This window comes from Vibrio sp. Vb1166, from assembly GCF_033338695.1.
GTDB lineage: Bacteria > Pseudomonadota > Gammaproteobacteria > Enterobacterales > Vibrionaceae > Vibrio > Vibrio alginolyticus.
Genome location: NZ_JAWOTE010000013.1, coordinates 1 through 57671, shown reverse-complemented (window position 1 = coordinate 57671; position 57671 = coordinate 1). Strand labels below are relative to the sequence as shown.

General features: G+C 46.1%; 51 protein-coding genes and 2 pseudogenes (1 of these 53 running past the window's edge). 11 read left to right on the top strand and 42 right to left on the bottom strand.

Annotated features, from left to right (window positions below):
* Nucleotides 1-82, top strand: the final stretch of a protein-coding gene (locus R7E51_RS14425; protein ID WP_206957575.1) for an ABC transporter substrate-binding protein. Its footprint begins 914 nt before the window's first position; 82 of the gene's 996 nt are visible here — the last part of the coding sequence; the start codon falls outside the window, past its left edge; the stop codon is at nt 80-82.
* 82 nt (nt 83-164) lie between these two features.
* Here the strand turns inward: R7E51_RS14425 and R7E51_RS14420 are convergent, their stop codons facing one another.
* The 7 genes from R7E51_RS14420 to R7E51_RS14390 all read right to left on the bottom strand — a co-directional run bounded on the left by R7E51_RS14420 (nt 165) and on the right by R7E51_RS14390 (nt 7953).
* Complete coding sequence (locus R7E51_RS14420) at nt 165-542, bottom strand: nuclear transport factor 2 family protein (RefSeq protein ID WP_191115848.1); 378 nt, start codon at nt 540-542, stop codon at nt 165-167.
* A gap of 142 nt (nt 543-684) precedes the next feature.
* Entirely contained in the window at nt 685-1416 is a 732-nt protein-coding gene (locus R7E51_RS14415; protein WP_053307776.1) for a DUF3726 domain-containing protein, read from the bottom strand.
* Nucleotides 1413-3149 carry a hypothetical protein gene (locus R7E51_RS14410; RefSeq protein ID WP_206957577.1) on the bottom strand — a complete coding sequence of 579 codons (1737 nt, stop codon included), beginning with the start codon at nt 3147-3149 and terminating at the stop codon, nt 1413-1415. The genes R7E51_RS14415 and R7E51_RS14410 overlap by 4 nt, the downstream gene beginning before the upstream one ends.
* A 101-nt stretch (nt 3150-3250) precedes the next feature.
* A complete protein-coding gene (locus R7E51_RS14405; protein ID WP_104976558.1) occupies nt 3251-4852 on the bottom strand; it encodes a BCCT family transporter in 1602 nt (533 codons plus the stop codon).
* Nucleotides 4853-4961: 109 nt separating this feature from the next.
* Entirely contained in the window at nt 4962-5951 is a 990-nt protein-coding gene (locus R7E51_RS14400; protein WP_053303711.1) for a membrane dipeptidase, read from the bottom strand.
* 69 nt (nt 5952-6020) lie between these two features.
* Nucleotides 6021-7481, bottom strand: coding sequence for an aldehyde dehydrogenase family protein (locus tag R7E51_RS14395; protein WP_005375790.1), 1461 nt, complete (start codon nt 7479-7481; stop codon nt 6021-6023).
* Nucleotides 7482-7554: 73 nt separating this feature from the next.
* Nucleotides 7555-7953: a RidA family protein gene (locus R7E51_RS14390; protein ID WP_170893292.1), complete on the bottom strand. Its 399-nt coding sequence runs from the start codon at nt 7951-7953 to the stop codon at nt 7555-7557.
* Between the two features lie 155 nt (nt 7954-8108).
* On the opposite strand from R7E51_RS14390, the gene R7E51_RS14385 reads away from it, so the two are divergent.
* Nucleotides 8109-8999: a LysR family transcriptional regulator gene (locus R7E51_RS14385; RefSeq protein ID WP_005375788.1), complete on the top strand. Its 891-nt coding sequence runs from the start codon at nt 8109-8111 to the stop codon at nt 8997-8999.
* An 80-nt stretch (nt 9000-9079) separates the two neighbouring features.
* Here R7E51_RS14385 and R7E51_RS14380 read toward each other — a convergent pair whose 3' ends face one another.
* The 13 genes from R7E51_RS14380 to R7E51_RS14320 form a co-directional block, all read right to left on the bottom strand.
* On the bottom strand, nt 9080-10186 hold the full coding sequence (locus R7E51_RS14380) for an NADH:flavin oxidoreductase (protein ID WP_017821199.1): 1107 nt from the start codon (nt 10184-10186) through the stop codon (nt 9080-9082).
* A gap of 671 nt (nt 10187-10857) precedes the next feature.
* On the bottom strand, nt 10858-11772 hold the full coding sequence (gene cyoE / locus R7E51_RS14375; RefSeq protein ID WP_017634257.1) for a heme o synthase: 915 nt from the start codon (nt 11770-11772) through the stop codon (nt 10858-10860).
* Entirely contained in the window at nt 11733-12044 is a 312-nt protein-coding gene (gene cyoD, locus R7E51_RS14370) for a cytochrome o ubiquinol oxidase subunit IV (RefSeq protein WP_005375783.1), read from the bottom strand. Before cyoD ends, cyoE begins: the two co-directional genes overlap by 40 nt.
* Nucleotides 12044-12646, bottom strand: coding sequence for a cytochrome o ubiquinol oxidase subunit III (cyoC, locus tag R7E51_RS14365; RefSeq protein ID WP_005375782.1), 603 nt, complete (start codon nt 12644-12646; stop codon nt 12044-12046). The genes cyoD and cyoC overlap by 1 nt, the downstream gene beginning before the upstream one ends.
* Nucleotides 12636-14672 (bottom strand): cytochrome o ubiquinol oxidase subunit I, encoded by a 2037-nt coding sequence (gene cyoB, locus R7E51_RS14360; protein ID WP_005375781.1) that lies wholly within the window; start codon nt 14670-14672, stop codon nt 12636-12638. The genes cyoC and cyoB overlap by 11 nt, the downstream gene beginning before the upstream one ends.
* Before the next feature lie 5 nt (nt 14673-14677).
* Nucleotides 14678-15559, bottom strand: a complete 882-nt coding sequence (gene cyoA / locus R7E51_RS14355; RefSeq protein WP_005388604.1) for a ubiquinol oxidase subunit II — start codon at nt 15557-15559, stop codon at nt 14678-14680.
* A gap of 798 nt (nt 15560-16357) precedes the next feature.
* Complete coding sequence (locus R7E51_RS14350; RefSeq protein ID WP_005375778.1) at nt 16358-17116, bottom strand: SDR family oxidoreductase; 759 nt, start codon at nt 17114-17116, stop codon at nt 16358-16360.
* A gap of 110 nt (nt 17117-17226) precedes the next feature.
* Nucleotides 17227-18132, bottom strand: a complete 906-nt coding sequence (gene mmsB / locus R7E51_RS14345; protein ID WP_005375775.1) for a 3-hydroxyisobutyrate dehydrogenase — start codon at nt 18130-18132, stop codon at nt 17227-17229.
* An 11-nt stretch (nt 18133-18143) separates the two neighbouring features.
* Nucleotides 18144-19283 (bottom strand): enoyl-CoA hydratase/isomerase family protein, encoded by a 1140-nt coding sequence (locus R7E51_RS14340; protein ID WP_017821198.1) that lies wholly within the window; start codon nt 19281-19283, stop codon nt 18144-18146.
* 8 nt (nt 19284-19291) lie between these two features.
* Complete coding sequence (locus R7E51_RS14335; RefSeq protein ID WP_005375773.1) at nt 19292-20077, bottom strand: enoyl-CoA hydratase; 786 nt, start codon at nt 20075-20077, stop codon at nt 19292-19294.
* Nucleotides 20078-20115: 38 nt separating this feature from the next.
* Nucleotides 20116-21270, bottom strand: a complete 1155-nt coding sequence (locus R7E51_RS14330) for an acyl-CoA dehydrogenase family protein (protein WP_005375772.1) — start codon at nt 21268-21270, stop codon at nt 20116-20118.
* A gap of 19 nt (nt 21271-21289) precedes the next feature.
* Entirely contained in the window at nt 21290-22783 is a 1494-nt protein-coding gene (locus R7E51_RS14325) for a CoA-acylating methylmalonate-semialdehyde dehydrogenase (RefSeq protein ID WP_017821197.1), read from the bottom strand.
* Between the two features lie 23 nt (nt 22784-22806).
* Nucleotides 22807-24018 carry an acetyl-CoA C-acyltransferase gene (locus R7E51_RS14320; RefSeq protein WP_017821196.1) on the bottom strand — a complete coding sequence of 404 codons (1212 nt, stop codon included), beginning with the start codon at nt 24016-24018 and terminating at the stop codon, nt 22807-22809.
* A gap of 275 nt (nt 24019-24293) precedes the next feature.
* On the opposite strand from R7E51_RS14320, the gene R7E51_RS14315 reads away from it, so the two are divergent.
* The 5 genes from R7E51_RS14315 (at nt 24294) to R7E51_RS14295 (ending at nt 29311) form a co-directional block, all read left to right on the top strand.
* Nucleotides 24294-24668 (top strand): MerR family transcriptional regulator, encoded by a 375-nt coding sequence (locus R7E51_RS14315; RefSeq protein ID WP_017821195.1) that lies wholly within the window; start codon nt 24294-24296, stop codon nt 24666-24668.
* 66 nt (nt 24669-24734) lie between these two features.
* On the top strand, nt 24735-25904 hold the full coding sequence (locus R7E51_RS14310) for an isovaleryl-CoA dehydrogenase (RefSeq protein ID WP_005387610.1): 1170 nt from the start codon (nt 24735-24737) through the stop codon (nt 25902-25904).
* A gap of 25 nt (nt 25905-25929) precedes the next feature.
* Complete coding sequence (locus R7E51_RS14305; protein ID WP_021036013.1) at nt 25930-27534, top strand: carboxyl transferase domain-containing protein; 1605 nt, start codon at nt 25930-25932, stop codon at nt 27532-27534.
* 29 nt (nt 27535-27563) lie between these two features.
* The gene (locus R7E51_RS14300) at nt 27564-28403 is read left to right on the top strand and encodes an enoyl-CoA hydratase-related protein (protein ID WP_017821060.1); all 840 of its coding nucleotides are present in this window, start codon (nt 27564-27566) and stop codon (nt 28401-28403) included.
* The gene (locus R7E51_RS14295; protein ID WP_017821061.1) at nt 28403-29311 is read left to right on the top strand and encodes a hydroxymethylglutaryl-CoA lyase; all 909 of its coding nucleotides are present in this window, start codon (nt 28403-28405) and stop codon (nt 29309-29311) included. The genes R7E51_RS14300 and R7E51_RS14295 overlap by 1 nt, the downstream gene beginning before the upstream one ends.
* Before the next feature lie 46 nt (nt 29312-29357).
* Here the strand turns inward: R7E51_RS14295 and R7E51_RS14290 are convergent, their stop codons facing one another.
* The 4 genes from R7E51_RS14290 to R7E51_RS14275 all read right to left on the bottom strand — a co-directional run bounded on the left by R7E51_RS14290 (nt 29358) and on the right by R7E51_RS14275 (nt 35376).
* Entirely contained in the window at nt 29358-30236 is an 879-nt protein-coding gene (locus tag R7E51_RS14290; RefSeq protein WP_005375761.1) for a DMT family transporter, read from the bottom strand.
* A 215-nt stretch (nt 30237-30451) separates the two neighbouring features.
* On the bottom strand, nt 30452-33499 hold the full coding sequence (ydiJ, locus tag R7E51_RS14285; RefSeq protein ID WP_017821062.1) for a D-2-hydroxyglutarate dehydrogenase YdiJ: 3048 nt from the start codon (nt 33497-33499) through the stop codon (nt 30452-30454).
* 55 nt (nt 33500-33554) lie between these two features.
* Nucleotides 33555-34424: an amidohydrolase family protein gene (locus R7E51_RS14280; RefSeq protein WP_017821063.1), complete on the bottom strand. Its 870-nt coding sequence runs from the start codon at nt 34422-34424 to the stop codon at nt 33555-33557.
* Between the two features lie 58 nt (nt 34425-34482).
* Nucleotides 34483-35376, bottom strand: a complete 894-nt coding sequence (locus R7E51_RS14275) for an alpha/beta hydrolase (protein ID WP_005375755.1) — start codon at nt 35374-35376, stop codon at nt 34483-34485.
* Nucleotides 35377-35530: 154 nt separating this feature from the next.
* On the opposite strand from R7E51_RS14275, the gene R7E51_RS14270 reads away from it, so the two are divergent.
* Complete coding sequence (locus R7E51_RS14270; protein WP_005375751.1) at nt 35531-36487, top strand: GlxA family transcriptional regulator; 957 nt, start codon at nt 35531-35533, stop codon at nt 36485-36487.
* 36 nt (nt 36488-36523) lie between these two features.
* Here R7E51_RS14270 and R7E51_RS14265 read toward each other — a convergent pair whose 3' ends face one another.
* The 8 genes and pseudogenes from R7E51_RS14265 to R7E51_RS24120 form a co-directional block, all read right to left on the bottom strand.
* Entirely contained in the window at nt 36524-37873 is a 1350-nt protein-coding gene (locus R7E51_RS14265) for an MmgE/PrpD family protein (RefSeq protein WP_005375749.1), read from the bottom strand.
* A 14-nt stretch (nt 37874-37887) separates the two neighbouring features.
* Nucleotides 37888-38724: a nitrilase-related carbon-nitrogen hydrolase gene (locus R7E51_RS14260; RefSeq protein WP_005375747.1), complete on the bottom strand. Its 837-nt coding sequence runs from the start codon at nt 38722-38724 to the stop codon at nt 37888-37890.
* A gap of 4 nt (nt 38725-38728) precedes the next feature.
* The gene (locus tag R7E51_RS14255; protein WP_005375745.1) at nt 38729-39610 is read right to left on the bottom strand and encodes a glycine betaine ABC transporter substrate-binding protein; all 882 of its coding nucleotides are present in this window, start codon (nt 39608-39610) and stop codon (nt 38729-38731) included.
* Between the two features lie 35 nt (nt 39611-39645).
* Entirely contained in the window at nt 39646-40380 is a 735-nt protein-coding gene (locus tag R7E51_RS14250) for an ABC transporter permease (RefSeq protein WP_005375743.1), read from the bottom strand.
* Nucleotides 40377-41546 carry an ABC transporter ATP-binding protein gene (locus R7E51_RS14245; protein ID WP_005375741.1) on the bottom strand — a complete coding sequence of 390 codons (1170 nt, stop codon included), beginning with the start codon at nt 41544-41546 and terminating at the stop codon, nt 40377-40379. The genes R7E51_RS14250 and R7E51_RS14245 overlap by 4 nt, the downstream gene beginning before the upstream one ends.
* 24 nt (nt 41547-41570) lie before the next feature.
* Nucleotides 41571-42173 carry an ABC transporter permease gene (locus tag R7E51_RS14240; RefSeq protein WP_017635730.1) on the bottom strand — a complete coding sequence of 201 codons (603 nt, stop codon included), beginning with the start codon at nt 42171-42173 and terminating at the stop codon, nt 41571-41573.
* A 286-nt stretch (nt 42174-42459) separates the two neighbouring features.
* Nucleotides 42460-42813, bottom strand: a pseudogene (locus R7E51_RS24125) (methyl-accepting chemotaxis protein); the annotation flags it as partial.
* Between the two features lie 180 nt (nt 42814-42993).
* Nucleotides 42994-43680: pseudogene (locus R7E51_RS24120) on the bottom strand (PAS domain-containing protein); the annotation flags it as partial.
* An 868-nt stretch (nt 43681-44548) separates the two neighbouring features.
* Here R7E51_RS24120 and R7E51_RS14225 point away from each other — a divergent pair.
* Nucleotides 44549-44989, top strand: a complete 441-nt coding sequence (locus tag R7E51_RS14225) for a phosphate-starvation-inducible PsiE family protein (RefSeq protein ID WP_005375731.1) — start codon at nt 44549-44551, stop codon at nt 44987-44989.
* A gap of 421 nt (nt 44990-45410) precedes the next feature.
* Here the strand turns inward: R7E51_RS14225 and R7E51_RS14220 are convergent, their stop codons facing one another.
* Both R7E51_RS14220 and R7E51_RS14215 read right to left on the bottom strand, forming a co-directional pair.
* On the bottom strand, nt 45411-46019 hold the full coding sequence (locus tag R7E51_RS14220; RefSeq protein ID WP_017821065.1) for a MarC family protein: 609 nt from the start codon (nt 46017-46019) through the stop codon (nt 45411-45413).
* Between the two features lie 279 nt (nt 46020-46298).
* The gene (locus tag R7E51_RS14215; protein WP_206957578.1) at nt 46299-46724 is read right to left on the bottom strand and encodes a TraR/DksA C4-type zinc finger protein; all 426 of its coding nucleotides are present in this window, start codon (nt 46722-46724) and stop codon (nt 46299-46301) included.
* A 190-nt stretch (nt 46725-46914) separates the two neighbouring features.
* Here R7E51_RS14215 and zigA point away from each other — a divergent pair, with 190 nt between their 5' ends.
* Nucleotides 46915-48114, top strand: a complete 1200-nt coding sequence (gene zigA, locus R7E51_RS14210) for a zinc metallochaperone GTPase ZigA (RefSeq protein WP_017821067.1) — start codon at nt 46915-46917, stop codon at nt 48112-48114.
* A gap of 148 nt (nt 48115-48262) precedes the next feature.
* Here the strand turns inward: zigA and R7E51_RS14205 are convergent, their stop codons facing one another.
* Entirely contained in the window at nt 48263-49477 is a 1215-nt protein-coding gene (locus tag R7E51_RS14205; RefSeq protein ID WP_176311604.1) for a CobW family GTP-binding protein, read from the bottom strand.
* A 523-nt stretch (nt 49478-50000) separates the two neighbouring features.
* Nucleotides 50001-51260, bottom strand: a complete 1260-nt coding sequence (locus tag R7E51_RS14200; protein ID WP_206957579.1) for a peptidoglycan DD-metalloendopeptidase family protein — start codon at nt 51258-51260, stop codon at nt 50001-50003.
* A gap of 147 nt (nt 51261-51407) precedes the next feature.
* Here R7E51_RS14200 and R7E51_RS14195 point away from each other — a divergent pair, with 147 nt between their 5' ends.
* Nucleotides 51408-52280: an aspartoacylase gene (locus tag R7E51_RS14195; protein ID WP_017821070.1), complete on the top strand. Its 873-nt coding sequence runs from the start codon at nt 51408-51410 to the stop codon at nt 52278-52280.
* A 207-nt stretch (nt 52281-52487) separates the two neighbouring features.
* Here the strand turns inward: R7E51_RS14195 and R7E51_RS14190 are convergent, their stop codons facing one another.
* The 6 genes from R7E51_RS14190 to R7E51_RS14165 form a co-directional block, all read right to left on the bottom strand.
* Nucleotides 52488-53501 (bottom strand): CobW family GTP-binding protein, encoded by a 1014-nt coding sequence (locus R7E51_RS14190; RefSeq protein ID WP_021707804.1) that lies wholly within the window; start codon nt 53499-53501, stop codon nt 52488-52490.
* Nucleotides 53491-54051: a carbonate dehydratase gene (locus R7E51_RS14185; RefSeq protein WP_017821071.1), complete on the bottom strand. Its 561-nt coding sequence runs from the start codon at nt 54049-54051 to the stop codon at nt 53491-53493. The genes R7E51_RS14190 and R7E51_RS14185 overlap by 11 nt, the downstream gene beginning before the upstream one ends.
* A gap of 44 nt (nt 54052-54095) precedes the next feature.
* Nucleotides 54096-55430, bottom strand: coding sequence for a dihydroorotase (locus R7E51_RS14180; RefSeq protein ID WP_017821072.1), 1335 nt, complete (start codon nt 55428-55430; stop codon nt 54096-54098).
* Nucleotides 55431-55511: 81 nt separating this feature from the next.
* A complete protein-coding gene (locus R7E51_RS14175; protein WP_025767649.1) occupies nt 55512-55982 on the bottom strand; it encodes a Fur family transcriptional regulator in 471 nt (156 codons plus the stop codon).
* Nucleotides 55983-55986: 4 nt separating this feature from the next.
* The gene (locus R7E51_RS14170; RefSeq protein WP_053303733.1) at nt 55987-56655 is read right to left on the bottom strand and encodes a DUF1826 domain-containing protein; all 669 of its coding nucleotides are present in this window, start codon (nt 56653-56655) and stop codon (nt 55987-55989) included.
* Nucleotides 56656-56990: 335 nt separating this feature from the next.
* Nucleotides 56991-57671: AraC family transcriptional regulator (locus R7E51_RS14165; RefSeq protein ID WP_318128312.1), on the bottom strand; the 681-nt coding region annotated here is incomplete at its 5' end.

Sequence of the window (57671 nt, the reverse complement as noted above, 5' to 3'; positions counted from 1 at the left end):
TTACTTCTTTAATACCTACCCTGACTTGTGGAAAGGCTGGGTATCTGAAGACGTCGCGGTGAGAATCGAAAAAGCGCTTTGATGATTAATACTTCGAGTGCCACAAATCATTTAACCTCCCATACCGTTTGAATAAACGGCATGGGAGGCTAATCAACGACTCGTTAATACATGGTGTGACCATTCAATGTTTCTTTGGGTATCTCTTGCAGAGCGTCCCAATGTTCAACGATCTTCCCATTGTGATCAAAACGAAAGAAATCCATCGTCACGTATTCAATATCATTAGGCCATGTTTGGTGAGTGTGTAGTGCCACCAAATTCCCTTCAGCAATGGCTCGCACAAACGTAATATCTTTATCGGGATACTCATTTTGCATCCGCTCAAAATACTCGATAAAAGCCTCGGGGCCATTTCCAACTAATGGATTGTGCTGGATGTACTCATCACCTACGTAGTCTTCAACTGCCTTTCTTGGGTTACCTCTATAGGCGATTTCGTAAAACGCAATGGCATTTCTTTTATTCTCTTGCAGATCCATTTTTCTTACCTGTGTTGCTCCATCTTGCGGATAACGGTAATCATAGTCTTTGAACTTCAGAAGTGACTGAACATCGCGCACAAAAAAGGCCGCTAAACAGCAGCCTTCATCACTTCTACTTGGAATCATCGCCTTTCATAGCTTAAACCACACCACCAGCACCGAGCATAGAACGCTCACTGTTCTCCACCAGCAACGCGGTTGCGGTTTGTTTCAGTGTTTCCCATTCTTGGTCTTCGACAAAGATACCATTTTGCCAAGAAGCTTGTTGCGTACGGCTTAACTCATCGCCTTCAATGTGGGTGGTATATCCTTGTGCACTTTTCTCGATATCGAAATCGTTCACGGAGAGCTCGATAACCATACTATGCAAATCCGTATCATGCCCATCAAACTGATCCGAGAAAAAGACTTCTGGTGCGATTCGTCCGCGGTTTAACACATAAAGCGTTCGCTTGGGACTAGAGCCATTGACCCATTGTGCGCGACACGCGATGCCTTTTGCAGAGAGCTTCAACAACTCACTAAAACCTAGCCAACGGTTATGGCACTGCGTCAACGTGATAGTAATCGACTTACGGTTAATCATTTTCTCAAGTGCGAAATCCAACACAGCGGGTAAATGACACGCTACACTCCCGTTGTGCAGTTCTACCTCTATGTTTGACGGCGTACTGTTGGTCACCGATACGGCGCAGTCTGAATCTAACCCAAGAAACAGACTGGCGTTATTAAAATGACGAACTCCATGTAAGCCAACCATTTGCAAGTCCGCCACCATGTTCGCAATGACATCCGCCTCACCACAGTGACGGCGCATGCCAAGAAATGCCTTATTAACCGCGGCCACCAATTCGTTGTGAGAGACGATCATAATGCAAATCCTCCACTGATTTTTTGATTATCACTTTGCGCAATTTCGTCACGTGGCGGCATGCTAGGGAAAATCCATGTGTCTGCCAGTTTAGGGTCGTGAATTTCATCTAACAACGGCGCACCTTGGAAGAAAGTTACTCGAACCCAACGATCCGAGCGCGGATCAAACTTAGTCGCACCAAAGATCGCCAATTTACAGCGCAGTAAGTGCATTGGTAACGCATCTTTACGCAGCACGTTCATTTGAATATCCCCCATCGCACGGTTGCCTAGCGTCCATACGCGACGTGTGATCGAACGATAAGTCGGATTTTGCAACAGAAACTCTGCTACGGACATTTCTTCATCACAACCAAGCAAAGCGTGGTACAAGCGATTCACTTGTCTGCCGATATCAAGCGGCAGCTCTTTTTCTTCTCCTGCTTCCTCGCCACGAACACCAAGCCTTGGCTCTTCTTTGTCTTGTGAACGATACCAGAACCAATAATTGTTCTCGGCCAGTGAGTAATCCGCATCAATCGCCCAGCGGTATTTGTTTTGCAACACTTCCAGTAAGTCTTGGATCTTTTTCCCGCCCGGAATAGATAACGTTTCATCCGTATTCATTTGGCTAGCAAATTCATCCACTAAAGATGGGTAGAGTTCGATCAAGCAAGAGGTGAGGATTTCTTGGGCTTCCACACTCATTGTTTTCTTATGCTCGACCAAACTCGCCCAATTCGGATGTGATGCCATTAACGTTGTTAGCTCTGATAGCAGTTGTTTGATGTCTGATATCGCTTGATGATTGAGCCTGTCTTGATGTTCATTGATGGTGATGACTTGCTCTAAATGACGCTGTGCTTTTTGTAGTAATCCTTGCAAAGGAGCATGGAATGAAGCTTCACATGGCATCGCAAAGACTCGCGCTACCGCACGTTCGCGAGAGGTCATCCATTGGTCAACGATGCACGGGTGATTAATCAAGTATGGAGCCATGCCTAAGCCAGTCGCATTGCCGACACCAAGGTAGCGCTGCAAGCCACGATGCAAAGCCACCGCGTTGTCGCCACCTTGTTGAAGTGCCAGATAGTGCACCCAATCTAGGCTGAATTCGCGCAACATATATACGGCACACATTTGCGCACTAAAAGACTGGCTGAAATCTGAGTTGTTCTCTAACAGTTTGAAATCGGCGATACCAAACTTTCCGTTACCATAAACAGCTGTGGTACGCAGGATATAACCCACTTCCGCTAACTCTTTCGGCTCAGGCTGCTCGCCTTGAGAAAGCGCGCTAACAATGTGCTCAAACACGCGCACACTTTTGTTTGCGCGAGCAAGAACAAGTACGTTGTTTGGATTACGTCCCGCTTCTTGCAGCGGTACATTTTCTCGCAATCTTTCCAACAAAGTAACATCAACATCGCCTTGAACCAGTGCAAATGTGACGTCCCACTTTTCAGCAATTACGCGATCATTACGCTCGTCGTCGGCAATTTCATCACAGAATACCACCAAATGATAAACGTGCTCTGGCGTGGTCAATTTGTAAATCACATGACCATAACCACGAGGACAAAGCTGCCACTCATGCTTGGTTACTTGCCAGTTTTGGCTTGCCATATTACGAATCAGACTGCGAACAAAGCTGATTCGGTTTTGGTGCATTGCGCCAAGCCTTTCGGCTGCCATGACAATCGCTGCATCGCGCATAGTTGCTTCCGTATAAGTAGAACGATGTGCATCCATTTTGCTCACCACCTATTTGTTATTGTAAGAATACTAGGGTTTGTGCGGATGCAGGAGGAAAACACCCGCACAAGCTCCACGTTGTTTGAATTGGATAATTGTTATAGCCCTTGCTCTTTCGCCATTTTGATTGCAATTTGTGGCGCATTCCAAAGTGACGGTAACAGAATCAACGAAACCGGAACCGCGGTAATAACAATGAAAGATTGCAGAGCAGAGATGCCGCCAGAGCCAAGGGAAATTAGGATCAATGCCGTCACACCCATCATTACTCCCCAGAAGGTACGGATGATCGCATTCGGCTCCGTTTCACCACTGATCACGACACTGATTGTGTAGGTCATTGAGTCGCCCGTCGTGACGATGAAGATCGTGGTTAAAATCAGAAATAGAATTGAAGTCAGCATTGGCATTGGTAGTTGCTGAGTCACTGCAAGCAAAGCACCTGGCAAGTTAAAGCCCTCAAACGCCGCACTCACGCTACCCGGTTCAGCAATTTCAAACGCAAGGCCTGAGCCGCCCACAATCGTGAACCAAAAACAGGTGGTTAACGGAGCCACAATACTGATGGTGGAAATAACTTGGCGAATAGTTCGACCACGGGAAATACGCGCAATAAAGATTGCCATCATCGGACCATAACCCAGGAACCAGCCCCAGAAAAATACTGTCCACCAACTTAGCCAACCTTCGTCACCGCGATAAGTCGCCATTGGGATAAAGTTATCCAACATGCTTCCTACACCTTGAATGTATCCGTTAAAGATAAAATTCGTCGGACCAAAAAACAGGATGTAAACCATCAATGCCATTGCCAGAATCACGTTGTAACGACTAAGCAGTTGCATGCCTCGGCTTAATCCACTGAGTGCTGACAAGGTGTAAAGCGCAATCGCAAACAAGATGATGATAAGCTGAGTGGTAAAGCCATCAGGAATATCAAACAGCGCATTTAACGCGTAGCTAACCTGCAAGCCTAGAAACCCAATTGGCCCGATGGTGCCTGCGGCTACCGCGATAATGCAGCACGCGTCAATCAATGCACCGAGTTGGCCTTTAAGTGCTCGTTCGCCCAAGACTGGGTAAAGCAAAATACGGGGTTTTAGCGGTAAACCTTTGTCGTAATGTAGGTGCATCACCACGATGGAAGTTAAGCTACCTACAATCGCCCAAGCTAGAAAGCCCCAGTGCATAAAGGATTGCGACAACGCATTCACCGCACCTTGCTGCGGGTTATCTTGCGCGCCGTACAAAGGAGGTGGGCTAACATAATGCGCGATAGGCTCAGCCGCGGCCCAGAAAACGCCACCACCAGCCAATAAGGTACAGAAAATAATCGCCATCCAGCGGAAAGAATCCATTTCTGGTTTTGCAATCCCGCCCAACATCACCTTGCCTGTTCGCCCTGCAGCCAAGCCAAGACCAATAAGAAAAGTGAGAAGCAGCAGTAACTGCCAGTATGGACCAAACACCTGAACTGCCCAGCCAAAGCCAGCGTTAACGATCGTAGATAACAGCTCGCCGTCATAAAGTGCAATAGCAACGAACAACGCGATGAAACCACCGCTATACCAAAAGGCCGGGTTATTCAGTCCTAATTTGTTCGTCGTGTTTTCTGTTGTTGATGTGTTGTGTTTTGCTTTCGACTTGCCCGATGACACGCTCATCGTGGAAGCTTTCATGCTATTGGTTAAATCAGACATACTCTGGCTCCAGAGGTTCTTTGCAGCAGCCAAAGACTGGCTACAAATGTGAGTTTTACGCCTGCCGTATTGTTATTATGTGGGCAGGCGGTTCCTACTTTGGGGAATGCTATGAAATAGGCTCTAATCCTTCTTTAAGGAAGTTGAACCAGTTTTCACCCAATATTTTTCCAGCCTCAGATTCACTGAATCCGTGACCCATTAATCCGTTGTAGATGTTCTCCATCCCTGCGCTGCCGCAGAACCATGGCAGCGCATCTGGCCATCCCGAGTTACTTGCAGAACCTTCGCCGTAATCCATCGCTTTTGACCAACGCCCGTTGCGCATCCACTCCAACACTTGTTGCGGCTGATTTAGGCACAAATCGCTACCGATACCTAAATGGTCAACGCCAAACATGTCTGCGGTTTTCGCAACCATCTGGCAGAAATCATCCAGCGTGCACTGGCTGCCATTTGGCAAATGGAATGGATATAAACTGAATCCAATCAAACCACCGCGCTCCGTCAGTGCTTTGATCACGGTGTTGGACTTGTTGCGCAGTGCGTCATGCGCAAATGTCGGGTTAGCATGGCTGATACAAATTGGACGCGAAGAGAGCTCGATAGCTTCCAACGTCGAACGCTCCGCGCTGTGGGACATATCAATGATCATCCCGACTCGGTTCATCTCTTCAATCGCTTGTTTACCAAAGCGAGTTACGCCGGAATCGTTTTGTTCGTAACAACCTGTCGCCAGTAAGCTTTGGTTGTTGTAGGTCAGTTGCATGATCAGCAGACCTTGGCGGCGCATCACTTCAATCAGGCCAATTTCATCATCGATAGGTGAGCAATTTTGCGCGCCGAAGAAGATGCCGACTTTACCTTCTGCTTTGGCTTTTTCTACATCTGCCATTGAATAAATAGGCATGATGAGGTCCGCATTTTGCTCGAAGCGCAAGTTCCATTCAGCAAAACGCGTTAAGGTTTCGCGCGCAGTTTCGTGGTAGACGATGGTGGCATGAACGGCGGTAATGCCACTCGCCTTAAGCGTTTGGAAATACTCTCGATCCCAATTGCAGTACTGCAATCCGTCAATCACAATCCGTTGTTGGTACATAACCACTCCTTAAACAATTTCTTAGCCTTTTCGTGCGGGCAACTGACACCATCAGTTACCCTGTCGATCTTAGTAAGGACGCTGATAAGCGGTTTTCACTACGGTGTAGAACTCTTTGGCGTACTGACCTTGCTCACGAGGACCAAAGCTAGATTCTTTACGGCCACCAAATGGAACGTGATAATCTGTACCCGCAGTTGGCAAGTTAACCATGACGCAGCCCGTTTGGACTTGCTGTTTGAAGATCGCGCTATTACGCAAGCTTTGCGTGATAATGCCGCCTGTCAGGCCAAAGCGCGTATCGTTCGCGACTGCAATTGCCTCATCCAGATCAGAAACGCGAATCACGCTCGCCATTGGCGCAAAGACTTCTTCTTGGTTCACTTCCCAGCCATTCTGTGTATTTAAAAACAGAGTTGGTGACATGTAGTAACCGTCATGCTCTAGGCTCAGACGCTCACCACCGAAAGCCAGCTCCGCGCCTGCTTGGCGTGCGTTTTCGATCCACTCAAAGTTCGCATTCAGCTGGTTACCATCAACCACAGGGCCCATGAACACGCCCTCTTCCAGTGCGTGACCCACTTTAAGTTCGCTCATGCGTTGGATTAGCGCTTCAACATACGCGTCGTGAATTCCGTCCATAACCACAAGACGAGAAGACGCGGTGCACTTTTGACCTGCACCCGAGAATGAGCCTGCGATTGTCGCTTCAACGGCAATTTGAATGTCTGCATCATCTGCCACTACGAGCGCATTTTTGCTACCCATCTCTAGCTGACAACGCACAAAATTTGGTGCCGTTGCCGCTGCAACTTTACGGCCTGTGTCCACAGAACCAGTGAAGCTCACGCCGTTCACATCCTTCGAATTGATAAGGGTATTACCGACTTGCGAACCGCTACCCAAAACGAGGTTAAACGTGCCGGCAGGTAAACCTTGGCGATGGATAATCTCTGTCAGCGCAACGGCACTTGCTGGGGTTAGGTTGGCAGGCTTCCAGACGACGCTGTTGCCAAACGCAAGTGCTGGCGCGATTTTCCAAGCCGCTGTTGCTGTTGGAAAGTTCCAAGGAGAGATAATGGCGATAACGCCGACGGCTTCACGAGTAACTTCAACGGAGACACCTGGACGGACGGAAGCAGCGTTATCGCCAATTTGACGCAGAACCTCAGCAGCAAAGTATTGGAAGAATTGGCCAGCACGGTATATCTCACCTCGACCTTCAGCAAATGGCTTACCTTCTTCACGCGAAAGTAAGGTACCCAATTCGTCACATCGTGCAATGAGCTCATCACCAATCGCTTGTAGCACTGCTTGCTTGCGCTCGATTGGTGTTTTTTCCCACTCTGGCTGCGCTGATTTAGCCGCTTGAATCGCTTGCTCTACTTGCGACACACTCGCTTGTGCGAAATCGCCAATGTTTTCGCTGATATCAGAAGGGTTAATATTGGCGATGGTGTCCATGCCCGATTGCCACTCACCCGCTATATAGAGGGATTTTTCTGCTTGAACATTGTTAATAAAAGTCATGGTTCTTTCCTTGTTCTTCCGATTTGTGATGGCAAGCCACCCACTCACTGATCTCTAATTGTTCTTATTGGATTTATTCTGGTTGGCTTGCCGACGCGTAGACGACAAACTCCACCAACATCTCTTCTCGCGCTAACCCTGCAACCACCATGGCGGCGCGATTTGGGTAAGGTGCTTCAAAATATTCCGCGTACACTTGGTTAACGGTCTTTAAGTATTCTCTGTCAGTCACATAAATCAGGACCTGCAATACAGAGTCCAAAGACTCCCCTGCACACTCCAGGGTGTGAATGAGATTGTTAAAGGTTTGGCGTGTTTGTGCTTCGATGCCACCTTCAACAACCGTGCCTGTGTCATCAATAGGAATTTGTGCTGTATACAGAGTTCCATTGTTGACAATCGCCCATTCAAGCGGCGCTTTAGAAGCAAATAGACTGGTTTTAACTGGGTGTTTTTTAGTAGGAGTATTCACGTGCCTTTCAACCTTTGTAACAGCTTTGTTTCAATATGGTTAAATGATGCACATTGACAGGCGATAAATCTAACGGTAAATTTTTGACATTTGATAAATTAAACTTATCACTCTATTTAAAATAACGTAAATAAAGGGATTAAGAGGCATTAGGGATGAGTATTAAGCTTCAACAATTAATGCATTTTGTGATGGTAGTCGAGGAAGGAGGCTTTCGAGCCGCTTCACATCGTGCAAATCGTTCTCAGGCGGCACTGTCAACATCGATAAAAGAGCTTGAAAAAATTCTAGGGCAAACGCTGTTTGAACCCGGAAACAAAACCAAATTGACCCCGTTTGGTGAAATTTGTCTGCCCAAAGTGGTTCAGTTTCTCAATATCTACAGTGCACTAGACAACGATCTCAAAGCAGCCGCTGCCGGACAGCAAGGGAGAGTGCGAATTGCGAGCGTTCCTTCTGTTGCAGCAAAGCTCATTCCTAGCGTGTTGGGCGCCTTTTGCGAACAGTATCCAAATGTAGAAGTAAGCTTGATCGATGATAACGCGGCGGGCGTCGAGGCTCGCCTACTCTCCGGTGAGGTCGACTTAGCGCTCGGTAACCCCTCTCACCTCGATGAGGGCGGCATTGACTTTACGCCGCTGTTAGCTGATCCAATAGGCGTGGTGTGTTTAAAGGACAACCCTATTGCGAGTCATCCAGAGGGAATCGAGTGGCAAACTTTGTTGGAACAACCCTTTATCCGTAACGGCACTTGTACACTTCTCGATCCAACCCCAGCAAGAGCTCTGAGTCAGCAAGCGCTCTATTCGGTCGAAAATATTACTTCGCTGTTTTCTGTCTTAGAACTTGGGATTGGTGTCACGACCCTACCGAAGCTTGCTTTCCCAACCAATGAAACACGCTTGGTTTGGATTCCGCTTATCGATCCACCACTTGAAAGGCAAATTGGTATATTTACGTTAACCGATCGCACGATCTCGCCTCAAGCTAAAGCATTTCACGATCTTTGTGTGCATTATTTAAACTATCAAAAAGAAGATAAATAATGGTTCGATTAACATGCGGATAATTAAAAGCCTCCATATTCAGAGTGGAGGCTAATTTGTATTTGTGTATTCGCTTCGTTCTATTTTTTGCGACGATTTCGGTTCTTATACACCACGCAAAAGTTACCACGCTTGGTACGACACTTTGAGCAACGCTCACAATCTACTGGTGCGCGATTGCCTTCTTTCCAACGTTTGATCAACTGTGGCTCAGCCAATAAAGGGCGTGACACAGCAAAAAATTGGATATCTGTGTTTTCTGCAATTTTCTCAATCGCATCAATGTCGCTCAGCCCGCCGACAGTAATCACCGGTATACTAACGTCCTGACTGATCACGTGACCATATTCGTGAAAGTAACCTTCTTCTTGTAGTGTGTAACCATCGAACGTTTGACCAACAAGTTCGTTTGCTTTGCCGTGAACATTGCCAGATACGATGATCGCATCAACGCCTATTTCTTCAAGTTTCTTACAGACGACGCGAGTTTCATCGAACGTTAAACCGCCGTCAAAGAACTCTGTTGCCGTCAGTTTAACGAGGATGGGAAATTCGCTTCCAACCAGCTTTCTGGTTTCAGAATAAATTTCTAAAAGAAAGCGCATGCGATTTTCTAAGTCACCACCATATTCGTCTTCGCGACGATTATAGTACGGGCTTAAAAACTGGTTAATTAAATAAGTGTGCGCCGCATGAATCTCTACTCCGTCAAAACCAGCGTCTTGAGCACGTTTACTCGCCAATGCGAATGCCTTTACGATGTAGTCTATTTCGTCCTTTGTCATCGCTTTGCCTTGCGTATTTGTACCACGCTCAGGCACGTCACTCGGAGCGAAGATGACACGCTCACCGACGTTATGGGTGGTTTTGGTGCCACCGTAAGCAATTTGCATCACGATTTTAGAATCTTGTTGATGTACTAGCTCTGTTAGCTTTTTGTATTCTTCAATAAAAGAGTCGTTGTAGATCCCCATCATACCTGCGTTGGGTTTCTCTTCTTCAACGATATTGGCATAACCCGTAACAATAAGCCCAACTTCCCCTTTCGCAAGCGTTTCGTAAATATCGTAAAGCTTTGCCGTCATGTGACCATCTTCGGTCGCCATGTTCTCCCACGTTGCGCTTCGCACAAAACGGTTCTTTAGGGTCATGTTGCCAATGCGGGCTTCGGAAAACAAAATGCTCAAAACCAGTCCTCTTAAAGTTGTCTTTATGTTTTATCTTTTCGCAAGTAAACAAGAACGAAAAAGGAACAGCGATACACGATGTATGGCTGTTCCTTCTCTGAATCCTTGAGACCTGCAAACTACAGGCGCACCTTAATGCCTCGGAGACGACAAAACTTTAATCTGGGTTAAGGTTTAGTGAGTTTTTAGATTATGTAAAAGGATGGTTCTTAATCGTGTTCATTTCACTGGAGTTAAGATGCTTCGTCACCCACTTTCAGTCGTAAAGCTTTTGTATTTCGCTAGCTGGTGATTCAACTCAAACATTCACATTGTTAGTTTGTATGCTGCCATGGGAACTAGCACTCCCCCCAATGTTTACATTACAAACTATCGATATTGAATTCTCATATGGTAAGTAGAGTTATTGCGCTGTTTATACTTTTTGGCTTAATCGTCGCTATCTCTTGGCATTATTACGCGTCAGCGGAAACGCGCGATCCACTATGTTTTACACACTGGTTGTTTTTGCTTTTAGATATGAATACGTGATAGTGAAGCTAGAGGAGGAACAGGAAAAACAGTGAAAATAAAGGACAATAGAAAGTTAAATGACCTTACTTCCAGGTAAGGCCATTCATGCATTCAGCAGCAAAAGATATTGGCGTTTAGCAAACGCTTAGGTTTGGTTGTTACAGAGCTAGAGGAATCAACTCGACACCAAGCACACCACTGATCCCCATCACCACTAGCAGTGAGACTTTAAACACCGACTTTGACCAAGCGATGTAGTTGTTGTCATCAATGCTGCGAAAGGTCACTTTCGTCCACATAAAGCAAACAACCGCTGCAACCGCTAAGTATTCATACCCGGCTTCACCTAGTAAAAATAACCCCAACGATACTGCTCCAAACGCCACGACATACGCTTTCATGTGTCGATGCGCTTTATGAATACCTTCTTTAACTGGCAATACGGGAATCCCAGCTTCTCGGTAGTCTTGCATGCGAAACATGGCAATGGCATACGAGTGCGGCATTTGCCAGAGACAGAACATGGTAAAGAGTAAAATCGCTTCCAAGCTAATGAAGTTTGTTACCGCTAAGTAACCCACCAATGGCGGAACTGCACCTGAGATACTTCCCACTAAGGTCCCATACACCGAGTTACGTTTATACCACATCGTGTAAAAGAACACGTAATACACGTAGCCAAGCAACACGACGACAGCGGATAGTGGGTTCACTCGGATAAATAACAGTGCGGTTCCTACCAGCAATAAAGCAAGTGCATAAACAAACGCAATATCGATATTGATGTTGCCTTTCACTGTTTCACGATTTCGTGTACGTGCCATCTTTTGGTCGATATCACGATCGAAAATATTATTCACCACACAACCTGAAGCGATGACTAACCCAACACCAACTAACGTCGTAACGAACAACATTAGACTGGCTGGTTCTGTTTTTGCGGCGAGGAAGAACCCCGCCGCAACAGAAATCAGGTTGCCGAAAATAATGCCCGGTTTAGTGATAGACAAATAACTTTTCAGCATACCTTGACCTACAACTTCATGTTGACGTTCATGTTGTAGATGATCCATACCGAGCCAGCGATAAGGATAAGTACAACAATGGCGGTAAACATCAGTGATACAAGGTTCCAACGTCCGTCGGATGTTTTTGTTTCCATGTGCAAGAAGTATTTAAAGTGAACAAATATCTGCACTAATGCACATCCAAATAGAATCGCATAGGTCGTTGTATCTGGTAATGATTTCGTCCAAACAAAGTAGAACGGAATTACCGTCAGAATCAGTGAGGCAATAAAGCCTTTCACGTAATCTGACGAACTGGTTTCTACATGTTGATCCATTACATTACCCCCAGTAAGTAAACGATGGTAAAGACACAAATCCAAACGATATCTAGAAAGTGCCAGAATAGGCTTAAGCAGTTAAAGCGCATTGCCATATTGTCGTTTAGACCTTTCGTCGACAGTTGATGGTACGCTACCGCTAACCAAATCAGACCAAAGGTTACGTGCAGGCCGTGCGTACCAACCAACGTAAAGAATGCCGACAGGAATGCACTTGTTTGTGGGCCATAGCCTTCTTCAATCAGGTGATGGAACTCATAGACCTCCATACAGATAAAGCCAAGACCAAGCGCGAACGTGACTAACATCCAACGTTTGAGACCAGCAACGTTGTTGCGCTTCATCGCGATAATGCCAAAACCAAATGTGATACTGCTAAACAGCAGCAGCATGGTTTCGACAAAAACGAATGGAAGTTCGAAAATGTCTTTACCTGTTGGGCCCGCAATTGAATTGCTCGACAGCACAGCGTAAGTCGCGAACAAGGTCGCAAACAGTACACAGTCACTCATCAGGTAAACCCAGAAGCCAAATAGCTTGTTGCCATTCGTGTCATGGTGGTGATCATGGTCGTGATGTGCTGCGATATTAGTTTGCATACGTCACCTCCAGATCATCTTTACTTTCGCTGTCTTTCACTGAGTTTTTCTTCGCTTCTTCAAGCTGAGCTCGACGTTCGGCCTCAATTGCTTTGATCTCTTCAACTTCCACGTAGTAATCCACATCATCGTTATAGCTATGCTGAATACACGTCACGATAATACCGACCAAACTTGCCGCCGCTAGCCACCAGATGTACCAAATCATGCCGAAGCCAAATAGGAGCGACCAAGCCGACACGTAGATGCCTGTTGCAGTGTTTTTTGGCATATGAATACGTTCGTATTCCACTTCTTTAGTTGGATCGAACTCGCCACTTTGTTTCTGGTACCAGAAGGCATCCAGCACATCACCTTTTGGTAGGTGCGCAAAGTTGTAGAACGGCGGTGGAGACGATGTTGCCCACTCAAGAGTACGTCCACCCCACGGGTCACCAGTTAAATCACGGTTTTGCTCGCGGTCACGGATACTCACGTAAATTTGGATGAACTGAGACAATACGCCCAGCGCAATCACAACCGTACCTGCTGCGGCAATCGACAACAGTGGGAAGTATTCTGGGTTGATGTCTTGGCTTAAACGACGAGTCATCCCCATAAAGCCCAGCGCGTAAAGCGGTAAGAACGCCATTAAGAAACCAATAATCCAAAGATAGAACGCGCGTTTGCCCCAAGTTTCATTCATGGTGAAACCGGTCGCTTTCGGGAACCAGTAAGTGATCGCAGCGAAACATCCAAACACCACACCACCAATGATTACGTTATGGAAGTGAGCGATAAGGAATACTGAGTTATGCAGAACGAAATCTGCGCCCGGAACAGCCATTAGTACGCCCGTCATACCACCAACAGTAAAGGTGATAAGGAAGCCCACCGTCCACATCATTGGCGTCGTAAAGCGGATGCGGCCTTTGTACATCGTGAATAGCCAGTTGAAGATCTTCACCCCTGTTGGGATAGAAATGATCATCGTGGCAATACCGAAGAAGGCATTTACGTTCGCGCCAGACCCCATCGTAAAGAAGTGGTGTAGCCAAACGACAAAGGCAAGAATCGTGATAACTACGGTAGCCCAAACTAGCGATGTGTAACCGAACAACTTTTTACGTGAGAAGGTTGCGGTGACTTCTGAGAACACACCAAAAATTGGCAAGATCAAAATGTACACTTCTGGGTGACCCCAAGCCCAAATCAGGTTGACGTACATCATTACGTTGCCGCCAAGATCATTGGTAAAGAAGTGCATGCCTAGGTATCTATCCAGCGTAAGCAGAGCGATAGTCACCGTTAGGATTGGGAATGAAATGATGATCAAAATGTTTGCACACAGAGACGCCCAAGTGAAAACTGGCATCTTCATCATTGGCATAGACGGTGTACGCATACGCAAAATGGTCGCGAAGAAGTTCACGCCTGTTAACGTCGTACCAACACCTGATATCTGCAGCGCCCAAATCCAATAGTCGACCCCGACTCCTGGGCTAGCCTCAATACCTGAAAGCGGCGGATACGCCAACCAGCCGGTACGACCAAATTCACCTAAGCCGAGAGACATGTTTGTTAGGATGACACCTACAACAAACAGCCAGAAGCTCAAGTTATTCAGATACGGGAAAGCTACGTCACGCGCACCAATCTGCAATGGCACGATGATGTTCATCAGACCAATGACCAATGGCATCGCTACAAAAAAGATCATGATCACGCCGTGGGCAGTAAAAATTTGATCGTAGTGATGCGGTGGCAAGTAACCTGCTTCACCCGCAGAAGAAAGGAGTTGCTGACTACGCATCATGACTGCGTCAGCAAAACCACGAACAAGCATCACCATCGCTACTGCGATGTACATGAAGCCAAGTTTTTTATGGTCTACTGAAGTAAACCATTCATTCCACAAATATTGCCACTTTCCGGCTTTGGTCACCGCGTAAACTACGGCTAAACCAACCAGCGCCACAACCGCTAGGGTGATGACGATAATAGGTTCGTGGAATGGAACTGAATCAAGAGTTAATCTTCCAAACATTACGATTATCCTTGGTTTTCAGGCAAACAGTTCATTGAACCAGGATGCTGAGTCACAACGTCGGTGAACAAGAACGGAGGAACGCTAGAGAACAAAGTGACTGGCTCTGCGATACTTGGCGCTGCCAGTGAGCTGTATTGCTCCCAATCTTCAATACGATCAGGGCTCGCCTTCACTTTCTGCACCCAATTTAGGAACGCAGCACGATCAGACATTGCTGAAGCTGTGAACTTCATTTGCGAAAAGCCTTCGCCGCTGTAGTTCGATGCAAAACCCTTATAGTCACCTTCGTGGTTCGCTATGAGGTTGAGCTTGGTTACCATTCCTGGCATCGCGTAGATCTGTGTACCTAAGCGAGGGATGAAAAACGCGTTCATGATGTTGTCCGAAGTCAGTTTGAACTGCACTGGCACGTCTTTCGGGAACGCCACATAGTTCACCGTCGCAATGTTTTCCTCTGGATAGATGAACAACCATTTCCAATCGAGTGACACCACTTCGATGGTCATTGGTTTAACATCACTTTCCAAAGGTTTGGATGGCTCTAGTTCATGAGTCGAACGCCATGTGATCGTCGCAAGAATCGCAATGATGATGATTGGAATTGTCCATACCACCACTTCGATTTTGGTCGAGTGTGACCACTCGGGTGCGTACTCTTCTTCAGTATTAGAGGCGCGGTATCGGTAAGCGAAGTAAATCGTCATTAAAATCACAGGGATTACAACGATCAACATCAGCAAAAGAGCAGTAATAATTAACTCTTTTTCTTGCACACCAATGGCACCTTTGGGGTCAAGTAAAGCTGAATTACATCCTGAGAGCATAAGTATGACGGACGCCAAACTTCCCCTCGACAAGATGCGTTTATATCTTGAGGCTTCCATTAACTTTCTCGATGGTTGTCTGGTTTCAAAACAGATGCCAATCAAAGTAAATAAGAGCTCACAAATTGCGCAGAGGTAATGTATGAGAACAAGAAGAAACTTCGATAAGTAGTTATTCTACTTACAATTTTTCAACTTCGTCATCAAGCATTTAACCAGCTAGAATGAACCGTTATTTGCTACGATACGATTGGTATCAAGCCAAGAACCAGTTGTTATAGTCATTAGAATGTTTATGTGTTGAGCATGAGTAACGTCGGGTTCAGAGCGAAACAAAACGGAATTGAGTGGAGATCAAAACCACACTCTTAGTGTGAGTTTATTGTTACACTTTGAAACACTATGTTACATTTGGCGCATTATGAGGAGTAAAAAGTTAAAGCTCATTAGCCACAACTGGAAACTAACCTTCCATTAATGGAAGTTACACACTTTAAATAGAATATTAACCTCAACACGAATTTCTCGTGCTTCAACAATTAATTATTTAAAAACAAATAGTTGAAACTTAAAATTGATGAGACTGACTATCAACTTCATTTACGCAGATAGCCTTAATGAGAAGCGGAAACTAAAAAACCAAAAGTGTGATCAACATCAAATTAATGATTTCACTTAATATTTGAGTGGTATTTACATCTCTTTATTGGATTGTGAGAAATCATTCTCAAGGTAAATCCAAACATAAGTTGTAAATACATTTGGGTTGCGCAGAATTGGCACTCCACAACATAGAAAATGCTGAAATGGAAAGAAACTTATTATTCAGGTCTATCAGAGCCTTATTTCAGTAGTCACTTACATACGAATACCGCCATCCACTTCTAAAACCCTGCCAGTAAAGTAATCACTCTCAATAATGTATTTTACTGCATGCGCGATTTCGCTTGTTTCGCCCATCCTGCCAACTGGGATCATCTTTTCTAATCGCTCTATGGCTTCGGGTTTCATTTGCTCTGCCATCGCGGTGTGTACTACACCTGGTGCAACCGCCGCCGCGCGAATACCGTATCTTGCGAGCTCACGGGCCCATGTTGTCGCCATGGTCGCGACCGCCGCTTTTGACGCAGAATAATTGGTTTGTCCGATATTCCCTGCTCTCGCAACACTAGAAATATTGATGATAACGCCTTGGGAGCCACTCTCAATCATCTTGACGGCAGCTTCACGCCCACACAAAAATGTTCCTGTCACGTTAACGTTCATGACCAAATTGAATTGATCTAAAGACATCTTACTGATCACGCCATCTTTTGCTTTTACAAGTAACCCATCTCTTAACACGCCAGCGTTATTGACTAACCCATTGAGTTGACCAAAATCTTGGATAATCGCTTCAAACGTGGTTTCAACATCGATTTCGTTGGTGACATCCACTTGATATGTCAACGCTTTCGCACTCAGCATTCGACACTGCTCTTGTGTTTCCATTAAGCCACTGGCGTTTACATCCAATAACGCTAAATCAGCGCCAGCTTGAGCAAGGGTAATGGCCATCATTTGCCCAAGCCCCTGCCCTGCTCCTGTAATGGCAATAACACTACTTTTTATGTCCATATTGGTGCACTCCATAGCTCGTAATGTTCTATACCTCAACCAGTCTAAGTTGGCCGAAATGATGCGCATTTTACGTCACCATCTCGGGCTGGTTTGTCACAAAACTCGGTCTAGCCTTTCTTACTCTTGTATAACTCAAATAAGCTTGAGAAATCGAGCTCGCCGTGGCCGCTCGCGTTGTGGAAAGAATATAAGTTGCGCGCTAACGACCCCATCGGAACCGAAGAATGTGTTTGTAACGCCGCATCTAACCCCAAGCCGAGATCTTTTAGCATGAGTTTGCTCATAAAGCCCGGTTGGTAATCGTGACTGGCTGGCGCACTGTCCATCACGCCTGGGCAAGGATTGTAAAGCTCCAATGCCCAATTTCGGCCAGAGCTTTGCAGCATGATGTTTGATAGCACTTTTGGATCGAGTCCATGATCGATACCTAGGTTTAATGCCTCGCACGTACCAGACATTAAAATGCCGAGCATAAGGTTGTTACAGATTTTTGCCATTTGACCATCGCCTGCTTTGCCAGCATGGAAAACATTTTTTCCCATATACTGCAAAATCGCATTGGCTTTAGAAAACGCTTGATCCGAACCACCAACAATAAAGGTTAATGTCGCCGCTTTAGCGCCAGCAACGCCCCCCGAAACGGGCGCGTCGACAAACAACACGCGTTTATTTGCCGCTTCATTGGCGACTAATCGCGCAGAGTCCGGATCAATGGTTGAACAATCAATCATCAAGGTACTTGGCGAGACAAGATTGAGGACACCTACGCCACCGTGTAAGTCACCAAGATACACGGAACGAACGTGAGACCCTGCTGGTAGCATCGTGATGACTGTGCTAGCACCATCTACTACCTCTTCGATAGAGCTCGCCACCACCGCACCAAAAGGTACTAGTTGCTTTGCGGCTTCGCTATCGACATCGAATACTTGCACGTTAAATCCAGACGCGAGTAAGTTTTGCGCCATAGGATGCCCCATCCTTCCTAAACCGATAAATGCGATGGTACTCATGATCATTCTCCTTATTGACCTAGTGTTTGTTCACCCAAATTAGCAAGCGGATGCTCGTTATCTGACCAAAGCGAGGTAAACAAAGTATCGATAACATCTTCATCGACTTCACTGACACTGTTAAATATCCAGCTCGGCTCGCCATCCCGGTCAATGAGCCGAGAACGGACGCCCTCTTTAAACTCACCTAATAAGGCACTGCGAACCGACAAACTCAACTCTAAACGGAAGCAATCTGCAAGCGGTAAGCTGTGGTACTCTTTCACTTGTCTAAAGCAAATATGCGCGGTGATCGGACTGCCCGATGCGAACGTTTGTTTCGCGTTTTCTATCCACTGACTGTTCCCGTCGATAGCCATGATTCGCTGTGCTATCGCATTAAGATCAAAGCCTTTGCACGCTTCCTCTATCTGATCTAAGTATGGACAAATTTGCGTGGTTGGTTTGCTATCAATAACCTGTTCTTCCATTAATTGTAGTAGCGCAGTTACCAACTCTTTCGCATCTTCTTTGCCCCACTGGAGCCGCTTTAGCTCATCCAGTAAGGTGGGATACTGCTCTTCCAACAGTAACCAATCGGCCAAACCAATAGTGACAGCGTCACTTGAATTTACCATTGAACCTGTCAATCCGAGGAATAAGCCCACTTGCGGATCTATCTGGCTTAAAAACCACGTACCTCCCACATCAGGATACAGTCCGATATTGATTTCTGGCATAGCAAGGCGTGATGTTGTTGTCACAACTTTATGGCTGGTTCCCATAAAAAGCCCCATCCCACCGCCCATGACAATACCTTCTCCCCAACCGATAATGGGTTTGTTGTAAGTGTGGATGAGATAGTCACACTCATACTCCAACGAGAAATAGTTCGTACAGAACTCTACGATTTTTTCTTTACTCTCGTTATGCATGACGTGATACATAGCTCGAACATCACCACCAGCACAGAATGCTTTTTCTCCAGCGCCAGTCAGTACCACACAAGCCATATGTGGATCATCTTGCCACTTGATAAGCTGATCGTTGAGTTGGACCAACATGTCATACGTCAATGCATTCAATGAAGCGGTGTTTTCTAACGTTGCGATACCAATGCGGTGCACGCCATCTAAGCACTCTATTTCACTAATGGTTACCATCCCTGCCATGTGGCCTCCTATCGGTTTTTCCATTGCGGTGGGCGTTTTTCTAAAAAGGCGCGAACACCCTCAACTTGATCTTCCGTATCAAAAAGATTCAGAAATAACTCTCGCTCTTTCATTAAGCCGTGCTTAAGTGGCGCAGAGCGCATATTTTGAATGAGCGCCTTACATGCGGCGACAGAAGATGGTGACTGGTTCGCAACAGATTCAGCAAGCTCCAGCGCTTTACTTAAAGCTTCGCCTTTGGGAACCAACTCCTCAACTAGGCCTAGTTCTTTTGCTTTGTCAGCGCTGACTTGCTCTCCACATAAAATGATGCGCTTTGCCCAGCCTTCCCCCACTAACGCTGTGAGGTTTTGGGTACCACCAGCACAGGGCAAAAGTCCGACTTTGGCTTCTGGTAAAGCAAGTACCGCTTGCTCTTCAACGACTCGAATATCACAAGCTAATGCCACTTCTAACCCTCCGCCCATGGCGTAACCATTAATGGCGGCAATGGAAACACCACGAAATTCCGAGAGCGTTTCAAAGGCTTCACCAAAGCATCGCGCCATGTCTGACGCAACCGCTTTGTCACCGTCAGAAAACAACTTGAGATCCGCACCAGCAGAGAAAAACTTTTCTCCACTGCCAGTTAAAACCAGTGAATAAACCTGGTTATCATCGTTAAGTGTGAGTATCAGCGATTTCAGTGCCTTGAGACTCTCTGCTGTCCACGTATTGGCTGGCGGGTTGTTCATCGTCACCAGCGCAACGTGATTAGCGATCGTATGTTGAATGGCAGTTTGGGTTAATGGCATATCTGAATCCTTTCTCAATGAGCAAATCCAATACTTCGCTACAGCAAGGCCGATTCCTCAGAGAGCAAACGGCGCGCGATGATCAAGCGCATGATTTCGTTCGTTCCCTCCAGAATTTGATGCACACGCACATCTCTGAAATGACGCTCCATTGGATACTCTTTGATGTAACCATAGCCGCCATAAAGCTGCAGCGCTTGGTCGCAAACCTGAAAGCCCACATCAGTTGCGAACCGTTTTGCCATCGCGCAATAAGCCGTGGCATCCGGGTCATTTCGGTCGAGTTTACTGGCGGCATAGCGCACTAACTGCCGCGCAGCCACTAGCTCTGTTGCCATGTCTGCCAATTTGAATTGTAAGGCTTGAAACTGCGCAAGCGACTTGCCGAACTGCTTACGTTCTTGAATGTACCGTGCCGCCCGTTCAAGGGCCTGTTGAGCCGTACCGACGGAACAGGTCGCAATATTTATACGCCCTCCATCAAGCCCTTTCATCGCAAAGACAAAACCTTGCCCTTCTTCGCCCAGTAAATGGCTAGCTGGAATAACGACATTTTCAAAAGTAACCGCTCGTGTTGGTTGGCTGTTCCAACCCATTTTGGGTTCTTTGCGCCCATAGCTGATACCATCAGCGTGAGCAGGAATAACAAATGCGGACACGCCTTTGGCACCCGCTTCTCCGGTTCGCGCCATCACGACCAAAACATCTGTCTCTCCTGCGCCAGAGATAAAGGTTTTGCCACCATTCAACACGTAAGTATCACCTTTTTTGCTCGCGGTTGTGGCCAACGAAGCGGCATCCGATCCCGCATTAGGCTCGGTTAAGCAATAGGAGCCTAACCACTCCCCCGTAACTAATTTCGGACAGAACTGCGTTTTGGCTTCATCGGTAGCAAAACTGGCTATCATCCAACTGACCATGTTGTGAATCGTCATAAACGCCGTAGTGGACGTACATCCCATGGCCAGTTGTTCAAAGATAATTGAAGCATCCAAGCGACTCAGCCCTAGGCCACCTTGCGCTTCTGGAGTGTAGAGACTGAGAAACCCCAGTTCCCCCGCCTCTCTCAATACGTCTTTGGGGAAGATCTGCTTTTCATCCCACTCCGCCGCCATCGGTGCTAAACACTCATCGGCAAATTGCTGAGCGGTATCAGCAAATGCACGTTGATCTTCATTAAGTTCAAAGTCCATAAAAGCTCCTTTTATTCACTCAGCGCAGTTGGATGGTCAGATTGGGCCCCGTCGGAATATCGTCATCAAACCAACGTGCCGTCACCGTTTTAGTCTCGGTATAAAAACGTACCGCTTGTTTACCATACGCATGTAAATCACCATAGAAACTGCCTCTCCAACCAGTAAAGGAGAAAAATGGTAAAGGGACTGGAATTGGCACATTAATCCCAACTTGACCGACTTGAATGTCATGCTGATATTTTCTCGCAGCAGCGCCATTAGCGGTAAATATAGAAGTTCCGTTGCCGTAAGGGTTGCGATTCACTAACTCAATGGCCTCTTGCAACGTTTCGACTTCCATACAAACTAAAACAGGGCCAAATATCTCTTGCGTGTAAATCGACATGTTCGCTGTTACACCGCTAAACAAGGTTGGGCCAATCCAGTTTCCATCGGGAAAGCCGTCCACTTCACACTGACTGCCATCGAGTTCACACACTGCGCCTTGTTGTTTGCCATCTTCGATTAGGTCCAATACGCGTTGCTTGGCTTGCTCACTGATCAGTGGGCCATAAGCAGCCTGTTCATCATCCCAAGGCCCTGGGTGTACTTTCGCCATCGCCAGTTTCAGGTCTGCAATCCATTGTTTTGAATCGCCGACAAATACCGCAACAGAAATTGCCATACAACGCTGCCCCGCAGCCCCTACGGAGGCTCCGATTAGGTTATTCACCACTTGATCTTTGTTTGCATCAGGCATGATCACCATGTGATTCTTTGCACCAGCAAAAGCTTGAACCCGTTTAAAATGTTTAGTCCCTGTAGTGTAGATATAACGGGCAACGGGAACCGAGCCAACAAATGACACCGCTCGAATATCAGGATGAGCCAGAAGAAAGTCGACTTGCTCTTTGCGGCCATGAACGACCTGCAACACTCCTTTCGGCGCGCCAGCTTGCTCAAATAGTTCAGCTAAACGAATAGAGGTCAATGGCACTTGTTCGGAGGGTTTGAGCACAAACGTATTGCCCGCAGCGATAGCGATTGGGAACATCCACAACGGAATCATGGCTGGAAAGTTAAACGGCGTAATGCCGCAACACACACCTAGGGGCTGAATCATTGAGTAACTATCAATATCCGTGGCAACGTTTTCGACGGTTTCTCCCATAATATTGCTGGCAATGTTTGCAGCCTGCTCAACCACCTCGATACCACGCCACACATCGCCTTTGGCATCCGCTAAAATCTTACCCGTTTCATGAGAAAGCAGTGTGGCAAGCTCATCATGATGCTCTTTGAGCAAGTGCTGATAACGCAGCATAACTCGGGCACGCTCGGGTATCGCCACTTCTTTCCAAGATTGGAATGTCTCTTTCGCATTATCAATGGCGGCTTCCATCTCGTGCTCTGTGGAACATGGAACGTACGCAATGACATCATTAGTGGCAGGATTGGTTACCTCAACCCAATCCGATGTTTGAGATTCACGAAACTCGCCACCAATAAACAAGGGAACCAAACGAGTCATCATTTACTCCTTTCTGATTTCAATTAAAGCGGTATTTCAATGCCTATCGCCGTGGCTTCTCCACCACCGATACAAAGTGACGCAACACCCCGCATCACTTTTTTGGCTTCGAGATCACCATTGGTGCCTAGCGCTTGTAGCTGACGCAAACTGTGAATCAATGTCACCAGAATTCGTGCGCCACTAGCCCCTATCGGATGCCCAAGTGCACAGGCTCCACCTTTAATATTTACTTTGCTCGTATCAAGCCCAAGTTCCGCCACCGCTATTTGTGTCACGACGGCAAAGGCTTCATTGATTTCCCACAGATCCACTTCATAAATTGACCAATCTAGCTGGAACAGCAGTTGCTCAATTGCGTAGACGGGGGCCAAAGTAAATTCTGCAGGTTTTCTGGCATGTGTAGAGTGCGCCTTGATGATCGCAAGTGGTTTAAGCCCCTGATGACGCGCAGTGTCTTCATCCATAAGCACCAGAGCCGCCGCGCCATCTGAAATGGCACTCGAATTAGCAGCGGTCACCGTACCTTTTTCATCGAATGCAGGTTTGAGTTGAGGAATTTTACCAAGGTCAATCGAGCGAGGGTGCTCATCGTAGTCCAGCACCGCTTGTTCTGACTTGGTATTGAGTGAAACCGGCGAAAGTTCATCGGCAAACAAGCCTCGCTCTTGAGCTTCCAACGCACGTTTTGCCGACATCACGGCCCATTCATCCATTTGCTCTCTGGTGAACTTAAGCCTGTCAGCGACTTGCTGAGCATAAACACCCATTAAGTGCCCTTCGTAAGCATCTTGTAGCCCATCGAGAAACATGTGGTCATACGTAGACTGGTGCCCCATGCGCATTCCCTTTCTCGCCTCCCTCAGCAAATACGGCGCATTGGTCATACTTTCCATACCACCAGCAATGGCAGAGCGAATCGTTCCAGCTTTAATGAGATCGTGCGCTAACATGACGCTCTTCATGCCAGAGCCACACACTTTGTTAATGGTGGTGCACCCTACACCCAAAGGAAGATCTGCCCCCATAGATGCTTGCCTCGCAGGAGCTTGTCCACACCCTGCTGGAAGCACACATCCCATGAACACTTCATCCACCGAAGTCACATTCACTTCGTGCATTGCCGCCTTGATCGCCAGTGCGCCTAATTGAGGAGCAGAGTAAGTTTGCAACTTGCCTTGAAAGCGCCCAATTGGCGTTCTTTTCGCGCTGACAATCCAGATGTCTTTTCCCATGATTCGCATTCCCTTAAGGTATATGTGAACACTTGGCAGACTGATGACACCCTACATAGAATTACTCACCAAGCGCCACACCAGCCTTTATCGCCTTTTTCACTAACAAACTTTCATTCCGCGATTTCTTGACGTTTACGTAAGCATAGCACTAGCCTTTACAATGAGATGAAAAAACACACCAAGCAGACGTTTATATTTCAAAGTTGATGTTCGGCCTTCCCATTTAAGGTTCGATTTCCAGAAACTGGATTTTTATTCGAGGTAAGTATGTTATGGAAAAATACAAGATCAGTGACCTCGCCAAGGAGTTTGATATTACTACTCGCAGTATCCGGTTTTATGAAGACGTGGGTCTGATTGAACCAGAGCGAAAAGGCAATATGCGCGTTTATCAACGCAGGGATAGAATTCGCCTCAAACTGATTTTAAGAGGGAAACGACTCGGTTTTTCATTGGCAGAAATTCGTGAACTTTTCGAGCTCTACGACATGCAACAAACCGAAGGACAGTTATTGAAAATGCTCAATATCATTGAAGAGAAACAAGCCGTCCTACAGCAACAACTCAACGACATCAGCGTCGTTATGGCAGAGTTGAATGCCGCTAAGGAGCGTTGTATTCAAACACTCAAAAGCAAGCAGACATAAACGCTATACTCAATTAGCAACACCGCTACAGGCTTTTCCACCTTACCTCTGATACCGGGAGACGTTATGAAAAGCACCTATACCCCACTCAATTTCGGACTTGGTGATACCATCGATATGCTCCGAGAACACGTTAATGCCTTTGCTACGGAACATATCGCGCCCATCGCCGCTGAGATAGACCGCGATAACCAGTTCCCGAATCATTTATGGCCTTTGTTGGGAGAAATGGGGTTGCTTGGTGTGACCGTCGATGAAGAGCTTGGTGGTGCAGGCATGGGATACCTCGCTCATGTTGTTGCCATGGAAGAAATCAGCCGTGCCTCTGCGTCTGTCGCTTTAAGCTACGGCGCTCATTCTAACCTGTGCGTCAACCAAATCTTTCGTAACGGCACGCCTTCTCAACGCGAAAAATACCTTCCAAAACTCATTGATGGTACGCACGTTGGCGCCCTAGCGATGAGCGAGCCCAATGCCGGTTCAGACGTGATAAGCATGCAACTGAAAGCGGAGAACAAGGGCGACCATTTTGTACTGAATGGCAACAAAATGTGGATAACAAATGGGCCCGATGCTGACGTAGTGGTGCTTTACGCTAAAACAGATGTCAGCGCAGGTTCACGTGGCATTACCGCATTCATTATTGAACGTAACTTCGCAGGTTTCACTCATGCTCAAAAGCTGGACAAGCTAGGCATGAGAGGCTCGAATACTTGCGAACTTGTATTTAACCATTGCGTAGTGCCAAAAGAGAATATTCTTGGCGAGTTGAATCAAGGCGTCGAGGTATTAATGAGTGGGCTGGATTACGAGCGCGTCGTCCTCGCTGCCGGACCACTCGGGATAATGCAAGCTTGCATGGACATTGTGGTCCCGTACGTACATGAACGAGAGCAGTTTGGAAAATCCATTGGCGAGTTTCAGTTAGTTCAGGGCAAGATCGCCGATATGTACTCTCGAATGAGTGCAGCAAAAGCGTATGTATATACCGTCGCAGCGGCTTGTGATCGAGGTAACGCAACACGCAAAGACGCCGCTGGCGCGATTTTGTACAGTGCAGAACTCGCCACACAAATGGCACTCGATGCAATACAACTGCTCGGTGGGAATGGCTACATCAATGAATACCCTGCTGGTCGTTTGCTACGTGATGCAAAGCTTTATGAAATCGGCGCGGGTACCTCAGAGATTCGCCGCATGTTAATAGGCCGAGAACTGTTCGAAGAATCTCGCTAACGGAACATACGACAAGGAAGTCATTATGGCCATTATCAAAAGTAAAACTAAGCCAACTGACGAGTTATTTCTTTCCAATAAAGCTGTTATGGAAACGTTGGTCACTCAACTTAATCAACACATCGAGACCATCAAACAGGGCGGCGGTGAAAAAGCCATTGAGCACCAGAGGCAAAAAGGAAAACTCCCCGCACGAGAACGCATCGCGCGCTTGCTTGATGACAACACTGACTTTCTTGAAATCAGCCAGTTTGCCGCCTGGCAAGTGTATGACGAAGCGATCCCCTGCGCTGGTGTTATCGCCGGCATTGGTATCATAGAGGGGATTCAATGCATGGTCATCGCCAACGATGCTTCGGTAAAAGGCGGAACCTACTACCCACTCACGGTAAAAAAACACCTTAGAGCGCAAGAGATTGCCCAACGTTGCCAACTCCCCTGCGTGTACTTGGTGGACTCCGGTGGCGCAAATCTCCCTCATCAGTCCGACGTCTTCCCCGACAAAGAACACTTTGGTCGCATTTTCTTTAACCAAGCGAGAATGTCAGCGAAAAGCATCCCCCAAGTTGCTGTTGTGATGGGGCTTTGCACTGCTGGGGGCGCGTACGTTCCTGCCATGGCGGATGTGTCCATTATGGTTAAAGAGCAAGGCACCATTTTTTTGGCGGGGCCACCTTTGGTGAAAGCGGCCACTGGCGAAGTCGTGACGGGTGAAGAGCTCGGCGGTGCAGACGTGCATTGTCGAAAATCTGGTGTCGCAGATTATTACGCTGAAAATGATGAACATGCCCTAATGCTTGCGAGAGAAGCCATTGCCAATGCCAATAGAACAAGACCTGTTAAGCCAGAAAACACCGTACTTCCTCCCCGCTACGACGCAGAAGAAATCTACGGAATCGTGAATGCCAACTTACGACTGTCATTCGACGTTCGAGAAATTATTGCCCGCATCGTCGATGATTCTGATTTCGACGAATTCAAAGCCTTGTACGGCAGAACGCTAGTGTGTGGCTTCGCTCGTATTCAAGGACACTTGATTGGTATTGTGGCAAACAACGGTATCTTGTTTTCTGAATCGGCACAAAAAGGCGCGCACTTTATTGAGCTGTGCGCCAAACGGAAAACACCGCTTCTCTTTCTCCAAAACATTACCGGCTTTATGGTCGGAAAAAAGGTTGAAGAAGAAGGCATCGCAAAACATGGCGCCAAGCTAGTGATGGCCGTCGCTTGTGCTGACGTGCCAAAGTTTACCGTGATCATCGGTGGATCGTACGGCGCTGGTAATTACGGCATGTGCGGCCGAGCGTATGATCCAACCATGATGTGGATGTGGCCGAACGCGCGTATTTCTGTGATGGGCGGAGAACAAGCAGCAGGCGTTTTAACACAAGTTCGAAAAGACGCGAAGGAACGTCAGGGGGAAGCGTGGTCAGAGCAAGAAGAGCACATTTTTAGAGAATCGATCATAGACTTGTATGAAACACAAGGACATCCCTATTTTGCGAGTGCTCGGCTATGGGATGACGGAATTATTGACCCTAAAAAAACGCGCCAGGTGTTGAGTCAAGCGTTAATGGCAGCATTAAACGCCCCCATTCCTGATAGCGAGTTTGGCGTCTTCAGAATGTAAATATCCAAAGATGAATTAAGGAAGTAAGTATGCAGGAAATGCAACCAAGCATTATTCCCAACGCCCAAAGGCAAGATGATGTTCTTTGGCATGTCGATGATAATGGCGTAGCGACCATTACCCTAAACAGAACAGCTAAACACAATGCTTTTGACGCTTGTACGATCGACTTGCTGATCCACCGCCTAGATTATCTCGCTTTACGAACGGATGTGCGGTGCTTGGTATTAAGAAGTAACGGTAAGCATTTTTCATCCGGGGCCGATTTGAATTGGATGCAGTCGATGGCCGACAGCACGAGGCAAGATAACTTCGTTGATGCCCAAAACTTGGCAAGACTCATGGAAACATTAGATTCGTTCCCTCAACCCACCATCGCAGTTGTTCAAGGTTCCGCTTATGGTGGCGCTTTGGGGTTGATTTGTTGTAGTGATATCGCCATCGCAAGCCAAAGTGCCAACTTTTGCTTAAGTGAAGTTAGGCTTGGTTTAGTTCCAGCGACCATTGCGCCTTACGTCATGCGCGCGATGGGGAATAGACAAGCTAGACGCTATATCTTAAGTGGTGAAGTCATTTCAGCCGAAGATGCCGAACGGTTTGGTATTGTGCACGAAGTGAAAGAAGCCAAACAGCTTGAAAATGCGGTCGATAGCGTAATCAAGACGTTGCTACTTAATAGCCCAGATGCGATGCGTAAAGCGAAAACGCTCTGCCATCAATGTCATCAAAACCCCATCGATCAACAACTGATTCACTATACTAGCAAGCTCATTGCGGACATTAGAGTATCACCCCAAGGTCAAGATGGGCTGCAAGCGTTTCTTGAAAAACGTAGCCCAAGTTGGGTCACCAAGTCACAGGACAAGTAATGCTACCTTCCAAAGTAAAGATTGTCGAAGTAGGTCCTAGAGATGGGTTGCAAAATGAATCTCCTGTTGCGACCCAGACTAAAATCCGGCTGATCAACTTACTCTCTGATACTGGGTTAACGCATATTGAGGCGGGCTCTTTTGTCTCACCCAAATGGGTGCCACAAATGGCGGACTCAATAGAGGTCATGAAAGCAATAACACGGCGAAATCATGTTACCTACTCTGCCCTGACACCAAACCTAAAAGGCTTAGAACAAGCGTTGGAGGCTGACGCCAATCAGGTCGCAATTTTCACTTCATCCTCAGAAGGATTCTGCCAACACAATATCAATTGCTCGATTGCAGATAGCCTAACTCGCTTCGAACCTGTAATGCGATTAGCCACCAAACACGGCATCCCTGTTCGTGGCTATCTATCCTGCGTTGCCGACTGCCCTTACGATGGCCCGACAGCCCCTAAACAAGTGGCGAGCGTGGTCAAATCACTCATCGATTTAGGGTGTTATGAGGTGTCTCTAGGCGACACAATCGGTACAGGCACGCCAAACCGTATCGCTGCTATGCTAGAAGCCGTCATGTTGGTTGCACCTCTTCCCCAGCTTGCTGTCCATTTCCACGACACATGGGGACAAGCTCTCACCAACATTTATCAGGCACTGAGTATGGGCATCAACACCATCGACAGTAGTGTGGCTGGGCTGGGTGGATGCCCATACGCTCATGGCGCATCAGGGAATGTCGCAACGGAGGATGTACTATATTTATGCCAAGGGTTAGGAATAGAGACGGGGATCGACTTAGAGCTACTGGCTAAAGCTGGCTGGATGATCAGCGAAGAGCTGGGTCGGCAGCCTACATCAAAAGTGTCATTAGCATTGCGTAACCGCGTATTATCACTTTCGTAGAAGGCCATCCGGCACCTCAAATTCTCCCAACCCAAGTTAATTTGCTCTACTTTCGAGTAGGGAAGCGAAACCGCCCGCCAGTACGATAAATAATTAGAGAAAATAAGATAAGCACACAACCTACTAGTTTATTTGCCGTTAGCACTTCGCCATACCACAGCACGCTCAGAATAACCGTCCAAACTGGTTCTAATATCATAATTAGAGCAGCGTTACCTGCCTGAACAAATTTTTGCCCCATGGTTTGCATTACGTAACGCAAGCTCGTCGCTAATAAGGTACTCAACGCAAACCACCACCAAATAGAGGAGTCCACCTCAGCCGGGAAAGATTCCATAAAAAATGAAACCAACAAACCTAAGCAACCTGCTGAAAAAAGTTGCACGCAAGTAAGCAGCAGCACAGGTAGTTTTTGAGAGTATTTGCTGTTCACATTAAAATGAAGCGCCAAAACCAGTGCTGCACCAAGAAACCACAATTGACTGGCCGATTGTTTCCAGCCACCAACTAAAGAAAGACAAGCAAGACCTAATACAGCGATAGGCAAAGAAAGCCAGAAAATTCGTTGTGGTCGTTGACGAAACATAACCCATGCAACAATCGGCACAAACAGCATGGAAAGGCTCATGATAAATGCGCCTTCCCCAAGAGTATCACTGATAGAAATAGCGTAAATCCATGTCATAACGGCACTGCCTAACAGGAGCCCGACACCACCAGCAGAAAGCACATCTTTTAAGTTTGCTTTCAGCAAAGGTCGGTAACATAGAGGCAGTAAGCAGAGCGAAGCGATAGTAAATCGCGCCCCAATAAAGCCAAAAGGTGGTAAACCCTGTATTGTTTCCTTAGAGAATATCCAGCCAAGTGCAGCGATCATCGTCGTCGCAACCAGAATAACCGTCGCTTTGCGTTCTGAGTTAAACATAAGTACTCACAAAATATGGAACACACAATAGCGCAGCAAGAGAGTTTTACTGCGCTATTGTGTAAATTTGAAAGGGGTTTGTGTCGAGCGAAAAAGTGAAAGCCCGATCCTCTCCTGTATTGTTGTCACGCAGATTGAAGTTCTGCTGCTAGATACATTAAATGCAGGCAAAGTCTTAAGGCAAGCCTTTTCGCATACTAAATTACTTTAGCATTCTATACAGCAAGCAAACTGGCTAAAACCTGTACCGGGTGTCGAACTACCTCCCCTTCAAAACGCTTAACTTGACTGCGGCAGGAGTACCCCGTGGCTAACACACGCTCAGTGGGCAGGTTCTTTATATTCGGTTTCCAACTAAGCTGATATATAGCTTCAGACGTACTTTTCTTATCCACTTCATGTCCGAATGTCCCAGCCATGCCACAACATCCCGTAGGTATGACTTGCAGATTTAAGCCAAAGTGCTGAAAAATAGACTGCCAAGATTTCTCAGTCTCCGGTATTTTGGTCTTTTCTGTGCAATGCGCCATCAAATACCAAGGCTCTTCATCTGATGCGCGTACAGCTGGCCATTCGTTGAGTGTATCCACCAGCCATTCATGAGCCGTATAAACTGTAAATTCGCCTCGCTTCTCTTTTAGAACCTGATGGTATTCATCACGATAACAAAGCACTAAGGCTGCATCGATACCGATCATAGGAATTTCAACCTCAGCAACTTGTTTGAGAAAATCCGAGGTGTTTTGTGCATTTCTGGCGAATGCCTTAAGGAAACCTTTTACATGTTGAGCTTTCCCATTGGGTTTGAAAGGCAGAACAACAGGGTGTTTCCCTAACCGCTGCAATAACTGAATAAAGTCCGCAACCAACTCGGCTTCATAAAAGCTGGTAAATGGATCTTGAACAATCAAGACGTAATTTTGCTTCACTTCTGGGGAAAGCGATTCTAGATACACAAAGTCAAACGGGCTCACTCCAAGTGCCTGACATCGACTTTGCAACGTAGGGATCGATAGCACTGGCGAATCAATAAAACCGATGGATGTCTCTAATACTTGCGTAACAGGCCTACTAGATGCAATTTGATTAACCAGCTTGGGAGCTTTTGCCATAATCGGCAGCAGTTGCTCAATATTCGACACCAGATAGTCGCGCAGAGGTCTACGATAACGAGAGTGATAGAGGTGTAAAAAACGCGCTCTAAAATCAGGCACATCAACTTTAACAGGACACTGACTCGCACACGCTTTGCACGCTAGACAACCGTTCATCACCTCATAAACTTCATGCGATAAATCATCAGGATCGGGGCGAGATATCAACTTACTCAGCTTCTGAGCCAAAAGCTTAACCGATAACGTTTGATTGAGAAGTTGCTGTTCGTTAGCGAGCAAATCGAAGTCACTGTCATTAAGGCGACGCAGCCATTCACGCATTATCCCCGCCCTCCCTTTCGGAGAGTGGCGACGATCGGCTGTCACTTTAAATGATGGACACATTGGGCTATCAGCATCGTAATTAAAACACAGCCCATTGCCATTGCAAGACAGTACGGGCTTAAGCGACTCTCGGACTTCTACGGGGATCTGACGATCATAGTAGCCACGCTTGGTCGCTGTGACTTTTACCATTTCAGCGTCGCTATTCAGTGGCGTGCAAATCTTGCCCGGGTTCATTTTATTGTCGGGGTCAAACGCCGCTTTAATACGCCTTAATTCAGTAAAGAGCTCATCACCAAAGAAGGCAGGTCCATATTCTGAGCGATATCCTTTACCGTGCTCTCCCCACATTAAACCATTGTATTTTGCCACCAGCGCGACCACATCATCGGACAGTTGATGCATCAACGCTTCTTGTTCGGGGTCACACATATCGAGCGCTGGACGCACGTGAAGAACGCCTGCATCCACATGCCCAAACATGCCATAATGCAGGTTATTGCTGTCTAGCAACGTACGAAATTCCGCGATAAAGTCCGCCAAATTTTCAGGCGGCACACAGGTATCTTCCGCGAATGCAATCGGCTTTGCCTGACCTTTAGTCGCGCCAAGCAGCCCAACCGCTTTCTTGCGCATTACATAAATAGCTTGGATGTCTTTGGGGTCGCGACAGACTTGATAGCCGATGATACCACTGCGTCGATGAACGATTTCTTTATCAAGAATTAAAAGTAAGCGTTCAACTTTATCCTCAATATCATCGCTTTGACTGCCTGCGAACTCGACAAAGTTAATCCCTTGCATCTCTTTGCCCTGCACGTCTGAGATCGCGTGTTTTACCGAGTGCCAGACAATGTCTTCTCTTGCAAGGTTGAGTACTTTTGCATCGACTGTCTCAACCGATAGCGCCTCTGCTTCGACCATCAAGGGAGCATTTCGCAATGCAGAATCAAAACTATCGTATTTAACGTTCACTAACCGTCGCGTAGTAGGTATTCGCGTAAGATTGAGCTTGGCTTCAGTAATAAAAGCTAACGTACCTTCAGAGCCACATAATATTCTCGTGACGTCAAACTCTTCACTCTTGTCGTTGATGGCATTTTTTAGGTCATAACCAGTAAGAAAGCGATTCAGAGGAGGAAACTTATCCAGAATCTGTTGACGCTTGTCTCGACAAACTTCCTCCGTAATTTTTAACGCTCGCGATACTACATCACAGTTTAACCGTTTGTTTTGTTGAATTGCTTCGGTATCGAGCACCGAGCCATCTGCCAATACGGCTTTGAGCTCCAACACATGATCCGAGGTTTTACCATATTGCAAAGAGCCTTGGCCTGATGCATCAGTATTAATCATCCCACCTAATGTTGCGCGGTTGCTGGTCGACAGATCTGGCGAGAAGAAATAACCATAAGGGCGAACGATGTCGTTGAGTTGATCTTTGACTATCCCAGCTTCCACTCTCACCCAACCTTCCTGCTCGTTGATCTCTAACACTCGATTCATGTAGCGAGACAGGTCAACCACGATCCCCGAGTTCAATGATTGTCCGTTGGTGCCCGTTCCGCCTCCTCTGGGCGAAAAGGTCAAGTGTTTAAATTCATCACGAGCACTGACCTTGCCAAGTATTACCACATCATGATGGTTGGCAGGAAAGACGACCGACAACGGAAGTTGCTGGTAGACGCTGTTGTCAGTCGCCATACTCAATCGAGTGGTATAGCGAGCATCAGTATCCCCCTTGAAACCAAGCTGTTTAAGGGTGTTAAAGAACTTGATAACCACAGGATCAGAGGAAACCTGTAGCGGAAGTGCAGGAAGCATAATTTGAATCAGTGCCTTACGGTTGTCTTTTTAGGTTCATAACATGAATGTGGAGTTAAAAGCGGTAGAGGCGCTTGGGGTTATCGACCAGAATCTTGCTAAACAGTGTCGTATCTTGCGTCCAGTGCCACAAGGTATCTAATAGCTGGCCATCATTTGGCATCTCAGCAGCAAAACATGGATGAGGCCAATCCGAGCCCCAGACGCATTGCTCTTCATTCGCTTCTAACAAAGCTTGAGCAAACGAAGAAACGTCATCATAAGGCGGAGATTGAAGCGACAAACGATACGGTGCCGACAATTTTGTCCACACTTTCCCTTCGGCCTTAAGCTTCAATAAGGTTTGAAAACCAGGATGAGAAATCAGCTTGTTTGTTGGCATATGTCCAAGATGATCAATCACTACGGGCACGGGTAAAGCCCTTAATCGCTGATATAAGTCATCAAACTGCGAAACATCAATTAAGCATTGAAGGTGCCAGTGTCGCTCTGCAAGGCGAGCCGCTAAACGCTCAACATCACGCCACTCAATACCACCTTTAAACAGCAGGTTCATCCGCACCCCACAAAATCCGGCTTCTTGTAGCTCATCCAGCGTTTGCTCGGACACATCCGCATCCACGACCGCGACGCCTTTGTAGTCGTAACCTTGCTGGCGTAAATACCGTAATGTATCAAGATGCAACTGGTTGTCATTGCCATACACACTCGGCTGAACCAGCACGCCATGACGGATGCCTAATTGCTGGTGCAAATGCAGGTACGCGCCGACGCTGGCATCGGGTGGCGTGTAGGTTCGCGTTTCACAGTACGGATAACGTGAAGAAAAAACGTGGGCATGACAATCAACCGCGCCTTCAGGAATCGCGATTGTTGGTTTATTTACAAATGGGTCCGCCGCTTCACAAAATGGAATTATGCTCATCGAAAATCATCCTGTCAGAAAGGTAGAGGTGCCATCAACGAAAGCACCTCTTGAAGACTTAACTGAAGTTCTCACTCAACCAGTTCGCGATCACGCCAGAGAACTGAATAAACTTAGGATCGTCGTCCAACATCCACTCGGTGTGACCACCTTCAGGCAGTAAGAATAGAGATTTCGGCCCAGGGTATTTCGCGTACAGCGACTTTGCTTCGGTCACTGGGTGAAGATCGTTTTCTGCACCGTGCGCAATCAAGATTGGCGCGTCTGCAAATCGCTCGTCCAGTAGGGCTTCCGGTTTGAAATTGATGAGAGAATCCGCAAAATCCAGATCAGATGTCACGCCGTAGCCCGGTGCTTTGACCAGTTCAGTGAATACATATTCGCGGCTTACTGGGTCAAGCGGGTAGATTTCAAATGGATCAATCCCCTGCTTTTCTCCACCAAGAGCAAGACGTGTACGCTCTTCTAACATAAATTGACGGAACGCTTTCCAACCGTGCTCGCCACGTTGAGCAACCTGAACACGTACCGCATCATAAAAGCCGTTCATGGAGATAAGGCCATCAATCGCATCTTGACAAACTCGGTAAGCATCAAGAATTAATCCACCGGCCATGCCCCAGCCAGCCAGTACGACTTTGCGGCCTTCCTCGTCAGCGCGCTGTTTCACAACCGCAACCGCGTTCGCGATGTCACGTACTTGTTCATCTAGGATAACTCGCTCACGAATACCCTCAGATTCACCAAAGCCACGGTAGTCAAATCCGAATACTGTAAAGCCCTTCGCAGTTAAGGCTCTCGCGTAACGCTCTGGGTGAATATTTTTTTGCCCAGTAAAGCCTGAGCAGACAATAACGATCGGTAAGTCTGGGTTGTTAACGTTCTCGTCAGTAAAGAAAGCGCCATCAAGGCGTAGACCATCACTAATTACTGGGGCTTTTTGTTCAATCATAATTATCTCGTCCAAATGAATGTGTATGCTCGACAAAGAAGTCCTTGTCTTAAGTCACATCATGTTCGAATTTTGATAGCAATAATTTAACAATTGCGACATTCTTATCCAGAAATACGACATAGATGAACTGCCCACTTGGTGACCACAGAGAATGAAAACGACACACACGTATCGCATTGGTTTTTTCCTTATTCCTGATTTTTCGATGCTCTCTTTTTCGGCGGTTATCGAACCTCTTCGAATGGCCAACCGCCTCGCTGGTTGCGATTTGTATCAGTGGGATATTTATGGATTCGAAGATAAAGAAGTGTCGGCCAGTAATGGCGTTTCATTCTCGCCAACACAGTCAGTCAACAACATTGCTCATTTAGACTTGCTGCTGGTTGTGGCAGGTATTGGCGCCCATGTTGCTGCTGCGAGTGGCTCGGTGAATCAGTGGTTAAAGCAAGCGCTTCGTCAAGGCATCGCCGTGGGCTCGACTTCGACAGGCAGCGTATTGTTAGCAAAAGCTGGCCTGTTAAAAAACAAAACGTGTACCGTGCATTGGGAGTCCGCCAACAGCCTGGCAGAGGAGTTTCCAAACATTAACGTGACCAGTGAGTTGTACGAATTCGACCCACGCACACCAACTTGTTCGGGCGGCTTAGCCGGTTTGGATATGATGCTTCATTTAATTACAAACCAACATGGGAGTGACTTGGCGAATCAAGTGGCAGAGCAATGCATTCACCCTGCGATTCGACCCGCGCATGATAAACAGCGGATGTCGTTAATCCGTAAGCACAACATCCGCCACCCGCGCCTGCTCGACGCTGTAGAGATCATGGAAGCCAACATGGAAGAGCCGCTAAAGTGCTATGAAATTGGCGAACAAGTAGGATTATCGGTCAGGCAGATGGAAAGGTTATTTTTGCAATACTTGCAAGACAAACCAGGCAATTACTACCTTCAATTGCGCTTAGAACGCGCTCAACATTTGTTGTTGCAAACCATGCTGTCCATCACTCAAATCAGCACGGCTTGTGGGTTCAGTTCTACATCGTATTTTGCGCGCTGCTACAAAAAACGCTATGAAAAAACGCCGCGTGAAGAGCGACGTTTAGCTTAAGATTGAGTAAGAGAAAGGAGTTCAATCTCTTCGATCTCATCGTGATGTGTCAGACGGCTTATCGGACAACGTGCCTTGGTAAAGCAATGATAGCCAAGCAATTACCTGCTCTTTACTGGCTTTATCAAGTTGCAAACAGCCCTCTTCTATCGCTGACACGTGCGAGGCGGGCAGTTCTTTCTCTGCCAAAGTACGAAACTTACCTCGCATCTCGCCTCGACTGAGCGGATTTTCAGGATTACCTCGCGCAATACAGGGAGGTGAAGTCAGTTTGTCGCCATTTTTCAACGTCACCACGACATGCGCCCAACGTTCGGCTGGAAACTTATCATTGTATGCAGGCTCTTCAATTAACTTCATCCGTTCCGTAAGTGCCAAGCGAGCAGGATCGTTCAGTCCTTTGGTGACGGCTTCTACCGTGACCGTATTATCTATAACCGCACTCGCGACTGAAAATGGCAAACTGTACTGAGCCTGCTCGGTTGTCTCAGGGCGCTTGGTATGCAGGCACACCGCCTGGTGAAAGCTGTGAACTTCGATAAGTTCAATCTCATCAGGTTCTAGTTTATTTTCTTGTTGCAGCGCTCTCACCGCTTCAACCGCGGGTTGAGCCCAACGACAAACCGGATACGGTTTAAAGTATTGCTCCAGGATATACCAGCGCTGCCCTAAATCTGCCCACAAAGCGTGAGTTTGTTGGTCCAGCAGAGTCACGGCTGGCGCGCCAGTAAAGCCCTCTTCTGCCAGCTCTGCACTGGCAAAGCCCGCCATCGCTCCCCAGCCAGAGCCGTCTTTGAGCATGGTTGGATGTTCAATACAACGCATCATTTGACTGCGCGGGCCATAGAACTCGGCAATGCCGAGCGCATGCTCTGTTTGTGCATCCGTTAAGTCTTTTCTTCTTGCAGACACCGCAGCGACGCCCAACGCATTCCAAGCACCAGAAGTATGATAGTCACAAGCGGTTTGATGCAGCGCGATTCCGGCGCGAGTTGCAATTTCGTAGCCAATGATGAGGGACGTTAATAACTCTTCTCCCGTGATCGCTGACTCATGCATACTGGCGAGCAGCCCCGGCAAAACAGCGACGCCAACATGGCCTTTCGTCAGGACTTGGCCGTCGTGCGCGTCCATGCTGTCAATCAACATGCCGCCATATAGAGTCGCCCCACAACCACTGGCCGTGTGATCAGAAAACAGCATCGGCGTATCACCGGCAAACTGCTTCTGCGCGAGTTTAGCTACCATATTTTGCAGTTGCGTCGCTTTACCTGCTGCGGCGACACCTAACAAATCCAAGACGCAATATTTCGCTTGTTCAATAACGTCAGCAGGAAGCTGTTCAAAGGTTAATTCGTGAATAAATCGATGAATAGATTGCATCATCTACTGCTCCAGTTTTAGCGTTTTGCCTTCGACAATAGCGTTGTGATCAATGGTGTATTGCTGTCTCGCACGGTAGGCAGCTCGAACCTGGCTTTATCAATATCGTCCAATGACAAGGTTGCAGTTATCAAGGTTTCACCGTCTTCTGCCTGCGCCAATAGCTCGCCCGTTGGAGACAAAATACAGCTTCCTCCCCAAAACCACGCTTCGCCCTCTGGCCCGTAACGATTAGCCATCAAAACTGGAGTTCCGTAGAGCACCGCATAAAATTTAACGTTAACTAACCAGTTGTCTTCGTTGGAAAAGTCTTTACTGACAATACTGCTGGCCGAGTTGATCGGCGCGAGCAAGATTTCAGGCTTATCGAGTAGCGCGCAATGAACCAAAGGTGGGTTCCATAAATCGGCACAAATTAAAACCGAGCCTCGCCAATTTTCATCAAGACAAACGCTGGTGGTAGCCTCTCCCGAATGAAACCACTTACCCTCTTCAAGCCCACCATAGGTTGGTAAATTGACTTTACGATGCACAGCAACCACCGTACCACCGAGCAACCAAGCCATCGCGTTGTAGTATTCTCCCGGAGCGGCCTGTTCAACAAAGCCGACAATCACGGACATCTGCGGTGCAAGTTGCGCAAGCTCTTTAAGCCGAGCATCATCACGCTTCATGGCAACTTCACGCACAGAGGATTGGAGCTGGTATCCGGTCAAGGAGAGTTCAGGAAACAGCAATAGCTGCGACCCTATGGCCGCAGCTTGCTTTATGTAATCCTGATGAGTATTCAGATTGGCATTCACATCGCCTAACTGGGCGTTGATTTGGGCCACACTGACTTGCAAGATAGTCATGGTATTACCCCAAGTTATGCTCAGATAGGAACTGGCTTGCGACTTCTGAGATCGAACGTCGCTCCACATCAACTTGTTGATTCAATGTCGACATCGTATCGCCATCGATCGCCGCAGAAAGCGCGTTCATTTGCTCGGCAAGGTCTGGGTTCGCATCTAGCGTTTCTTGGCGAACCACAGGAGTGATCGCGTAATCAGGGAAGAACTGTTTGTCATCCGTTAAAACGGTAAAACCAAATGCTTTGATACGACCATCTGTTGCAAATACGAGCGCAGCATCGACTTCTTGCCCTTTTAGCGCATCATAAGTTAACCCAGTATCCATGCGTTTCACTTGGTCTCGTGAAGCTTTGAATTTGTAGGTTTTCTGTAAAGGTCGGAAGCCATCTTTTCGTGCATAGAATTCCGCATTCAAAGCAATGGTCATTGGCGGGTCTTGGCGCATTTGCTCGGCAAACTCGGACAAGGTTGAGATGCCACGTTGTTTCGCATCGTCACTGCGCATAGCGAGCGCGTAGGTGTTGTTCGCTTTTGAAGGGTTAAGCCAAACTAGGCCTTTCTTCGCATCGAGTTCCTTAACGCGTTGATACACTTGCTCTGCTGGGAGCTTGTCTTTGACTTTGTTGTAAATGATCAGTGATGTGCCCGTGTATTCCCAATAAAGATCAATCTGGCCGTTTTCTTGCGCTTTACGCAAAACCGCACTGCCCATGCCCGAACGCTTATCAACGTCGTAGCCTTTTTTGGTTAAATATTGAGACGTGATCTCCGTTAAAAGCTGTTGTTCTGTAAAGTTTTTGCCACCTACGACGATTTCCGCGGATGCGTGAAAACTTGAAAGCAGTACACCAACGGCCAGCAAGCGGCGAGTAATTTGCTTTAACATGTTTGACTCCTGTCTGTGTTCAATTTTTAGGATTGTTATTGTCTAGCTCTAATAGGGTTACAGCCTTTAGGTACAGTGACATAGGAAACGGCTCCTACCACACTGTCGATAGCGATAGCCAACATCGCTGTAGGAATAGCGCCTGCCAGCATCATGATGGGTTCATCCAGATCAATACCGGTAAAAATGAGCTCCCCTAACCCACCGCCACCAATTAAGAAGGCCAGTGGCACGGTGCCCACGTTGACAGCTAACGCCGTGCGGATACCGGCAAAAGTGACGAACAGCGCATTAGGAATTTCAACCTGAAATAACATTTGTAACTCGGTCATACCAATGCCTGACGCCGCTTCTTTTAAATGAGCGGGCACTTCTTTCAGCCCGATGTAGGTGTTTCTGACAATCGGCAACAACGAGGCAATCGTCAGCCCAAATACCGCAGGCACGGTGCCAATGCCAAGAAAGCTCATTGCCAGCGCAAGAATAGCTAAAGTAGGAATCGTGGTCCCCACATTCAAAACCTGCATCGCCGATTCTGCGACTTTCTGAAAACGAGGACGGCTGAGCAATACGCCGACGGGAATAGCGATTAGGATCGCCAATCCACCAGACAGCAGCACCAGTTCAATGTGCTGAACCGTCAAATAAACAATGTCTTCTTGGTAGTAGAGGAAATCATCGATCGTACCCGCGCCTTGTAAATAAATACCCAACGCAAAGACACACGCCAATAAAACGAAATAGTAGGTTTGTTTTAGCTGATTGGTCACGATGCCTCCTTAGCCTGATGCAATGGCTGTGGCTCACTAAGAGAGGTATCGCGCTGATAAGTTGCGCCTAGATAATGAGTAATGCCGCGCTGTGTGACTTCGCCCACTAAGCGGCCATTCTCGTCAACACACGGCATCCAAACAATGTCGTGCGTGAACATCTTCGACGCGACTTTACGCAGATCATCCGTGGTTCGGGCGATTGTTTTCAGGCCGACATAATGTTCGCCGCAGTACCCCTTCATATTGATTGCTGTAGCTTTTGGCACATAACCGATAGGCTGGTGTTGGCCATTTACTAATATCACGGCGTCGCGATACCCATACGCGTCAATTTTGGTTAAAGCGTCGGCAAGCGTCTCGTTAGGTTTCACGTGCGCAAAGGTGGTCTGCATGACGGACTCAGCCGTCACTAAGCGTAGACGTTTAAGTGCGCGATCATCTCCGACAAAGTTTTTCACGAAATCATCTTTCGGGTGTGCGAGCAAATCGTCAGGCGTATCGTACTGAACCAGATGACCATCGCGGAAAATCGCAATTCTATCGGCCATTTTGACCGCTTCATCAATGTCATGACTGACAAACATGATGGTCTTGTTGAGCTCTTGCTGCATTTTAAGGAACTCATCCTGGATTACTTCACGGTTGATCGGGTCAATCGCACCAAAAGGTTCATCCATCAGCATGACGGGAGGATCCGCAGCTAGCGCTCGAGCAACTCCAATTCGTTGCTGCTGTCCGCCAGACAACTCATTTGGATAACGATTAAGAAAGACACTAGGATCAAGAGCAACCATCTCCAATAGCTCTTTTGCACGCGTCATGTATCTTGCCTTATCCCACCCTAATAACTTGGGAACCACCGCGATGTTTTCGCCGATCGTCATGTTGGGAAATAAGCCAATTTGCTGAATAACATAGCCGATGTTGCGGCGCAGAGTGACTGTATCCATCCCAGAAGTATCTTCACCGCCAAGATAGATCTTGCCCGATGTCGCGGGAATAATTCGGTTGACCATTTTCAGCGTGGTGGTTTTGCCACAACCGGACGGGCCAAGTAACACACATATTTCACCACTGTGAACTTCCATCTCAATGTGATCTGCGGCAGTCACCGGGCCATTAGGCGTTTCAAAAATTTTGGTTAGCTTGTCAATTTTGATCATTTGAATGTCCCTATTATTTGTCCTTTATCGAGCAGCGGTTAGGCCCGGTGGCGTTAATCTTTTTTGTAGTCGAATCAATCCGTAATCCGCGATGATAGCCAGAAGGCTGACGGCGATGGCACCAACGATCAGTTGTCGAGGATCACTTTGCGAGATGCCACGGCTGATAAACACGCCCAGCCCACCGGCTCCGATATACGCGGCGATCGCCATAACGCCAATATTCATTACTACTGCCGTTCTCACACCCGCCATAATCACCGGAATCGCCAATGGAATTTCCACCATTTTCAAACGTTGAAAAGGCGTCATCCCGATACCGCGAGCAGCCTCTCTGAGCGATGGTTCTACGTTGTGAATTGCGGTATAAGTGTTGCGAATAATAGGCAGCTGAGAATAAAGCAGTACGGTAATCACGGCGGGCACGTAGCCAATCCCATGACCAATGGTCGATAAGAGAGGAATCATCAAACCAAACAATGCGATTGAAGGAATGGTGATAATGATGGACGCTACGTAAAGCACCACTTTCGCAGCGCGCTCATTTTGTGTGATAAGAATGCCGATAGGTACGCCAGTTAAGATGGCAAGCCCAACAGCCAGAGCAACCAAAGAGATGTGCTCCATGGTAAGCGTACCTAGCAGCGCTAAGTTATCTATGGTGAAATTTAGTAAGTCCAAGTAGGTCTCCCCCAACTGTGATTCGCAACCAAGTTAACAGGAGATTAAATTACGCTACTTTTTATTAACAGTGTTGTAAAATAGCGACACGTAAAGATAGAAATACGAAATATTAAGAAAGGAATGAACTGGCTTTCTCATCACCAAAACACGCTTGATTGGCGATGAGTAGCACTAGTAAACAATTTGATTATATAGGAACTTAAAAGCCTGTGCTGGCATGAAGAACTGACTACAACGAGCGGTTAAATTGCTCCACGGCCTCTACAACACGGCTAGCGCCATCTTGTATTTCATTCATCACATTGCCTGCTTTTTCAGAGAGCTCTAGCGTATCTAGTGCTTCTTTTTGGCATTTAGCGATCAGCTTAACTGCGTTATCTGTTCGCTGTAGGTTTTCACTGACCATTGTGACAATTTCATCGGTGGTTGCATTGGTTCTTGTAGCAAGCTGTCTGACTTCATCAGCAACAACGGCAAAACCTCTACCATGCTCACCCGCACGAGCCGCTTCTATCGCCGCATTTAACGCCAATAAGTTAGTTTGGTCAGCGATACCACTGATGCTATTTACCAACTCGCTAATACGCGATGAGTGCGCTTTAAGCTCGTCAATCGCGGTGTTCGCTTGCTGCATTTGCTCGGAAAGTATCTGCATCTTTTCTAACGTTGAGCCTATAACCTCTTGCCCTTGCAGGGTTTGTGTTCCAGTTTCTTGGGAGATTTCGTTCGCCAATTGCGCAGCCTGGGCCATTTTCTGTTCCTGCATCACCTGCTGGGTAATATCTGTCGCGAACTTAACGACCTTGTAGAGCTCTCCTCTGTCGTTATGGATAGGGTTATATGAAGCCTCTAACCACACCTCTTCACCATAACGGTTAACTCGTTTGAATCGCTCTGATGAAAATTGCCCTTTTGCTAAACGTTGCCAAAACTCACGGTAAGCTTGAGAGCTCGACTCTTCCTGATCACAAAACATGCGATGATGCTTCCCTAGAATCTGATCAAGCGTATAACCCATTGTGTTTAGGAAATTATCGTTGGCTTTTAAAACATGGCCATCTAATGTGAACTCAATCACCGCCATAGAACGACTTAATGCATTTAGCATGTCCTCTTGCTCACGGGATGATTTGATCGTTCGCGTAAGTTCAGAAGCAAAAACAAAAAAGCTTTCTACTTCTCTGCGCTCATTTAAAACAGGCTGGATAATCGTTCTTAACCAGGCTTCCTCACCATTACCTTTCCGTACTTGCAATGCCCCATTCCAGAACACTTTATCTTGGACGGCTTTCTTCATTCGATGAAAGTGGTCTGTATTGCGCGAATTTGACGGTACCAATTCAGTAATTGATTTCGTTAAGATCTCATCATCATGTAAGAAAAGTTCTTGCTGTAGTTTGGTATTTGCAGAAGTAATGAGGCCTTTACTATCCAATGTTAAGCGGATCATCTCTTCATCTAAACTGGTTTGGATTTGCTGCAGGATTTGCAACTCCTGCTTTAATCGTTGATTTTCTTGTTGAAGCGACTTATTAAAAAACATGACTTTCTCTCATTTGACCGACCTTCGGATTAGTCAAAGGTTTATTATTTGTATACCGAATAAACTGCAAGCGGCAAAATCGTTTGGTTGCATATTCAAACGCGATTTCTATTTCTTATCAAAGGACCCCGCTGGGAATACGGCGATTTTTTCTCCAGTGTAACCTAAGCGCAGTATACTGAAATTTCTTCAGCACCCAAGTTGTTTATATATTTATCAATATTAAAGCTCTTTATCGCCAATTTGAGGTTTGTATTTGTGGATATACTTATATGGAGAAGTGGTGTGTTCAGATCAATAAGCCTTTTCATTTAAAAAAAGGGCCTTGACTTAGTTCCAATAATTTTCGCCGTTTTACCGCTTTTCCACCCGACTTTTGAGCGATTACCCACTCCTTATTCGCTTGTATTTCTATTAATAGCGCACGGAGGAACCAGCAACAAGCGCATCGATTTGCCCAGTATCAATACGTTGTGGTATCCGCTCATTCAGTTTGCCGTGAAGGTGATGAATCACCACCTCACCAGTCGACTCGTCACGATCAGAAATGAGGCAATGAGGTAATGAGGTAATGAGGTAATGAGGTAATAACGCATGACACCAGAGATTACATTATGTGTCCAACATTGTGCCCACTCCTAAGTTTCATAACTTCCTTCCCTCGGACGCTTCTATCTCTCACCACAGCAACTATGCTTTAAACGACATGTATTCAATTGTCTAGCTTCAACATATGAAGGTTAAGTGAACATAAACAAGCGAAGGAAACAGGGCCATGGAAGTCGATAAAAATGATAAGTTAACAAAAAAATTACAGATAGTGATTCATTGGTCTGTAAGAGTATTGTCGATAGTTATGTTGTTTGTAATCGTCATGGGTGTGATAGATGTTGCATGGACGATATATCAAAAACTTATCACGCCACCTAAACTCATTCTGACGATTTCAGATATGCTAGCCACTTTTGGTGCTTTTATGGCCGTTTTAATTGCTATTGAAATTTTCATCAATATAACTATTTACCTGAGAGAAAATGTTATTCATGTAAAAATCGTCATGGCCACCGCGCTGATGGCAATCTCCCGAAAGGTCATTATTATAGACTTTGAAACCTTGTCTCCAATGTACCTGATTGGAATTGCGGCTGTAGTTCTTAGTATGAGTCTTGGTTACTGGCTGATCCATAAACTGCCCAATAAGAGCCATACTGAATAAACTTCTCAGCCTCCCGAATTTTCAGATACTCTCAAGGCATGAAAAAGTCTTGTCTTAGCACGTTGGAAGCTAATAAATTCCTCCATGCTAGGCTCTATATACTGCGAGACTACAAGAGTATAGAGTAGTGCCTAGGCGGAGAAATTATCGATATTGTTTTCTAGCAGCTAATCTTTGAGTATTGGCACAGCTCAATGGGGGCAAGTGTTGCTCCAGTTCCCCCATCTGATATATACCCTCAACATCTATGCATTTTACTTTCAACTTTTCCGTGGTCCTCTTAAACAAGGTCGTCACGAGTAGCCTGAAGGATTACATCCGGCTAGAAGTAACAGCCAGAAAAGTGATTGTCAGGTGGTCGGTCATCTCGCCGTAAAATTAGCTCTTAACGTATACCTTCAGCTCAGTTTGCGAAAAAGCCTTAAAGGTCAAAGTAACTTTCAATCCCATTCAGAGTGTTGGTCGTGGCCACAGCGGCTAATATCAACCCCATGATCCGACTTACAGCACTAGCTCCTGTATTCCCAATAATCCTGTGTATGTCGCTGGCCATTAATAGCAAGATATAAACAACCAATAGTACCAGCAGCATCATAGCCACGGTCTGGACTTGCTCCCAAATATTAAACCGCACGTTCTCTGTGAGTAAAACGGCGGCTAATATTGCGCCAGGGCTAGCAATTGATGGAATGGCTAGAGGAAAAACTGCTGTATCATGATGACTATTGAGCGTTCTGATTTCTTCTGCTGGTTTACTCTCACCAAATATCATAGTCAAAGCAAACAAGAACAATACGATACCGCCCGAGATTTGAAACGCAGACAAGGGAATACGCATTGCTGTAAGTATGATTTCACCAGCAACAACAAAAAACAGTAGGATAGCAGCGGAGAATAGAGTCGCAAACAGAGCGACCTTACGCTTTGCCACTTCTTCATAGCTTTTTGTGGCTGCGATAAAAACGGGCACAGTACCTATGGGATCGATGACAGCAAAGAAAAAGATAAAAGTTGCCACAAAGTCAATCATGCTACTTCTCCAGTACCAATTTAGCTTTAAGGATAGAAGATCAGCTTGAAGTAGCAGAGAAAATGTTTGACGCTAACATAGCGAGAGCTCATTCAGAAAAACAAAAATGGTGCGTTATTTACAATACAGAACTTACTTCTATCCTATCGATAACTATTAATATCTCAAAGGTAATGACTACCATACCTAACGGTAGTCGCCATCGCTTTAGACTTCTCAGAGAACATCAAAAAAAACAAGTGAACGAGAAGAATATCGACGTCATAAGATAGTGAGGCTTTAGTGTTTATACCAGTGCTCTTTTGACTCCATTTGAGCTTTTACTTCTGCACTATATTCAGCAGTAGGTCGTGCCAATAACCTTGGAATGCCGATAGGTTCTCCGGACTCTAAACAATAGCCATACTCCCCTGCGCTCAAGCGAGCCAACGATCGTTGAATCTTAGGTAACAGCTTTTGCTCTCTATCTATGATTCTTAATGCGATTGCAGATTGCTCCCCACTGGACGCCCTATCGCTTTCGTCACTGAATTCCATTGGCGCAATCATCTCTTCTTTCGCGCGTTCAATATGCGCTAACGTCAATTCATAAAGCTCAAATAATCGGTTTTCAAAAAACGCGAGCTGAGCTTCATTCATATAATCCGCCTCGGGCGCTGCAAGAATTTCTTCTTCTGTCATGACATGCTTTTTCTCTTCGTTCATAGAACCTCCACACCGAGATAAGAGTTCGATCTCTAAATTCCGGACATCTGAACCTGTGCAACTAAACGACAAATAAAGCCGCCAATAAGGTGCAGTACTCGACACAGTAACAAACTGCTTGATGCCAGAGTTAAGATCACCGACTATATTAATTGTTACATTATAACATTACACTATAAAGAGCATGAGCATGAACACCCAGAAACTCCCTGTTACGGTTTTATCCGGCTTTCTAGGCGCAGGAAAAACAACCGTTTTAAGTCATATTCTTAACAATAGACAAGGCAGAAAAGTCGCGGTCATCGTCAACGACATGAGCGAAGTCAACATCGATGCGGCAACTGTTCAGAATGAAGTTTCTCTCAACCACAGTGAAGAAAAGTTGGTTGAAATGAGTAACGGCTGCATCTGTTGTACCCTGCGTGAAGATCTACTTGAAGAAGTCACTAAACTCGCGCAAGAAGGCAGATTCGATTACTTAGTTATCGAGTCCACTGGCATCGCCGAGCCACTTCCCGTTGCAGAGACTTTTACGTTTGCTGATGAAAACGGGCTATCACTTTCAGACGTTGCACGTTTAGACACCATGGTTACGGTGGTTGATGCGATTAACTTTCTGCGTGATTACGATGAAGCTAAGTTCTTAACAGAGACAGCCGAATCCTTAGGTGAAGACGATGAACGCAGCGTCGCCGACTTACTCGTCGATCAAGTCGAGTTCGCTGACGTGATCCTGATAAGTAAAACCGACCTCGCTGAGAAATCAGAAATCGAAAGGCTTCTTGCGATTCTTAAAACCCTAAACACATCGGCCACTATTCTTCCTATCTCGAATGGTGAAGTAGAACTTGATGCCGTACTCGACACACAAAGTTTCAGTTTTGAAAAGGCGCAACAAGCCCCAGGTTGGTTGAAAGAAATGCGAGGCGAGCACATACCTGAAACCGAAGAATACGGCATTTCCAGCTTTGCCTATCATGCGAGACGCCCTTTCCATCCAGAGAAGTTTTACGACTTCCTCCACAATGCGAAAGATTACGGCAAACTGATTCGTTCCAAAGGTTACTTTTGGCTAGCAACCAGACCAGAGTTTGTCGGTCAATGGAGCCAAGCGGGAGGCATCGCACGTTATGGTGTTGCGGGTATGTTTTGGAAAGCAATTCCGAAAGAGGAATGGCCGACGGCTCAAGATTACTTAGATGCTATAAACGACATTTGGCAAGAACCTTATGGCGATATGCGACAAGAATTGGTGTTCATTGGTCAGGGATTAGAGCAAGAGAAATTGATTGCTCGTCTAAACGAATGCTTGTTAACAGAAGATGAGATGGAGCAAGGGCTCGACTATTGGTTATCTCTGGAAGACCCTTTCCCTGAATGGGAACAGTAAACGACTGAGATTCAAAAAAGCCTCCCACCATTCGGGAGGCTTTTTCGTTACACAGAGCCAATTTTGGTATACCGAGCCAATTCAGTAAGTCCGTTCTTGGTACAAGCCGAGATTCAAACATGCACCAAGGGAATCCTCACCAGTACATTCAAACTGTCTTCTTCTGGCTCAACTTAGCTATTTTCTTTGGCCAAGGATCTTCAAATGTTGCCCCCTGTTGCCACTGCTCCAATTCCGCATCCGTTAAAAAGCAGTTTTCCAGCGCATCAATAAACACATCGACTTCGTTTTCTTGCCCAATCACCGTTAAGCGACAACGACGATCACCAAAGCGGCTTTCAACACTGTCTATCTTATCTTGCAGGATTTGACGATGTTCCTCAGTGAAGTTTTGCGATTCGTCATTGATTACCGAAGCGCGCCAAAAGCCTGTAATTTCAAGCCCCACATTGCCGCTTGCTTGGCTCCAAAGCAGTGAAACATCGTCTCGAGTTGGAAACCAAAAGAACCCCTTACTGCGGAACACACCTTTAGTTAAATACTGGTGGCAGGTACTCCACAAACGCGCAGGATGAAAAGGTCGATCATCTTTGATCACTTTGGCGACAAGGCTTTGTTCGTCTTTATCAGAGAGATTCAACGGCTCATTCACCGTCTCACGAAGTTCTGCGATTAACTGCTCAACAAGGAAGAAATTGTAGTCTTGCTCACCTTTCAACATGCGGATATCCAAGTTTCCCCATGACGTTTTGATTATCTCGGTGTAAACATTAAGCGGATGAATCCCCTGCGCGATGTTGCGAACGGTATTGTCATCCACTTTGTCCGTCTTGGTGAGCATGACACGGTTTGAGAACATAATTTGCTCTACCAACAAGTTTTCAACGCCGCGAACACCCTGCTTTACGTTCTCTTGCCACTTCGGAATTAAGGCAGAGCCTTGTCGATAGTCATCTCGCAACCAAGTCGCATCCACCAACGTAATCACGTCTTTGAGAGCGAATGGTGCGTTGTTTTTAAAATACTCAACCAAAGGCAAAGGATGACTACTGCCCGACGTTTCAATCACAATCCATTCTGGCCATTTTTCTGCGCAGAGCTTTTTAAGGGCTTTATCGAGCTGCCTTACACCACTCGGGCTGCTGATGCTGTCTCCACTGATCGTGACAAAGTTGCCCTGCTCTTCACTCACCGCATCGGTATTTAAGATAAGCACGCCATCAACGTCTAACTCACTCATGTCATTCACAATAACGGAAAGATCAATACCAGAAGAATCGGCTTGTTGAAGAATGTTGCGTAAAAAAGTGGTTTTCCCTGACCCGAGAAACCCATGCAAAATAGTGACTGGAATTGATGGCATACCTTTGACCTACAAACTCTGAATAAACACATGTTATAACATAACAATTTGATGAGTTATAGAAGGAATCCAATTGCTGTCTTAGACCCAAAGCTTAAGAATCGGTAAAGACCACAGAGACTGATTTTTCAGAACTCGCCTTCGTTTCTCAGCACGTTTCATCACCAGCAAAGGTCTGACTATTGATAAAAATAATAAGTGGTTACAAAACGACCATTGCTTTGTTTATAAAATTGGAGAAAGATGACAATACAGCGATTTATAGGAGGTGGTGTTATGACTTTAGTTCTTACCGTTCTTATTTTCCTAAGTTGTATTGCGATGCTCGCAATTGGTGTGATGTTTTCACGTAGGCCGATCAAAGGCGGAGATTGTTGCAAAGCGTCCGATGTTGCGGATGTGGGCGCACGTAAAAGAAAAAATCGCAGTCATTATTCTTCTAGGAACACATATTGAGACTCACCTATTGCTCCAACCTCATAACACAAAATAGCATAACTGAGCCCTAACAAATTGTCGGGACTCAGTTTTTCGTTTCTACTAGATAATCAAACTCTGATACTCGCGCCAAAAATGAAGGTTTCTGGATGTTAGGAAGCGACTTCGCGATAGGTAAGTCGGCTTTCATTGCATCAACCGGACGATTACGAACTAAAACTTCAAAATGTAAATGTGGTCCGGTTGAACGACCAGTATTCCCAGAGAGGGCTATTTTTTGCCCACGCTTTATAACTTGACCTTTTTTAACCAAGATTTTATTCAAGTGTAGGTAACGAGTTTTGTACACACTGTTATGTTCAATCACTAAATAATTACCGGCATAAGGGTGCTTGCGGACCGCAATTACTTTTCCATCCCCAGTAGAATAAACTGGCGCACCGATTGGTGTCGCGAAATCCGTTCCGTTATGCGGGGTGACTCTTCCCGTCACTGGGTGTTTACGCTTAGGGTTAAACCCAGAGGTGATTCGGCGGTATGCCCTATCGACAGGATAACGGTTAAACGCTCGCTCCAAACTGTTACTAGCTCTATCATAGAACCGTCCATCCTCGGCTAGAAATGCAGCGACTTCGCCCTTCGCTAAGTTAAAAGAAATAGCCTTAATCTCACTATTGCCAGTTTTGTGTTCACCTAAATATTGCTGTTTCACTAATATATCGAAACGGTCACCGGCTCTAAGAGATCGCGCAAAATCAATCTTATCTTTCATCACCTGCGTAATATTTGCGACGTGGCCTGATGCCAATTCTACTCGATGTGCCGAGACTGAAAAACTCCCTTTGATTTCTCCCGAAAATAAGGTTTCACGCCATTCCCCTGAAATTTCCTGAAATTCGTAAGAGAAGGAGCCATCGTTTTCTCTAGTGTAGATAGCCTTCTCTACAAGGCTCATATGATAAATTAGTCGACTCAATTGCCCCATGTCATCCATCACTAATTCAAGCTCTTCTCCGGGCTCAATCATATCTAGCTGGAGGTGATCAAGATCAACTGAGAGAATTTGCTGCAAAATACCGTAAGGGAGACCCAATTGAGCGAAGATACCACTGAGCGTATCTCCCACTTTAACTATGTAGTGTATTTGTTTAGGTTTAGGCAACGGAGTCAAACTGCTATCTGAGGGAACCACTATCTTTGATGATGGAGGTGGTGACGAATCACTGCTTTGATTCAGTTGAGTGCTGTGACTATCTTGATTTGGCTCATCCTCTGTAGGTAGAAGCAAAGCGACCGAAAAACAAAACACAGCAACGATTAAAGCAATAAATTTAAACTGACTCATGAGAAACTAAGTATCAATAACAACGATTGTTATGTTATAACATATCTAGGATTGTTTTTACTCAGTTTAGTAAACGTTTATTCAGTTCACTGGATTGGCTAAGAGAAGACCAGTCATTCAACCCATTCTCTTTGAGAAGGCTCAATAATGAACACATTCAATTCAGCACTTATCGTTGCAGGAACACACGGAAACGAACTTTCTGGTATTTATTTACATAAACTAATCAAAGAAAAACGTTACTCTGTCAATAGATCAACCTTTTCAGCCTGCTCGATCATCGCAAACTCCGAAGCAGCAAAACACAACGTCCGATACATCGATACAGACTTAAATCGCGAGTTCTCAGCAATGAATAGCAATCATTGTCCTGATTTGCATGAAAGCAAGATTGCACATCAATTTATCGAGAAATATGCAAACCAAGAAAAACTGTTGATTGTTGACCTGCACAATACAACAAGCAATATGGGAGCGACGTTGATTTTGCTTTCTAACGATGTGTTTTATCGGAAACTGGGCGCGTACGTCAAACAACGAATGCCATCAGCACATGTCCTTTTCGAAGAGCGAAAAGAATGGCAAGAGCAACCTTACCTTTGTACTGCTGGGCAATATGGAATAATGATTGAGGTCGGGGCGCAAGCACATGGTGCGCTAGAGTACAGTACGTTGGAGTTGATGAAACAGATGCTTACCGCAGTATTGGACTATGTTGAAAAGCACAACCTCAACCAAATAGGCTTACTGAGCGATTATGAGGCGTTTTTTTACACCGAAGAAATCAGGGTTCCACTTGATCAAGAGGGTATGCGGCAAGCACTAGTACACCCTACTATTTGTGGCAGAGATTTTGAGGCGGTCAAACCAGGAGCACCTTTATTAGCGACTTTCGCTGGTTATGATATCCATTGGAATGGCAAAGGGGAAATTTACCCGCACTTTATCAATGAGAGCGCCTACAGTACCGCAAATATAGCAATGGCCCTCGCTAAAAAAAGACGTGTTTCTTCCGTGTAACTTAAAGCAAGTAATTAGGCCACGTGTAACGTGGATACCTCCCCCCATGAATAAAACTGTGCCTGAACCGCATAGGCAGAAAATACGGGTACTAACCCCACCCTAATACGGCAGCATAAGTGCCCTAAGCGCAGCTTTAAAAGAAACCCCACTAGAATTTTAAGGAGGTAAGACATTATGGTTAAAAGGAGAGTTTTCTCTTTTCTATCATGATGCCTTCTCCAAACATCGAAATAATCTATCTTCAAATTGGTCATCTAGACCGGAAGAGATCAGTTCTAGGCGGCTTTCTGAACACTCGTCTAGTTCAAACTCTGTGAGTCCATCTGATGTTAGATTGTAACCAAAAATACCGCTTCCCGTGATAAAAACCGCTTTCATTCGTTCGACCTTGAGGTCGAGCAGCAATAATCTCAGCTTTTGATGATCGAACACGTTTTCAGCGGATATACGCCAACCGATACTGTAGAAACCTTCCCCCTGATTGGTTGCTTTTAGAATGCCGCTCTCAGGCATAGGCAACTCAGGAACAAGTGACTTTTTCTCTCTTTCACGATAAAGAACAGAGGGCGTTTTTTGCACGTCAATACGAGTCGCTCCCTCACATTCATGAAAAGGGATAGCGCCATGTTCAGCGAAAATCACTTTTGTTTCCCGCAGACCGAGCTTTGCTATATAAGCCGTCAGCTTTTGCTCATCTTCATCTTGATAGAGATCGCGCTTATTACCTACCACTGTATCTGCGATAGTGATTTGCTGGTTAAACGTTTCATGCTCAGTGTACTTAGGATCCGATAGTTTACGTGCATCGACTAAAGTAATGTTTTTTTGCAAAGCGAGAATTTGACGATAATACTCGGTCGATAGCACTTGCAGTACTTCTTTAGGATGACCAAGGCCTGTAGGTTCAATCAACAATCGATCTGGCCTTGCTTCAGACAATAATTGATTTAAGGCGATTTGCATCGGAAGACCTGCTGCACAGCACATACATCCCCCGGGGACCTCTCGAATAAACACTTGGTCTTGTTGTTTTTTTTGGCCTTGTAACAAGCTGCCATCAATACCAACTTCGCCAAATTCATTGACCAATACAGCCCAACGTTCATGACTCGGTTTATGGGTCAATAAGTGCATTATTGCCGATGTTTTCCCCACCCCGAGAAAGCCAGTGATGATGTTAGTCGGCACTCGCGAAATCAGTGGCTTATTAAAGTTCATTGGCAATTCTCCGGTAGCCTTGGACTAGTTCATGGTTGGCAGAAACGACGGATTCGGAAAAAGCTGAATATTCTGGCGGCACTTTAGAGATACTCTCTAAATCAAAACCGACACCAATATTGGTCATCGGTGGTACATGGAAATAAGCGGGTAAATCGAGGCCATCGACGACACAGTTATGACGAATAACACACCTCTCACCGATGACGCTATTGAACACGACGGAGTTGAAGCCAATGAAAACATCATCACAAACCTGGCAAGGACCATGAATAATCGAACGATGAGCAATGGATGAGCGCTCACCAATGGTCACCGCAGCCCCTGCCTTAGAGTGAATTACGACACCATCTTGGATATTGGTGTCACGTTTGATGACGATAGCTTCCATGTCTCCATGGTTATTAACTTCGTCAGCTCGAATAACAGCATAGGGTCCAATAAAAACGTTATCCTCAATAATGACTTTGCCACAGATAATAGCGGTTGGATCGATAAAGGCTGTTGAGGACACCTGTGGCATATGGCCCGTTGGGTTTCTTCTTAACATAATGCTTCCAGTTTGTTTATGGCTCTTTTTTTACGGTCAGCGACTTAACGATTGAAGGATAAACGCATCGCTCCAGCTGGTTTATCGATGACTTTGTTATTGGCATAAACTAGCGCGCCATTGACCCAAGTCTTTTGAATTTGAGCTGAAAATTCATGTCCAGCAAAAGGCGACCAACCACAGTGATATAAACTGTTTTCGTTGCTAACTCGTGTTGGGGTATGAGCATCAACCAACACCAAATCGGCGTAGTAACCTTCACGAATAAAACCTCGGCCTTGAATGCCATAGCGAATGGCCGGGTTGTGCGCAGTTTTTTCGACTACTTGAGTCAAACTCATATGACCTAAACGGACATGCTCGAAGAGAGTAAGTAACGCATGCTGAACTAACGGCAGTCCGGCTGGAGCCTGCTCGTAAGGCACTTGTTTTTCTTGCCAAGTGTGAGGAGCGTGGTCTGTTGCAATGATATCTATTTGCCCCGTATTTAACGCTTTTAACAACGCATCGCGGTCACTAGGAAACTTGATTGAAGGATTACATTTGATCAAATTACCAAGAGCGCCATAATCTTTGTTGCTGAACCAAAGATGGTGAACACAAGCCTCCGCGGTGATTGATTTATCTCGAATGTCTCCCTCGTCAAAAAGTGCTAGCTCCTTCGCCGTTGTGATGTGCAGCACATGCAGTTGGCTGTGATACTTTTTGGCAAGTTCTACCGCATAAGAAGATGAAGCGTAACAGGCCTCTTCGTCACGCAAAATGGGATGGTCTTCGATAGTGAAACCTGGCTTCTTAAGCCTTTGCTTTTGCTGGTTTTGTTTAATAACAGTTCCACTTTCACAATGAGTAACAATGAGTACTGGAGAGTCACGAAAAATTGACTCTAACGCTTGCGGATCTTCGACTAACAAATTTCCTGTTGATGCCCCCATAAATACTTTCACACCACAATGTTGTTTGGGGTTAAGTTGTTTAATCTGTTCAAGATTGTCTTCGGTTGCACCGAGGTAGAAAGAATAATTCGCAAACGAGCTTTCTTTAGCGAGAGCGAACTTGCGCTCTAACGAGTCAATAGTCGTTGTAGCCGGACTAACATTGGGCATTTCCATGTAGCTTGTAATACCGCCGGCCACCGCTGCCCGCGACTCACTTGCAATTGTGCCTTTATGTGTCAGCCCTGGCTCTCGGAAATGCACTTGATCGTCAATCATGCCTGGCAGTAAGTAAGCCCCTTTAGCATCAATTACAATATCTCCGTGTTGTACGGATATATTAGTAGCAATCTTGTCAATTCTTTGATCAACAATACGTAAATCTGTTTCGGTAATGGCTCTTTCGTTGACCACCCGAGCGTTTTTAATCAATGTTGCTGACATAATTCATTCTTTAGATAATTTGAAAAGGTGGCTAATACTCGGTCACCTTGTGAAGCTATAAGGGGAAATCGTGTGTCCGCCTCATAGCGGGCGCTTTGCGCATTCATCGCAAACACAGGAAATCTCAAATTGTGGGCTAAGAACAGTGAAGCCTTCTTGTATGGCTTTCGCACATACGCTAGAAATAACATTGGCTTCAACCGCTATTTCACTAACCTTTCCACACTGAGAGCAAATCAAAAACTGTGGAACGCCATGCTCCTGATCGCACGCGATTTGAGAACAAACGACGTATTTACTAGATGTATTGAGCTTATGGACAAAGTGCTCTGCTTCAAGGAAATCGAGTATTCGATAAACCGACATCGCTTGAATGTTTTGAGAAAAGTTGTGATTGCAGTAGTCAACTAGTTCGTAGGCAGAAAGCGGCTTCTCCGCATATAGCAGTGAAGTCAGTATCAATTTCCGTTTAGTAGTAAGTTGTTTACCTCGCAGCAGGCAGATTTTCTCTACCTGCTTCATGACGTCATCTACCGTTTTGAGCTTTCTCATATCTCTAGATGAAATCCAATGTGAGTAGTAAGCGACGTTCATTGTCTGCAACATGTGGAGAGCGATGTATAACTCCAGTGGCTTCATTGCCTTCCCAACCACTTCCTTTGAGCAGGGCAACATCGCCAGGCTGCATTCGTCGTATTGCACTTTCAGAGTCGTATAATCCCGATAGGTGATCAGGTTGACCAAGACTACCGGCACCGAGTTTAGTGCGATCAATGGTATCGTTGGTTAACCATTCGGTCGCTCGGCCGGTATAAGTTATGACAAGTCTGCAAGGCACACGATCAAAGTGAAATTTCGGGCACATCGGGCTGTCTAGGCGAGTTAGCCTCAAACCTGCTTCTTTAACCTCAAACAAACAGCAGAACATATCGACGATTAAAGCAACATCTTCACTCAGCGCATCAGCACACGCATAGCCCTCTAACTTGCTTCGTACCCATTGTGCAGCATCATCTGGCGTGACACTTTGTACCAGTGCCAATCTAGGCTCCTGTGCCAGCATCAGATTAATGTCCTTCGTCAACTCTTTCGAGAGCGTTCGCTGCCATATGGCAATATTGTGCTCTGGTTTGTAGATGTCGCTAAGTATGTTCGCTGATGTCGATATCGCCAACGATGATGTTGTTTGGACACGAAGCGGGTTCTCAACTACATCAATGCTCATATATCTTCCTCCCAAGCGTTAAAAAGGTCAGGTAAAGGTTTTAATAACGTTGATTTTCTAGGGCTATGAGACCTAGTAATCGTTACGATTTCGCTCTAGTTCACGGACATATTGACACAGTCCCACCCCATGTAGAGTCAAGTCAGACAACGCTTGTGAAGAAATCAACGTTTACTCTCAATAGGAGACTACTGGTTGTGAGATCAATTCTTTAAACAACAAATTGTAGAGCCCCAAACAAGGCAATGTTATAACATAACAATTAATCTTTTCAATATTTACCTTTTTTGATTAAAGATAATTAGGGGAACATCATGAGCATGCGAGCACGGAAATTATATTCCGCGATTAGAAAAGTAACGCGTAGGTGAATCGCCATAGACCCGACGAAACATCGCGATAAAGTTGCTGGGCGTCGAATAACCTAAAGCATGTGCAATATCTCCCACCGATTCCCCTCGAGCTATCATTTCTAATGAATGTATTAGCAGTACTTGTTGCCGCCATTCACTAAAACTCATGTTTAACTCACTTCGAATCAATCGTCTTAACGTCCGAGATGAGACTGCCCCAATATTGGCCCAATGCTCCACAGAATGTTTGCTGTTTGGGTCTATTAAAATTGCTTGAGTAACTTTTTGCAGTCTCGGATCTCTGGGCAGTGGGATGTGGAGTGACTCATGAGGGCTATTGACGATTTCATCGGATATTACGGCAAGAATACGTAAAGACTGTATGGATAGATCGTCTGTTTTGCTCCATATCGATGCTCTAACCGATAGGGCTTTCAACATATCGCTCAGTTGGATCACACAAGGTCCCATTGGAAACCACTCACAACTCTCTGGAGTAAACAGTAATGAACGACCTTTCAGAGAACCACAAAAATAAACACTGTGCATCGAACCCGGGGGGATCCAACCAGCTCGGTGAGGTGGTAGTATCCACGTTCCTTCATCGGTTTTGACCTGAATTAGCCCTTCATCTATACACAGTAACTGGCCTCGATGATGACT

What these genes read in the sequence shown, in the direction of transcription:
- R7E51_RS14420 (WP_191115848.1), bottom strand. Translation starts at nt 542, where the DNA reads ATGGATCTGCAAGAGAATAAAAGAAATGCCATTGCGTTTTACGAAATC.
- R7E51_RS14415 (WP_053307776.1), bottom strand. Translation starts at nt 1,416, where the DNA reads ATGATCGTCTCTCACAACGAATTGGTGGCCGCGGTTAATAAGGCATTT.
- R7E51_RS14410 (WP_206957577.1), bottom strand. Translation starts at nt 3,149, where the DNA reads ATGGATGCACATCGTTCTACTTATACGGAAGCAACTATGCGCGATGCA.
- R7E51_RS14405 (WP_104976558.1), bottom strand. Translation starts at nt 4,852, where the DNA reads ATGTCTGATTTAACCAATAGCATGAAAGCTTCCACGATGAGCGTGTCA.
- R7E51_RS14400 (WP_053303711.1), bottom strand. Translation starts at nt 5,951, where the DNA reads ATGTACCAACAACGGATTGTGATTGACGGATTGCAGTACTGCAATTGG.
- R7E51_RS14395 (WP_005375790.1), bottom strand. Translation starts at nt 7,481, where the DNA reads ATGACTTTTATTAACAATGTTCAAGCAGAAAAATCCCTCTATATAGCG.
- R7E51_RS14385 (WP_005375788.1), top strand. Translation starts at nt 8,109, where the DNA reads ATGAGTATTAAGCTTCAACAATTAATGCATTTTGTGATGGTAGTCGAG.
- cyoE (WP_017634257.1), bottom strand. Translation starts at nt 11,772, where the DNA reads ATGGATCATCTACAACATGAACGTCAACATGAAGTTGTAGGTCAAGGT.
- cyoD (WP_005375783.1), bottom strand. Translation starts at nt 12,044, where the DNA reads ATGGATCAACATGTAGAAACCAGTTCGTCAGATTACGTGAAAGGCTTT.
- cyoC (WP_005375782.1), bottom strand. Translation starts at nt 12,646, where the DNA reads ATGCAAACTAATATCGCAGCACATCACGACCATGATCACCACCATGAC.
- cyoB (WP_005375781.1), bottom strand. Translation starts at nt 14,672, where the DNA reads ATGTTTGGAAGATTAACTCTTGATTCAGTTCCATTCCACGAACCTATT.
- cyoA (WP_005388604.1), bottom strand. Translation starts at nt 15,559, where the DNA reads ATGGAAGCCTCAAGATATAAACGCATCTTGTCGAGGGGAAGTTTGGCG.
- R7E51_RS14350 (WP_005375778.1), bottom strand. Translation starts at nt 17,116, where the DNA reads ATGGACATAAAAAGTAGTGTTATTGCCATTACAGGAGCAGGGCAGGGG.
- mmsB (WP_005375775.1), bottom strand. Translation starts at nt 18,132, where the DNA reads ATGAGTACCATCGCATTTATCGGTTTAGGAAGGATGGGGCATCCTATG.
- R7E51_RS14340 (WP_017821198.1), bottom strand. Translation starts at nt 19,283, where the DNA reads ATGGCAGGGATGGTAACCATTAGTGAAATAGAGTGCTTAGATGGCGTG.
- R7E51_RS14335 (WP_005375773.1), bottom strand. Translation starts at nt 20,077, where the DNA reads ATGCCATTAACCCAAACTGCCATTCAACATACGATCGCTAATCACGTT.
- R7E51_RS14330 (WP_005375772.1), bottom strand. Translation starts at nt 21,270, where the DNA reads ATGGACTTTGAACTTAATGAAGATCAACGTGCATTTGCTGATACCGCT.
- R7E51_RS14325 (WP_017821197.1), bottom strand. Translation starts at nt 22,783, where the DNA reads ATGACTCGTTTGGTTCCCTTGTTTATTGGTGGCGAGTTTCGTGAATCT.
- R7E51_RS14320 (WP_017821196.1), bottom strand. Translation starts at nt 24,018, where the DNA reads ATGGGAAAAGACATCTGGATTGTCAGCGCGAAAAGAACGCCAATTGGG.
- R7E51_RS14315 (WP_017821195.1), top strand. Translation starts at nt 24,294, where the DNA reads ATGGAAAAATACAAGATCAGTGACCTCGCCAAGGAGTTTGATATTACT.
- R7E51_RS14310 (WP_005387610.1), top strand. Translation starts at nt 24,735, where the DNA reads ATGAAAAGCACCTATACCCCACTCAATTTCGGACTTGGTGATACCATC.
- R7E51_RS14305 (WP_021036013.1), top strand. Translation starts at nt 25,930, where the DNA reads ATGGCCATTATCAAAAGTAAAACTAAGCCAACTGACGAGTTATTTCTT.
- R7E51_RS14300 (WP_017821060.1), top strand. Translation starts at nt 27,564, where the DNA reads ATGCAGGAAATGCAACCAAGCATTATTCCCAACGCCCAAAGGCAAGAT.
- R7E51_RS14295 (WP_017821061.1), top strand. Translation starts at nt 28,403, where the DNA reads ATGCTACCTTCCAAAGTAAAGATTGTCGAAGTAGGTCCTAGAGATGGG.
- R7E51_RS14290 (WP_005375761.1), bottom strand. Translation starts at nt 30,236, where the DNA reads ATGTTTAACTCAGAACGCAAAGCGACGGTTATTCTGGTTGCGACGACG.
- ydiJ (WP_017821062.1), bottom strand. Translation starts at nt 33,499, where the DNA reads ATGCTTCCTGCACTTCCGCTACAGGTTTCCTCTGATCCTGTGGTTATC.
- R7E51_RS14280 (WP_017821063.1), bottom strand. Translation starts at nt 34,424, where the DNA reads ATGAGCATAATTCCATTTTGTGAAGCGGCGGACCCATTTGTAAATAAA.
- R7E51_RS14275 (WP_005375755.1), bottom strand. Translation starts at nt 35,376, where the DNA reads ATGATTGAACAAAAAGCCCCAGTAATTAGTGATGGTCTACGCCTTGAT.
- R7E51_RS14270 (WP_005375751.1), top strand. Translation starts at nt 35,531, where the DNA reads ATGAAAACGACACACACGTATCGCATTGGTTTTTTCCTTATTCCTGAT.
- R7E51_RS14265 (WP_005375749.1), bottom strand. Translation starts at nt 37,873, where the DNA reads ATGATGCAATCTATTCATCGATTTATTCACGAATTAACCTTTGAACAG.
- R7E51_RS14260 (WP_005375747.1), bottom strand. Translation starts at nt 38,724, where the DNA reads ATGACTATCTTGCAAGTCAGTGTGGCCCAAATCAACGCCCAGTTAGGC.
- R7E51_RS14255 (WP_005375745.1), bottom strand. Translation starts at nt 39,610, where the DNA reads ATGTTAAAGCAAATTACTCGCCGCTTGCTGGCCGTTGGTGTACTGCTT.
- R7E51_RS14245 (WP_005375741.1), bottom strand. Translation starts at nt 41,546, where the DNA reads ATGATCAAAATTGACAAGCTAACCAAAATTTTTGAAACGCCTAATGGC.
- R7E51_RS14240 (WP_017635730.1), bottom strand. Translation starts at nt 42,173, where the DNA reads ATGGAGCACATCTCTTTGGTTGCTCTGGCTGTTGGGCTTGCCATCTTA.
- R7E51_RS14225 (WP_005375731.1), top strand. Translation starts at nt 44,549, where the DNA reads ATGGAAGTCGATAAAAATGATAAGTTAACAAAAAAATTACAGATAGTG.
- R7E51_RS14220 (WP_017821065.1), bottom strand. Translation starts at nt 46,019, where the DNA reads ATGATTGACTTTGTGGCAACTTTTATCTTTTTCTTTGCTGTCATCGAT.
- R7E51_RS14215 (WP_206957578.1), bottom strand. Translation starts at nt 46,724, where the DNA reads ATGAACGAAGAGAAAAAGCATGTCATGACAGAAGAAGAAATTCTTGCA.
- zigA (WP_017821067.1), top strand. Translation starts at nt 46,915, where the DNA reads ATGAACACCCAGAAACTCCCTGTTACGGTTTTATCCGGCTTTCTAGGC.
- R7E51_RS14205 (WP_176311604.1), bottom strand. Translation starts at nt 49,477, where the DNA reads ATGCCATCAATTCCAGTCACTATTTTGCATGGGTTTCTCGGGTCAGGG.
- R7E51_RS14200 (WP_206957579.1), bottom strand. Translation starts at nt 51,260, where the DNA reads ATGAGTCAGTTTAAATTTATTGCTTTAATCGTTGCTGTGTTTTGTTTT.
- R7E51_RS14195 (WP_017821070.1), top strand. Translation starts at nt 51,408, where the DNA reads ATGAACACATTCAATTCAGCACTTATCGTTGCAGGAACACACGGAAAC.
- R7E51_RS14190 (WP_021707804.1), bottom strand. Translation starts at nt 53,501, where the DNA reads ATGAACTTTAATAAGCCACTGATTTCGCGAGTGCCGACTAACATCATC.
- R7E51_RS14185 (WP_017821071.1), bottom strand. Translation starts at nt 54,051, where the DNA reads ATGTTAAGAAGAAACCCAACGGGCCATATGCCACAGGTGTCCTCAACA.
- R7E51_RS14180 (WP_017821072.1), bottom strand. Translation starts at nt 55,430, where the DNA reads ATGTCAGCAACATTGATTAAAAACGCTCGGGTGGTCAACGAAAGAGCC.
- R7E51_RS14175 (WP_025767649.1), bottom strand. Translation starts at nt 55,982, where the DNA reads ATGAGAAAGCTCAAAACGGTAGATGACGTCATGAAGCAGGTAGAGAAA.
- R7E51_RS14170 (WP_053303733.1), bottom strand. Translation starts at nt 56,655, where the DNA reads ATGAGCATTGATGTAGTTGAGAACCCGCTTCGTGTCCAAACAACATCA.